The sequence below is a fragment of the Brevibacterium sp. Marseille-P9724 genome, from assembly GCF_902500275.1.
Classification (GTDB): Bacteria; Actinomycetota; Actinomycetes; order Actinomycetales; family Brevibacteriaceae; genus Brevibacterium.
In genome coordinates this window covers 1-57671 of record NZ_LR722994.1, presented here as the reverse complement: position 1 = coordinate 57671, position 57671 = coordinate 1, and the positions used below count along the sequence as shown (strand labels likewise).

48 protein-coding genes and 1 pseudogene (1 of these 49 running past the window's edge) are annotated in these 57671 nt (G+C 62.9%); 29 read left to right on the top strand and 20 right to left on the bottom strand.

Annotation, left to right across the window (positions count from 1 at the left end; all coding sequences use genetic code 11):
* From dnaE to nrdR, 3 genes are all read left to right on the top strand, one after another.
* A protein-coding gene (dnaE, locus tag GC119_RS07305) for a DNA polymerase III subunit alpha (protein WP_070572972.1) crosses the window boundary here: on the top strand, window positions 1-1691 show its end. The gene continues 1816 nt to the left of window position 1, outside the view; only the last 1691 of its 3507 coding nucleotides appear in the window; its start codon lies off the left edge, out of view; its stop codon occupies window positions 1689-1691.
* Between the two features lie 80 nt (window positions 1692-1771).
* Window positions 1772-3085 carry a histidinol dehydrogenase gene (gene hisD / locus GC119_RS07300; RefSeq protein ID WP_141750115.1) on the top strand — a complete coding sequence of 438 codons (1314 nt, stop codon included), beginning with the start codon at window positions 1772-1774 and terminating at the stop codon, window positions 3083-3085.
* A complete protein-coding gene (nrdR, locus tag GC119_RS07295; RefSeq protein ID WP_070572332.1) occupies window positions 3085-3558 on the top strand; it encodes a transcriptional regulator NrdR in 474 nt (157 codons plus the stop codon). Before hisD ends, nrdR begins: the two co-directional genes overlap by 1 nt.
* A gap of 140 nt (window positions 3559-3698) precedes the next feature.
* On the opposite strand, the gene GC119_RS07290 is transcribed toward nrdR, so the two are convergent.
* From GC119_RS07290 to GC119_RS10955, 3 genes are all read right to left on the bottom strand, one after another.
* Window positions 3699-4394, bottom strand: coding sequence for a hypothetical protein (locus GC119_RS07290; RefSeq protein ID WP_141750116.1), 696 nt, complete (start codon window positions 4392-4394; stop codon window positions 3699-3701).
* Between the two features lie 98 nt (window positions 4395-4492).
* Window positions 4493-6691, bottom strand: coding sequence for a HelD family protein (locus GC119_RS07285; RefSeq protein WP_083304017.1), 2199 nt, complete (start codon window positions 6689-6691; stop codon window positions 4493-4495).
* Window positions 6692-6762: 71 nt separating this feature from the next.
* A complete protein-coding gene (locus tag GC119_RS10955) occupies window positions 6763-7566 on the bottom strand; it encodes a spermidine synthase (RefSeq protein WP_070572338.1) in 804 nt (267 codons plus the stop codon).
* Window positions 7567-7683: 117 nt separating this feature from the next.
* Here GC119_RS10955 and GC119_RS10950 point away from each other — a divergent pair, with 117 nt between their 5' ends.
* Both GC119_RS10950 and GC119_RS07275 read left to right on the top strand, forming a co-directional pair.
* Window positions 7684-8766, top strand: a complete 1083-nt coding sequence (locus GC119_RS10950; RefSeq protein ID WP_070572339.1) for a DUF4192 family protein — start codon at window positions 7684-7686, stop codon at window positions 8764-8766.
* A gap of 186 nt (window positions 8767-8952) precedes the next feature.
* A complete protein-coding gene (locus GC119_RS07275) occupies window positions 8953-10668 on the top strand; it encodes an RNA polymerase sigma factor (RefSeq protein WP_070572341.1) in 1716 nt (571 codons plus the stop codon).
* Between the two features lie 105 nt (window positions 10669-10773).
* On the opposite strand, the gene GC119_RS07270 is transcribed toward GC119_RS07275, so the two are convergent.
* Together GC119_RS07270 and GC119_RS07265 are read right to left on the bottom strand one after the other, a co-directional pair.
* Window positions 10774-11544, bottom strand: a complete 771-nt coding sequence (locus tag GC119_RS07270; protein WP_070572343.1) for a hypothetical protein — start codon at window positions 11542-11544, stop codon at window positions 10774-10776.
* Between the two features lie 31 nt (window positions 11545-11575).
* Window positions 11576-12370 carry an N-acetylmuramoyl-L-alanine amidase gene (locus tag GC119_RS07265; protein WP_151952794.1) on the bottom strand — a complete coding sequence of 265 codons (795 nt, stop codon included), beginning with the start codon at window positions 12368-12370 and terminating at the stop codon, window positions 11576-11578.
* Window positions 12371-12471: 101 nt separating this feature from the next.
* On the opposite strand from GC119_RS07265, the gene GC119_RS07260 reads away from it, so the two are divergent.
* From GC119_RS07260 to cydC, 4 genes are all read left to right on the top strand, one after another.
* Window positions 12472-14583: a DNA gyrase/topoisomerase IV subunit B gene (locus GC119_RS07260; protein WP_083304018.1), complete on the top strand. Its 2112-nt coding sequence runs from the start codon at window positions 12472-12474 to the stop codon at window positions 14581-14583.
* Between the two features lie 149 nt (window positions 14584-14732).
* A complete protein-coding gene (locus GC119_RS07255) occupies window positions 14733-16304 on the top strand; it encodes a cytochrome ubiquinol oxidase subunit I (RefSeq protein WP_151952793.1) in 1572 nt (523 codons plus the stop codon).
* Between the two features lie 9 nt (window positions 16305-16313).
* Window positions 16314-17351, top strand: a complete 1038-nt coding sequence (gene cydB, locus GC119_RS07250; RefSeq protein WP_070572347.1) for a cytochrome d ubiquinol oxidase subunit II — start codon at window positions 16314-16316, stop codon at window positions 17349-17351.
* The gene (cydC, locus tag GC119_RS07245) at window positions 17348-20638 is read left to right on the top strand and encodes a thiol reductant ABC exporter subunit CydC (protein WP_226829350.1); all 3291 of its coding nucleotides are present in this window, start codon (window positions 17348-17350) and stop codon (window positions 20636-20638) included. Before cydB ends, cydC begins: the two co-directional genes overlap by 4 nt.
* A gap of 87 nt (window positions 20639-20725) precedes the next feature.
* Here the strand turns inward: cydC and sepH are convergent, their stop codons facing one another.
* On the bottom strand, window positions 20726-21772 hold the full coding sequence (gene sepH, locus GC119_RS07240) for a septation protein SepH (RefSeq protein ID WP_151952792.1): 1047 nt from the start codon (window positions 21770-21772) through the stop codon (window positions 20726-20728).
* 99 nt (window positions 21773-21871) lie between these two features.
* Here sepH and GC119_RS07235 point away from each other — a divergent pair, with 99 nt between their 5' ends.
* The gene (locus GC119_RS07235) at window positions 21872-22984 is read left to right on the top strand and encodes a ferrochelatase (protein WP_070572351.1); all 1113 of its coding nucleotides are present in this window, start codon (window positions 21872-21874) and stop codon (window positions 22982-22984) included.
* A 97-nt stretch (window positions 22985-23081) separates the two neighbouring features.
* On the opposite strand, the gene GC119_RS07230 is transcribed toward GC119_RS07235, so the two are convergent.
* On the bottom strand, window positions 23082-23306 hold the full coding sequence (locus GC119_RS07230; RefSeq protein WP_070572982.1) for a hypothetical protein: 225 nt from the start codon (window positions 23304-23306) through the stop codon (window positions 23082-23084).
* 225 nt (window positions 23307-23531) lie between these two features.
* On the opposite strand from GC119_RS07230, the gene GC119_RS07225 reads away from it, so the two are divergent.
* Window positions 23532-23831, top strand: a complete 300-nt coding sequence (locus GC119_RS07225) for a DUF4193 domain-containing protein (RefSeq protein WP_070572353.1) — start codon at window positions 23532-23534, stop codon at window positions 23829-23831.
* Between the two features lie 93 nt (window positions 23832-23924).
* On the opposite strand, the gene GC119_RS07220 is transcribed toward GC119_RS07225, so the two are convergent.
* Window positions 23925-24383, bottom strand: coding sequence for a DUF3093 domain-containing protein (locus tag GC119_RS07220; RefSeq protein WP_151952791.1), 459 nt, complete (start codon window positions 24381-24383; stop codon window positions 23925-23927).
* Window positions 24384-24473: 90 nt separating this feature from the next.
* Here GC119_RS07220 and dut point away from each other — a divergent pair, with 90 nt between their 5' ends.
* Genes dut through GC119_RS07205 form a run of 3 tightly spaced genes read left to right on the top strand, consistent with a single transcriptional unit; the run spans window position 24474 to window position 26031 of the window.
* Window positions 24474-24941, top strand: coding sequence for a dUTP diphosphatase (dut, locus tag GC119_RS07215; RefSeq protein ID WP_070572355.1), 468 nt, complete (start codon window positions 24474-24476; stop codon window positions 24939-24941).
* Entirely contained in the window at window positions 24942-25691 is a 750-nt protein-coding gene (locus GC119_RS07210) for a DUF3710 domain-containing protein (RefSeq protein ID WP_070572356.1), read from the top strand.
* Window positions 25692-25746: 55 nt separating this feature from the next.
* Complete coding sequence (locus GC119_RS07205; protein ID WP_141759533.1) at window positions 25747-26031, top strand: OB-fold nucleic acid binding domain-containing protein; 285 nt, start codon at window positions 25747-25749, stop codon at window positions 26029-26031.
* Here the strand turns inward: GC119_RS07205 and GC119_RS07200 are convergent, their stop codons facing one another.
* Complete coding sequence (locus tag GC119_RS07200) at window positions 26032-26685, bottom strand: potassium channel family protein (RefSeq protein WP_151952790.1); 654 nt, start codon at window positions 26683-26685, stop codon at window positions 26032-26034.
* An 11-nt stretch (window positions 26686-26696) separates the two neighbouring features.
* Window positions 26697-27374 carry a potassium channel family protein gene (locus GC119_RS07195; RefSeq protein WP_070572362.1) on the bottom strand — a complete coding sequence of 226 codons (678 nt, stop codon included), beginning with the start codon at window positions 27372-27374 and terminating at the stop codon, window positions 26697-26699.
* Window positions 27375-27412: 38 nt separating this feature from the next.
* Here GC119_RS07195 and GC119_RS07190 point away from each other — a divergent pair, with 38 nt between their 5' ends.
* From GC119_RS07190 to acnA, 3 genes are all read left to right on the top strand, one after another.
* Window positions 27413-29431, top strand: coding sequence for an APC family permease (locus GC119_RS07190; RefSeq protein ID WP_226829348.1), 2019 nt, complete (start codon window positions 27413-27415; stop codon window positions 29429-29431).
* A complete protein-coding gene (locus GC119_RS07185) occupies window positions 29428-30711 on the top strand; it encodes a class I SAM-dependent RNA methyltransferase (protein ID WP_151952789.1) in 1284 nt (427 codons plus the stop codon). The genes GC119_RS07190 and GC119_RS07185 overlap by 4 nt, the downstream gene beginning before the upstream one ends.
* Window positions 30712-30877: 166 nt before the next feature.
* Window positions 30878-33559: an aconitate hydratase AcnA gene (gene acnA / locus GC119_RS07180; RefSeq protein ID WP_070572367.1), complete on the top strand. Its 2682-nt coding sequence runs from the start codon at window positions 30878-30880 to the stop codon at window positions 33557-33559.
* Between the two features lie 84 nt (window positions 33560-33643).
* Here acnA and GC119_RS07175 read toward each other — a convergent pair whose 3' ends face one another.
* Window positions 33644-34318 (bottom strand): GAP family protein, encoded by a 675-nt coding sequence (locus GC119_RS07175; protein WP_151952788.1) that lies wholly within the window; start codon window positions 34316-34318, stop codon window positions 33644-33646.
* 83 nt (window positions 34319-34401) lie between these two features.
* Here GC119_RS07175 and GC119_RS07170 point away from each other — a divergent pair, with 83 nt between their 5' ends.
* A complete protein-coding gene (locus GC119_RS07170) occupies window positions 34402-34980 on the top strand; it encodes a TetR/AcrR family transcriptional regulator (protein WP_226829346.1) in 579 nt (192 codons plus the stop codon).
* Here GC119_RS07170 and GC119_RS07165 read toward each other — a convergent pair whose 3' ends face one another.
* On the bottom strand, window positions 34981-36282 hold the full coding sequence (locus GC119_RS07165; RefSeq protein ID WP_070572372.1) for an MFS transporter: 1302 nt from the start codon (window positions 36280-36282) through the stop codon (window positions 34981-34983).
* Between the two features lie 138 nt (window positions 36283-36420).
* Here GC119_RS07165 and dxs point away from each other — a divergent pair, with 138 nt between their 5' ends.
* Window positions 36421-38352, top strand: coding sequence for a 1-deoxy-D-xylulose-5-phosphate synthase (gene dxs, locus GC119_RS07160; RefSeq protein WP_151952787.1), 1932 nt, complete (start codon window positions 36421-36423; stop codon window positions 38350-38352).
* A 74-nt stretch (window positions 38353-38426) separates the two neighbouring features.
* Here the strand turns inward: dxs and GC119_RS07155 are convergent, their stop codons facing one another.
* Both GC119_RS07155 and GC119_RS07150 read right to left on the bottom strand, forming a co-directional pair.
* Window positions 38427-39659 carry an HRDC domain-containing protein gene (locus GC119_RS07155; protein WP_070572375.1) on the bottom strand — a complete coding sequence of 411 codons (1233 nt, stop codon included), beginning with the start codon at window positions 39657-39659 and terminating at the stop codon, window positions 38427-38429.
* Window positions 39656-40264, bottom strand: a complete 609-nt coding sequence (locus GC119_RS07150; RefSeq protein WP_070572377.1) for a DUF3000 domain-containing protein — start codon at window positions 40262-40264, stop codon at window positions 39656-39658. The genes GC119_RS07155 and GC119_RS07150 overlap by 4 nt, the downstream gene beginning before the upstream one ends.
* 103 nt (window positions 40265-40367) lie before the next feature.
* On the opposite strand from GC119_RS07150, the gene GC119_RS07145 reads away from it, so the two are divergent.
* Genes GC119_RS07145 through hemQ form a run of 4 tightly spaced genes read left to right on the top strand, consistent with a single transcriptional unit; the run spans window position 40368 to window position 44098 of the window.
* The gene (locus tag GC119_RS07145) at window positions 40368-40877 is read left to right on the top strand and encodes a flavin reductase family protein (protein WP_070572380.1); all 510 of its coding nucleotides are present in this window, start codon (window positions 40368-40370) and stop codon (window positions 40875-40877) included.
* Between the two features lie 52 nt (window positions 40878-40929).
* Window positions 40930-41973 carry a uroporphyrinogen decarboxylase gene (hemE, locus tag GC119_RS07140; protein WP_151952786.1) on the top strand — a complete coding sequence of 348 codons (1044 nt, stop codon included), beginning with the start codon at window positions 40930-40932 and terminating at the stop codon, window positions 41971-41973.
* A complete protein-coding gene (gene hemG, locus GC119_RS07135) occupies window positions 41970-43385 on the top strand; it encodes a protoporphyrinogen oxidase (RefSeq protein WP_151952785.1) in 1416 nt (471 codons plus the stop codon). The genes hemE and hemG overlap by 4 nt, the downstream gene beginning before the upstream one ends.
* 2 nt (window positions 43386-43387) lie before the next feature.
* Window positions 43388-44098 (top strand): hydrogen peroxide-dependent heme synthase, encoded by a 711-nt coding sequence (hemQ, locus tag GC119_RS07130; RefSeq protein ID WP_070572386.1) that lies wholly within the window; start codon window positions 43388-43390, stop codon window positions 44096-44098.
* A 145-nt stretch (window positions 44099-44243) separates the two neighbouring features.
* Here hemQ and msrB read toward each other — a convergent pair whose 3' ends face one another.
* The gene (gene msrB / locus GC119_RS07125) at window positions 44244-44645 is read right to left on the bottom strand and encodes a peptide-methionine (R)-S-oxide reductase MsrB (RefSeq protein WP_151952784.1); all 402 of its coding nucleotides are present in this window, start codon (window positions 44643-44645) and stop codon (window positions 44244-44246) included.
* 129 nt (window positions 44646-44774) lie between these two features.
* Here msrB and GC119_RS07120 point away from each other — a divergent pair, with 129 nt between their 5' ends.
* Window positions 44775-46004 carry an alpha/beta hydrolase family protein gene (locus tag GC119_RS07120; RefSeq protein ID WP_151952783.1) on the top strand — a complete coding sequence of 410 codons (1230 nt, stop codon included), beginning with the start codon at window positions 44775-44777 and terminating at the stop codon, window positions 46002-46004.
* Here GC119_RS07120 and GC119_RS07115 read toward each other — a convergent pair.
* On the bottom strand, window positions 45948-46718 hold the full coding sequence (locus GC119_RS07115) for a dihydrofolate reductase family protein (protein WP_083318873.1): 771 nt from the start codon (window positions 46716-46718) through the stop codon (window positions 45948-45950). The genes GC119_RS07120 and GC119_RS07115 overlap by 57 nt on opposite strands.
* Before the next feature lie 9 nt (window positions 46719-46727).
* Window positions 46728-47534, bottom strand: a complete 807-nt coding sequence (locus GC119_RS07110; protein ID WP_070776892.1) for a L,D-transpeptidase family protein — start codon at window positions 47532-47534, stop codon at window positions 46728-46730.
* A 112-nt stretch (window positions 47535-47646) separates the two neighbouring features.
* On the opposite strand from GC119_RS07110, the gene GC119_RS07105 reads away from it, so the two are divergent.
* The 4 genes from GC119_RS07105 (at window position 47647) to GC119_RS07090 (ending at window position 52217) form a co-directional block, all read left to right on the top strand.
* Window positions 47647-48666 carry a hypothetical protein gene (locus GC119_RS07105; RefSeq protein WP_151952782.1) on the top strand — a complete coding sequence of 340 codons (1020 nt, stop codon included), beginning with the start codon at window positions 47647-47649 and terminating at the stop codon, window positions 48664-48666.
* Window positions 48667-48839: 173 nt separating this feature from the next.
* Window positions 48840-50600, top strand: coding sequence for a 2-isopropylmalate synthase (leuA, locus tag GC119_RS07100; RefSeq protein ID WP_151952781.1), 1761 nt, complete (start codon window positions 48840-48842; stop codon window positions 50598-50600).
* Between the two features lie 71 nt (window positions 50601-50671).
* Complete coding sequence (gene recO / locus GC119_RS07095) at window positions 50672-51397, top strand: DNA repair protein RecO (RefSeq protein ID WP_151952780.1); 726 nt, start codon at window positions 50672-50674, stop codon at window positions 51395-51397.
* Between the two features lie 25 nt (window positions 51398-51422).
* The gene (locus tag GC119_RS07090) at window positions 51423-52217 is read left to right on the top strand and encodes an isoprenyl transferase (protein ID WP_151952779.1); all 795 of its coding nucleotides are present in this window, start codon (window positions 51423-51425) and stop codon (window positions 52215-52217) included.
* Window positions 52218-52317: 100 nt separating this feature from the next.
* Here the strand turns inward: GC119_RS07090 and GC119_RS07085 are convergent, their stop codons facing one another.
* Window positions 52318-54093: a DEAD/DEAH box helicase gene (locus GC119_RS07085; RefSeq protein ID WP_070776817.1), complete on the bottom strand. Its 1776-nt coding sequence runs from the start codon at window positions 54091-54093 to the stop codon at window positions 52318-52320.
* 301 nt (window positions 54094-54394) lie between these two features.
* On the opposite strand from GC119_RS07085, the gene GC119_RS07080 reads away from it, so the two are divergent.
* On the top strand, window positions 54395-55771 hold the full coding sequence (locus GC119_RS07080) for a glycine--tRNA ligase (protein WP_151952778.1): 1377 nt from the start codon (window positions 54395-54397) through the stop codon (window positions 55769-55771).
* Window positions 55772-55850: 79 nt separating this feature from the next.
* Here GC119_RS07080 and GC119_RS07075 read toward each other — a convergent pair whose 3' ends face one another.
* Window positions 55851-57503: a thiamine pyrophosphate-dependent enzyme gene (locus GC119_RS07075; protein ID WP_151952777.1), complete on the bottom strand. Its 1653-nt coding sequence runs from the start codon at window positions 57501-57503 to the stop codon at window positions 55851-55853.
* Window positions 57504-57539: 36 nt separating this feature from the next.
* Window positions 57540-57671, bottom strand: a pseudogene (locus tag GC119_RS11075) (IS481 family transposase); the annotation flags it as partial.

Genomic DNA, 57671 nt, shown 5'->3' with positions numbered 1-57671 from the left:
CGACCTATGAGCTGCTGGCCCGCGGTGACACGCTCGGGGTGTTCCAGCTCGACGGCGGGGGACTGCAGGGTCTTCTGAGGCTGATGAGGCCGGACAACTTCGAAGACATTTCGGCAACCCTGGCGCTCTACCGACCGGGGCCGATGGGCGCTGACTCGCACACAAACTACGCCAAGCGCAAAAACGGCCTGCAGCCGATCACACCCATCCACCCGGAGCTTGCCGAACCGCTGGCGGAGATTCTCGACACAACCTACGGCCTGATCATCTACCAGGAACAGGTCATGGCGATCGCGCAGAAGGTCGCAGGCTATTCCCTCGGCCAGGCCGATATTCTACGCCGCGCAATGGGCAAAAAGAAAAAGGCTGAACTGGATGCCCAACAGGAGGGCTTCTTCGGGGGTATGAAGGAGCGCGGCTATTCAAAGGAAGCCGCTCAGGCGCTTTGGGACATTCTGCTGCCATTCTCAGACTACGCGTTCAACAAGGCACACTCCGCCGCCTACGGCCTGGTGTCCTACTGGACGGCCTACCTCAAAGCGCACTATCCGGCTGAATACATGGCGGCCCTCCTGACCTCGGTTGCCGACAACAAGGACAAACTGGCCCTCTACCTCAACGAGTGTCGAAAGATGCACATCACCGTGCTGCCGCCGGACGTCAACGAATCGCAGCTGAACTTCACCCCGGTCGGCGATGATATTCGCTTCGGCATGGGTGCGGTGCGCAATGTGGGCGACAACGTTGTCGACGGGATTGTCAGCGCCCGCGCCGAAAAAGGCGATTTCGGGTCGTTCTCAGACTTTCTGGAGAAAGTGCCCTCACACGTGTGCAACAAGCGCACGGTGGAATCGCTCATCAAATCCGGTGCCTTTGATTCGCTGGGCGAAACTCGGCGCGCCCTGGTGGAAATCCACGAAGAGGCCGTCGACTCGGTCATCGGCGTCAAACGGCAGGAGGCTGTCGGCCAGTTCGATCTGTTTGCCGGTTTGGGCGAAGGCGAGGGGGCGGAGTTCTCAGTTCCCGTGCCCGATAGACCCGAATGGGACAAGAAGGAAAAGCTCGCCTTTGAACGCGAAATGATCGGCCTGTACGTGTCCGATCACCCGCTCAACGGGCTGGAGGGAGTGTTGGCAAGTGAAGCCGACACATCGATTGTTCAGCTGCTCGACCCTGAAAGCCACGTGCGCGATGGTTCGAGTGTGACAGTGTGCGGCATCATCACGCAGGTGCAGCGCAAAGTATCGAAGAACTCCGGCAAGCCCTATGCCATCGTCACGGTGGAGGACCTTGAGGCGAGCCTGGAAATCATGTTCTTCGGCGATGTCTACGAGCCGGTTGCCTCGCTGCTGGCAATCGACCTGGTGGTGACGATCACCGGCCGAGTCCGTCAGTCGGATGACAGGCCGACGTCACTCATGGCTCAGTCGATGACGATTCCAGACGTCACCGATCCCGAAGACCGCCCGCTGGTGCTCAGCGTTGCCCACTCGATGCTGAGCGAACAGCTGGTCACCCAGCTAGGCGACATCCTGCGGTCAAACCGCGGAGCCACCGAGGTCCGGCTTGCCGTCAAACAGCCGGGACGGACAACCCTCATGCGTTTGGACAGTTCGTGCAGTGTGACCAGCGGCCCCAGCCTTTTCGGTGACCTCAAAGCCCTCTTGGGCCCGCGCTGTCTGCAGGGCTGACCTGCCCGCGCCGGGGCACGGCCTTGTCGGACGGGCGGGTGCAGCACAGTCTGCTCCGCTGGGCTCCGTAGACTAACGGTGTGACTGAACTTCTTCGCCGCATCGATCTGCGCAACACCGACATGGACCGCCGTACCCTCCGCACCGCGGTGCCGCGAGCACACGCGGGCTTTTCCCACGCCGCGGGTGCGGCCGCCGAGGTGCTTGCCGATGTGCGTGAGCGCGGGCGTGAAGCAGTTGTTGACCTCACCCATCGTTTTGACGGTGTGAAGCTGGAGAACCTACGTGTTCCCGAGGCCGAACTGAAGAAGGCCTACGACCAACTTCCGGCGGACGTCGAAGAGGCTCTGGGAGAAGCGCGCACGCGTCTGGCCCGCGTGTCAGAAGGACAGCTGCCGTCGGACAGCACCCAGACCTTTGCCCACGGCGGCACCGTCACCAGCAGGTGGCAGCCGGTTGAGCGGGTGGGTCTCTATGTTCCCGGCGGTCTGGCCGCCTATCCGTCAACAGTCCTGATGAACGCGGTGCCCGCTTTGACCGCGGGCGTGAAGTCGATGGCCATTGCCTCACCGCCCGGCCCGGACGGTCTGCCAAACCGCACGGTTATGGCGGCCGCTCATCTGCTTGGGGTTTCCGAAGTGTGGGCGATGGGCGGCGCACAGGCAATCGGTGCTTTCGCCTACGGATTCTCCGATGGCGAAGACCTCGAGCCGGTGGACCTCATCACGGGTCCGGGCAATGCTTTTGTGGCTGCCGCCAAGGCAGAAGTCCGGGATGTTGTGGGCATTGACGCTGTTGCCGGTCCCACCGAGATCATTGTGGTGGCGCTGAGCGGTTCGCGCCCCGAGTTTGCAGCCGCAGACCTGCTGAGTCAAGCTGAGCACGATCCTCTCGCCGCGTCTGTTCTGGTGACCGACAGCGAAGACATTGCCGATGCAGTTGATCTGGCCCTGGCTGAACAGACAGCGCAGACTCCGCACCGCGAGCGCGTTGAGCAGGCACTCAGAGGCGAACAGTCCGGCACCATTCTGGTTTCCTCACAGGACGATGCGATCGCCGTAGCGAATGCCTATGCGGGCGAGCACGTTGAAGTCCACGGAGACAACGCCGAAGAAGCAGCCCGCGGGATCGTCAACGGCGGTTCGGTGTTCATCGGCGACTATTCGCCCGTGGCACTGGGGGACTACTGTTCCGGTTCGAACCATGTGCTTCCCACCGTCGGTTCGGCTGCTTTTGCTTCCGCTTTGGGCACTATGTCGTTTATGAAGGGCAGTCAGGTGATCAGCTACTCGAAAGAAGCGCTGAAGGCCGTCGCCGGTCACATCAGTGCGTTCAGCGCAGTGGAAGACCTTCCCGCGCACGGCGCTGCCGTGCAGATTCGCATGGAGGACTGATGCACTGTCCTTTCTGTCGCAACGCAGATTCGCGCGTTGTGGATTCGCGCACTGCCGAAGACGGCGCGTCGATCCGCAGACGCAGGCAGTGCACCGCCTGCGGGCGCCGCTTCACCACGATGGAAGCCACCAGCCTGTCGGTCATCAAACGTTCGGGCGTGACCGAGGAGTTCTCTCGCTCCAAAGTGATCTCGGGCGTGCGCAAGGCCTGCCAAGGGCGTCCTGTTGAAGAAGACGATCTGGCCAAGCTCGCCCAGACCGTCGAAGAAGCCATTCGCGCTCGCGGTGTAGCCGAAATCGATGCGGACGAAGTGGGGCTGACCATTCTGGCTCCGCTGCGTGAGCTCGATCAGGTGGCATACCTGCGGTTTGCCAGTGTGTACCAGGGCTTTGAAAGCCTTGAAGACTTTGAAGACGCTATTGAATCGCTGCGTGCAGAACGCGACGAACGGACAGCGGGCAAAGAACTCTGATGGCGATTTGCACACTGGGCAGCCCCTGTGCTTAAAATAAAGGCACACACTTAAGTGTGGTCGCAACAGGCGGCATCGGAGGGGAAGCCGGTGCCGCCTGTTTCTATTCTCCTTGCATTCAGACAGCGCCTGACCAGCCTCTACAAAAGCAGGGCCGGTGCGCAGACTGTGTGGGAAGTTGGCGTACCCAACAGCTTCAGGCCCATGTGCGTCCACCGTCTTTCAACGGCGGATTCAGACCAGCCCGCCAGGGCAGCGGTCATAGCCAGAAGGTCGAGGTATTCGCTGTAGAGGCGCGACGAGATCGCAGCCCCGGCACAGTTGAGGGCGCGCAGTATCCGGCCGTCGAGGATCATGGGCTTGTCGGCTGTTTCCAAAGACCATTCCGGTTGAGAGAAATAGGCGAGCTTGGTGAAAGTCGAAGGTCCGACGAACGGCACCGCACTGTGCCACAGCGCAAAGGATTCGGCGGCTGTGAGCCCGCGCCCGCGATCGATCAGATCGGCAAGAACTTCGCCGAAACCGCTTACTGCCGGTGCACGGCACGCCCGGTAGACGCTGCGTGCCTGTGTGCCGCTGCCGTAGGCGGCTGTCGCGGCGAAGAACTTCACAGCGTCTTCGGCTGTGCTGGCCCTGCGGCCGAGCGCAAACAGCTGACCGCGTGTAATGCGCGCTCTGCTGTTCCAGCCGTCGGAGTGCAGCACAGTGGGCAGAGGGCAGTCCTGCGGCCACCACCGGGCGAAGTGCTGAGGACAGAATTCAATGGCGTCGGTGGATTCGCTGCCGTGGGGAGAACCCAGTTCGCGGCAGAGTTCCACAGGTGATGGAAATGACATGATGGCCTCGTTTCTGCTGCTCGTGCCAACACTCTTGCAGAAGGCACTGACACAGCGAGACCACAGCGGTCTGCACCGGCTGGTTCTGCCCGCTGTTCCTACAGCCAGGCGGTGACGAGCGAATCCCGACTTTCAAATACTCCGAGGCGCGCTGTGGCACGCGTGAGTGCCACGTAGAGATCGCCGACGGCAGCCGAATCGCCCGCAGCTGCGAAATCCGCCGGTTCGACGAGGGCAACCGCATCGAATTCCAGGCCCTTCGCTTGGTGGGGCTGCAGCAGTGCGACGGGAAAGTCAATGCCGGACGTGCCGATGCCGAACTGGGAGCCGTCGGCGTCCAAAGTCCGTGCCGCTTCGCGCAGCTGGGCTGCCGTGCCGATGACCGCGGCCCGGCCCCCTCCGAGCTCACGCAGCTGTTCAGCCGCCCAAACAGCGGCAGTTGAGGGCACCTCGTCAGAAGACAGTCGAGCAACCGTGGGCGCAGCGTCACCATCGCGAACCGGTGTCGGCACTTCGAGGTTGGGGAAGTGCGTGCGCAGAAGCGCATTTGCCGGTTCCAGAATTGCCGCGGGAGTGCGATAGGACACTGTCAGTTCGGTCAGTGACAGGCGCGATCCCACGTGGGGAGCGAGAACACCCTCCCACGTGCGCGCCGTGTCCGTCAGACTGGCCTGGGCGAGGTCGCCGACGATCGTGGCAGATTTGCTCGGCACTCGCCTGAACAGCAGCCGCAGCTGCATGGGGCTGAGCTCTTGGGCTTCGTCGACTACCAGATGCCCGTACGTCCACTCACGGTCTTCGGCTGCCCGTTCCGCCAGGGGACGGTGATCGCCGCCGTCGGCAAAGCGCTGGGCAAGCAGTTCGGCTGACACGAAGTCCGAAGTGCCCATCATGTCGTTGACCGCCTGCGCGTATTCCGTTTCTGCACCTGCACGCGGGCGAGCGGCAGCTGAGCCCAGCAGCTCCTCGAGCTCGTCGAGCAGCGGAATGTCCTCCACCGTTATGGGCTCGTCTTTGCCGCGGCGCAGGCGAGCCATTTCCTCATACGACAGCAGTCCGTCGGCAGCGGCTACGAGCTTCGCCGGCTTCGTGTACAGATCGCTCAGCACGCGGCCGGCACTGACGGGCAGCCAACACAGGTTGATGGCCCGGCGCACATCCGCTGACATGCGCAGATCGGCCATGTGGTGGCCGCGCGGATCATCCATCCCCGACAGGGGTGAACTCTGCAGAAGCTGTTCGACGAGCTCGTCGAGGATCTGCTGGGCAAAGGCGTCGCGTGCTTCGTTGTGAGGCTTGCCCGAACGCTGGGCCCGCTTGATGGCCTGGCGCACGGACTTGCGCTTGAGGGTGACGCGCTGAAAGCCGACGGCGAGTTCTTGGTCTTCTGCCGGAACCCTCTCGTAGCCGCGGACAGCCCTTTTGATGACATCGACCATCCGCAGACTGCCCTTGACCGCGGCGGTCTTCGGGCCGTCATGCAGTTGGGCTTCAAAGCCCGGCAGCAGTTGGCCCGGGGTGAGAAGAACAGCGCCGGTTTCGCCGAGGCTCGGCAGCACCTTTTCAATGTATTTGAGGAACACGGGTGTGGGGCCGACGATGAGCACGCCGGAACCGGCGATCTTGGTGCGCTGCCGGTACAGAAGGTAGGCGGCCCGGTGCAGGGCGACAGCGGTCTTGCCGGTGCCGGGGCCGCCTTGGACGACCACCGTTTCGTCCGCCGGGCGGCGAATGATCTGGTCCTGCTCAGCCTGAATTGTGGCCACGATGTCGCCCATGCGCCCCGTGCGGTGGCTTTCGAGCGCGGCCATGAGTGCCCCCTCGCCGTGCAGGTCATCGCGTTCGGCGGCTGTTAGTCCGTCGATGTCGAGGACGTCGTCTTCCAGTCCGATGACGGCGCGCCCGCGGGTGGCGATGTGCCTCCTGCGGATGACACCTGCGGGGTTGGCCGCGGTAGCCCGGTAGAACGGTTCGGAGGCCGGTGCTCGCCAGTCCATGAGCAGCTGGCTCTGGTCGGAGTCGGAAATGCCGATCCGCCCGATGTAGGTGGTCTTGTTCTCAGCCATGTCGAGCCGCCCGAAGCACAGGCCGGTTTCGGCTTCGCGCAGCCGCAGCAGCTGGTCTTCGTACATGGTGGCGAAGGCATCGCGTTCGGAGCGGTTCTGGTGGTTGCCGCCGACCTTGGATGCGCGAACGGTGCTGAGTTTGCTGCGCGCTTCTTCGCGCAGGCTGTCCAGGCGATCGTAGACGCGAGAGACATATGTCTGCTCCCGCTGGATTTCGCTGTTTTCCTGCACCCTTCTCCCTCCGATCGGCATTCAATTATGCCGTGGCTTCGCCCGCGTACGCGCACTGGGGGTAGTGGGTTTCAGCGGCCGGTGAAAGCTGTCAGCTGTGTTCCCTCCAAGACGCGGGCAATTGCCGGCCCTCCGCGCAGTGCGCGGGCCACAGTGCCGGGTTCGGGCGGGGTGTGTGCGGCTATTGCGACGGCGTTGCCGTAGCGGCGACCGCGCATATTGCCCGGATCGATTGCCATGCCGACATAGGCAAATGACTGCTGCAGCAGCCGCAGTTCGTCTTTGAGCCGCTCATGAGGTGGAGCTGCCGCAATGTTGACCAGGAAGGTCCCGCTGGGCGCCAGAACGTGTGCGCACTGGTCGAAGAAATCCCGTGTCGCCAAAGGCGGGGGAGTTATGCTCCCGGCAAAGGCGTCGCGGACGAGCACGTCGAGGCTGCTGGGGCGGAACGACCGGATTTCGAGTGCGCCGTCACCTGCGCGAAGAGCCAGCCGCGGCTTCTTCGGCAGATCAAACCACTCGCGGACGTATTTCAGCAGGGTCGCGTCGATGTCGATGGCGGTCTGCCTCGATCCGGGGCAGTGGGCATCAATCCAGCGGGGAAGACTGCACCCGCCTGCACCGATGTGGACCGCCCGGAGGGGTGTTCCGCGGCCGTCGGCGTCATCGTGGCGCACGCGGATGATTCTGGACATCCAATCGAGGTATTCGAAATCCAATCGCAGGGGGTCAGAGAGCGCGATGCAGGACGAAGGCACCCCGTTGATCCACAGGACAAAGGAATCGGGTTCGCCGGCGACGGGCTCGAGGACAGCCGTGCCCGTATCGATGTGAACTTCGCGCTCGCGCTCAGCGGTTCGTCGTTGTCTGCCCATGCTGCCAGTCTAGGAAGGACCTCACTCGGGTTCTCCGGCTTGTGCACAACCAGGCTGCTTTCCACAGTCCACGAGAGCGTGTTGGCAGCTCGGACGTTCCGGGAAAACACTTCTCGCATGAAGAAGATCACCATCAGAACACCAGAAGACATTGTTGAAACCGCGGTTGACACGCTGGGCTACAGGCCGGAGAACTCACTGGTCCTGCTGGGCATTATGGACCCCGGTGCCGGTGAAGGCCCCGGCTTGGGCGTACTCCGCATCGACTACAGCACAGCAGTCGCCATGGGCTTCGCCGATGGGGCTGCCGGCGATGTGCTGGACCTCGTTCGAGGTCTCGGTGACGTGAAAACCGTGCTCCCGGCCGTTTTCTGCTCCGACCTCCACGACATTCTGGGCTTCGCCGGGCCTATAGAAGCACAGTCGTGGAAGGTGCACCGGGATGGCATCTACGCGGTGTGCGATCAGCTTGCTGACTCCGGCTTCGACGTGGGGCGTCCCGTCTGGGCTGCCGCCGATCTCTGCGGGGATTTCGCCTCGCCACGGAACGTGCACCGGTGCAGGCGAGAAAAGACTCGGCCGGCGGGCTTGGCAGAAGCGGCAGCGCTGCCCACGCCGGATTCTGAAATCGTACGGGCGAAAGAACTCCTCGGAACGCCGGCCGCAGCGTTCGCGGCTCTGGCCGATTCCCTGGCACAAGCCGAACACCTGCACATGGGTGGTGCCTCGCCAAACGTGTGTGCGGGTGCGCTGTCGCCGCAAGCACTCAATGCCGCCGATGCCATGCTCGCCAATCCGCGGCGGCGCGATCTGCTTATGCTCCTCATGGCGTTTCAAAACCCCGGTCTGCAGCCTGCCGAACTGCCAGAAGAATGTGATGAGCACACGGAGAGGATGCTGCTTGAAGAGTTTGTCCGGCCTGAGTACATGAACGAGTGTGTAGGCTACAGCGAAGCTCTTCCCGATATGAGTCGGCTTGAGCTGGGGTGTGAACTCATGAAGACAATTGCGGCTTATGCCGCGAGCGGAGCGCTGCCGGATGCACTCGCAGTTCTTGCCTGGTTGGAATGGGTGAGGGGGCGCCTGTCGTTCTCGGACTACTACGCTTCGGCGGCTCTTCACCTGGATCCGGAACACTCCCTGGCTCGACTTCAGGCAGCGGCGGCCGAACAGGCAGTGCTTCCCGGATGGCTGCGATAAGAGGCACGTGGTGGGGCCGATTGGGTCTGAGCGGAATACCGTGAGAAGATAAAGCGTTGACCCGGCAGGTCTCACTAACCGGTCGCCGCATGTGCAAGAAGCGGCAAGCCGAATGTGAAGACTTGACTTGGGTCTTACTAGTGCCATGAAGACTCAGGGCACCGCAGACGCAGTGAAAGGTGAACCGTGCCGACCGCATCCAAGGACTCCACGAAGACCAGCGCAGACGACTCGGCTGCAAAGAAGACGACGGCGAAGAAGCCCGCGTCCAAGACCACCGCTGAAAAGAGCACCGCAACGACAGCGAAGTCGAAGGCGACGGGAACAAAGGCTGCCGCCGCGAAGTCCACCGCTGCGAAGAAGACAGCCGCAAAGTCGACGACAGCGGCTAAGTCGAGCACTGCCAAGAAGTCTGCGACTGCTGCGAAGAAGACAACCGCCGCCAAGTCCACCGCGGCCGCCAAAACGAGTGCTGCGAAGAAGACGACGACTGCTAAGTCCACGACCGCTGCGAAGAAGACGACGTCCGCGAAGTCCACCGCTGCGAAGTCTACGACGACGAAGAAGACAACCGCGGCTAAGTCGAGCACCGCCAAGAAGTCTGCAACTGCGGCCAAATCCACCACGACGAAGAAGGCCACGGCAGCCAAATCCGCCGCGGCTAAGAAATCCGCGGCAGCGGAAGCTGTAGAAGTCGAAGAAGCTCCTAAGAAGACAACCGCGAAGAAGACAGCCGCCAAGAAGCCGGCTGCAGCGGCTGCGGCAGAAAGGCCGACCCGCAAGAAGAAGGACGACGACCTCGTAGAGGACGTCGAAAGCCCGGAGAATCCCGAGAGCCCGGAGGAACCGGAAGAAGCCGACGACGCCGAATCGACGGAAACCCGCAACGCCGAAGAAGAGAAGAAAGACGAGGAAGTCAAAGAAGCAGGCGGCTTCGTCGTGTCGGATGCTGATGACGACGACCAGCCCACAGTGCAGGTCGTCAGCGCGGGCGCAACAGCCGACCCGGTCAAGGACTACCTCAAACAGATCGGCCGTGTGGCACTGCTCAACGCAGCGGAGGAAGTCGATCTGGCCAAGCGCATTGAAGCAGGCATGTACGCCGAGCACCTGCTCAACAGCGGAGAAGTCAAAGAAGCTCGCGACCAGCGCGACTACAAGTGGATCATCCACGACGGCCGCATTGCGAAGAACCACCTGCTCGAAGCCAACCTCCGCCTGGTTGTTTCGCTGGCCAAACGCTACACCGGCCGCGGCATGCTCTTCCTCGACCTCATCCAGGAAGGCAACCTCGGTCTGATCCGCGCGGTTGAGAAGTTCGACTACACGAAGGGCTTCAAGTTCTCGACCTACGCCACGTGGTGGATCCGCCAGGCGATCACCCGTGCCATGGCCGACCAGGCGCGCACCATCCGCATCCCCGTGCACATGGTCGAAGTCATCAACAAGCTCGCCCGCGTGCAGCGTCAGATGCTGCAGGACCTGGGTCGCGAACCCACCCCGGAAGAGCTCGCCAAGGAACTCGACATGACGCCCGAACGAGTCGTCGAAGTGCAGAAGTACGGCCGCGAACCCATTTCACTGCACACCCCGCTGGGCGAAGACGGCGATTCTGAGTTCGGTGACCTCATTGAAGATTCCGAAGCTGTCGTGCCGGCGGACTCTGTGAGCTTCACCCTGCTGCAGGAACAGCTCCATTCGGTTCTCGACACCCTGTCAGAACGCGAAGCCGGTGTTGTCTCCATGCGATTCGGGCTCAACGACGGCCAGCCGAAGACGCTTGACGAAATCGGCAAGGTCTACGGCGTGACCCGTGAGCGCATCCGCCAGATCGAATCGAAGACCATGGCCAAACTGCGCCATCCCTCGCGCTCTCAGGTGCTGCGCGACTACCTTGACTGATCTGCAGCCCTGCCGCTGAAACATGAGGCTCGGCCCCGTCAGACGGGGCCGAGCCTCATGTTTTGGCGAAAAACGGCAGGTTGAAAGCCAGCGACCGCACGGGCTTTACAGCCAGTTCGGCTCGATGACTCCGAAAGCCGCGTTGTGGGGGTCGATGAACTTTGCGATCTGCCCGCGCGGAGTGTCGGTCGGCTCGACCAGCAGCGCACCCCCGAGCGCAGGCACTTTCTGCGCAAAAACATCAACGTCTTCGACCATGTAGAACGCTTCCCAGTGAGATGGGATCTGCGTTCCGGAAAGGTCGACGACCGCGGCGGTCAAGTCAACATCGCCCGCCATTGTGAACACGTCGGCTTCTTCTTGAATAGTCGACGGGCCGGTGCTCCTGGCCCAGCCGAACACCTCGGAATAGAAATCTGCCTTGCCAGGGGAGTGGGTGTGCAGTTCGAAGTAGACGGCCGCACCGATTTCGCCCACTGTTCCCAAGCCGCGGGAATCGTCAAAAGTCAGCGCACCGAATGCTGTGCCGCCGGAGTCTGAGACGAGCGCTACCGATGCGGCGCCGTCGAATTCGGGCACGACAGTCATCGCCTGACCGCCGCCGGCATCGACGGCGGTGAGGAAAGTGTCGAGAGATTCGGCGCGAAAATACACAGACCAGAATCCGGGCTGGCCTGCTGGAGCCTGCGGCGGCTGAGGGCTGATGCCGGCTGCCGCGCGTCCCCGAAGCAGCGCCTGCGAGCCAAGACCCAAGGGGCCTGCGCCGCTGAACTCCCAGTCGAAGATTTCGCTGTAGAACTCTGTTGAAACATCCGACTGCGGAGAGCTGAGCTCCAACCAGACGGGCTGAGCAGAATGAGCAGTGTAGTCAGTCACTCCGTCATTGTCGCAGGTTCATTCCGATTGGTCAGCCGCGACCCTTGAAGTAGTCCGCAAGGCCCGCGACGAGACCATCTGCGTAGCGTTTGCGTCCGGAGTCGGTCTTCATGATCTTCGATTCTTCCGGGTTGCGCATTTCGCCAAGCTCCATCAGCACGGCCGGGACGGTGGCGTGATTGAGACCGCCGAGGTCTTTGCGCTCCATAACGGTGTTTTTGCCGTAGCTGGGGTTAGCGCGGAAGTCCGCGCCCTTCAGGCCCTTGACGAGGCTGCCGGCGAGCTTCTTCGACTCGGCGTGCTTGCGGTCCGGGGCGATGACGGCGCCGAAGCCGAAGGGCTTTGTGCTGTCGGAGCCGTTGGCGTGGATGCTGACGAGCACGTCCGCTTCGGCGGCGAACTTGCCCCGCTCATCAACGCAGGGCCCGATGCCCTTGTCGTCTTTGCGCGACATGATGACGCGCGCACCGCTGTCCTCGAGCGCGGTGCGCAGGTGTTCGGCCACCTTCCAGGCGAACTCGTGTTCCGGGAAGCCGTCTGATGTGGTGGTTCCGGTGGTGTTGCACGCTTTTGTGCCGCCTCGCCCGTCATCGACCTGTCGGGAGATCTTGGAGGCGTTCTTCATATTGCCGCCGTTGTGGCCGGGGTCGACCGCGATCGTGGTCCCCGCCAGTGCTTGGGCGTCTTCGTCTGGTGTCGGGCTCGACTGCGCTCTGTTAGAGCCTGCCGGTGCTGACGAGGTGTCGGAACCGGGCGTGCTGCCGGCACAGCCGGTCAGAAGCACAGCGCAGAGTGCGGCTGCAAGAGCGGGGGAGCGCAGAAGCATAGGAACATTGAAGCACACACCGAACGTGACAGCGCGGCGGGCAAATCCGCAGGCTTTTGCATGCGGCACCCTACAATGGCAGGGCACTGAAGGGAAAGGACGTGGAAGTGGCAGCCAAGGCAGAGTACGGCGCACAGCAGCTCCAGGTGTTGGAGGGGCTCGATGCGGTCCGCAAGCGGCCCGGTATGTACATCGGCTCCACTGATTCGCGCGGTCTCATGCACTGCCTGTGGGAGATCATCGACAATTCCGTTGACGAGGCTCTGGCCGGCTACGGCGACGAGATCACCGTGACTCTCTACCCGGACGGCTCGGTTGCAGTGGACGACCGGGCTCGCGGCATTCCCGTCGACGTCGAACCGAAATCGGGTCTGACCGGTGTTGAGCTGGTCATGACGAAGCTGCACGCCGGCGGAAAATTCGGTGGCGGTTCCTATGCGGCAGTCGGCGGTCTGCACGGAGTCGGCGGTGCTGTCGTCAATGCGCTGTCGGAGCGAATGGACGTCGAAGTCACACGCGCCTCTAAAGTTCACCGTCTGTCATTCCGCCGCGGTCGGCCCGGACGTTTTGCCGATGACGGCGCTGCCAGCCCGGAGAATCCGTTCACCGAGAACAAACCCGGCGAAAAGCTCGAGATCATAGGCAAGGCAAAAAGGGGTGTGACCGGTACGCGGGTTCGCTATTGGGCTGATCCGCAGATCTTCCTCAAGGACGCTGACTTCGAATACGACAAACTCGTTGACCGTGCACGGCAGACGGCGTTCCTCGTTCCGGGGCTGAAGATCACGATTGTCGATGAACGCGGTGTCGCGCGCGACGAAGCCGGGGAGGTCATAGAACACCGAAAGGAGGAGTTCCGCTATGACGGCGGGATCTCCGCTTTCGCAGAGCACCTTGCTCTGGACCCTGCGGTCACTGATGTGTGGCGATTCAGCGGCAAGGGCGACTTCACGGAAACCGTCCCGGTTCTTGATGAGACGGGACATATGGTGTCAACCGATGTTGACCGCGAAGTCGACGTTGACATAGCCGTGCGCTGGGGGACCGGTTTCGACACCCGGATCAAGAGCTTCGTCAACATCATCTCCACCCCGAAGGGCGGCACTCACCAGACGGGTTTTGAAGCCGGTCTGGTGAAGACAGTCCGCAAGGCCGTCGAAGCCAATGCCCGCAAGCTCAAGGTCGGCAAGGACAAACTCGACAAGGACGATGTCTTAGCCGGGCTGACGGCCGTCGTGACAGTCAAACTGGCCGAACCGCAGTTTGAGGGACAGACAAAAGAGGTTCTGGGCACACCCGCGGTGCGTCAGATCGTGAGCAAAGTCGTAGAAGAAGGGCTGACCGACCGGCTTACGGCAAGCAAGCGGCAGGAGAAAGCGCAGGCCAATGCGCTTCTGGAAAAGGTCGTTGCGGAAATGAAATCGCGCATCTCCGCGCGTACTCACCGTGATAATCAGCGCCGCAAGAACGCGCTGGAGTCCTCGGCTCTTCCCGCCAAGCTCTACGACTGCCGCAACAGTGACCCTGCCGCCACAGAGCTGTTCATCGTCGAGGGTGATTCGGCAATGGGAACGGCCAAGGCTGCGCGGAACTCTGAGCATCAGGCGCTGTTTCCCATTCGCGGAAAGATCCTCAACGTGCAGAAGGCGAGTGTCTCGGACATGCTGGCGAACGCTGAATGTGCAGCGCTGACTCAGGTCATCGGGGCCGGTTCGGGCCGCAGCTTTGACCTGGAGGCCGCTCGGTACGGCAAGGTCATCATCATGACCGATGCCGATGTTGATGGGGCTCACATCCGCACGCTGCTGCTGACGCTGTTCTTCCGCTACATGCGCCCTCTCGTTCAGGCCGGCCGGGTGTTCGCCGCGGTGCCTCCGCTGCACCGGATTGAGGTTGTCAATCGGGGCAAGGCCAATGATGTCATCTACACCTACTCCGAAGCAGAGCTTCACCGGGAACTGAAAAAGCTTGACCGGCGCGGCAAGACATACAAGTCCCCGCAGCGCTACAAGGGTCTGGGCGAAATGGATGCCGACCAGCTGGCGGAGACGACAATGGATCCTGCGCACCGGCTGCTGCGACGGGTGACCATGGACGATGCCGGTGCGGCAGAGACCACGTTCCATCTGCTCATGGGCTCCGAGGTTGCACCACGGCGCGAATTCATCGTCTCCGGCGCTGACGTCATGGATTCGGAGAAGATTGACGCCTGAGCAGCACGGCTGTCTGAATTCTGAGACACCCGTGACCATGCATGTTCAGCGTGCTCACAGAGCGACCCCCGGCGGTAGGCTGAGCTTCGCAAAATCACTGACCGGTTCGTCGTGGATACCTGGCGGACCAAACCGAATAGGAGGCGATTGTGGATCCGGTGCTCATCGGCAGGTGGCAATTCGGCATCACCACGGTCTATCACTTCTGGATGGTTCCCCTGACCCTCGGTTTGGGTCTGCTGGTTGCAATACTCCAGACGATGTACACCCGTACCGGTGACGAAAAATGGCTGCGCGCAACCAAGTTCTGGGGCAAGCTGTTCCTCGTCAACTTCATCATGGGTGTTGCCACCGGCATCGTCCAGGAATTCCAATTCGGCATGGCCTGGTCGGAGTACTCGAAGTTCGTCGGCGACGTCTTCGGTGCGCCTCTGGCCATGGAAGCGCTCATCGCCTTCTTCCTCGAGTCGACATTCCTCGGCCTGTGGATCTTCGGCTGGGGGCGCCTGTCCAAACGAGCCCACCTGACGGTCCTGTGGTGCGCTGTCATCGGCGCATGGATCTCGGCGTATTTCATCATCGTCGCCAATTCCTGGATGCAGCACCCGGTCGGCGTTGAAATGGTCGACGGCCGCCCCGTCATGACCGACATCTGGGCTGTTCTCACGAACAACACGGCAATCGCCGCATACACTCACACTCTTGCCGGTGCGCTGGCCTGCGGTGCGGCTTTTATGCTGGGCATCGCCTGGTACCACCTGTACCGGCGCCGCAAGGACGGCATCGACACGGTCGATGAGAAGGGCCGTGTCGTCGTGGGCGAAGACCTCGCTGTTCCCGGCCGCGACAAGAAAGACCACGCCGTGTGGATCAAGTCGCTGCGGATCGGCGGCTGGGCTGCCGTCATCGCCTTTGTTGCGGTTGCCATCACCGGTGACATCCAGGCCAAGCTCATGTACGAGCAGCAGCCCATGAAAATGGCGTCGGCGGAAGCCGCCTGCACCGACGGCACCTCGTTTTCGGTGCTGACTATCGGAATTCCCGACTCGAACCACTGCGATGACACGAAGACCCTCATCGAGGTTCCGGGCCTGCTGTCGTTCCTCGTCCACACGAACTTCACCGACGAAGTCCCCGGCGTGCAGACGCTGCTTCCGGAATACGAAGAGAAGTTCGGCGGAGTCATCCCGGATGACCCCATGTACCGCGACTACGCGGGGCAGAAGGTCGACTACCAGCCGCTGATGATCGTCACCTACTGGGGCTTCCGCTTCATGATCGGCTTCGGCTCACTCGGGGCGCTCTTTGCGGCGTACGCTCTGTTCGCCACTCGAAAGGGAACCGTGCCCAGCTCGAAGTTCCTCGCACATCTGTCGCTGTGGGGCATTGCGGCACCGTTCATCGCCAACTCAGCAGGCTGGGTGTTCACCGAAATGGGCCGACAGCCCTTCGTCGTAGCACCGAACATGGGCGAGGACGGCGTTGACGGGGTCATGCTCTACACAGCAGCGGCGATCTCGCCGTCCGTGTCAGCCGGTGCCATGCTGTTCAGCCTGGTTGCCCTGACCCTGCTCTACGGCGGTCTGATGGTCGTCGAATTCATCCTCATCATCAAGTACGCCCGCGGCGGTGTCGCGGCTGCTATGCCCGAACTCGAAACTTCGGGCCGCAAGCCGAGCGCCGAACACGAAGACGACGACGTCCTGTCGTTCGCCTACTAAGGAGACGCTGTGGAAGCCCTTTCAACTCTGTGGTTCATCCTCATCGCCGTCCTGTGGACGGGGTACCTCATCCTCGACGGCTTCGACCTGGGCGCGGCCATGATGATGAAGACCTTTGCCAAGAGCGAAAAAGAACAGCGTGTTCTGCTCAATTCCTTCGGCCCGGTCTGGGACGGCAACCAGGTGTGGCTGTTGACCGCCGGCGGTGCGACGTTCGCCGCGTTCCCGCTGTGGTACGCCTCGCTGTTCTCCGCCCTGTATGTGCCGCTGACGCTCGCGCTGCTCGCACTGATCCTGCGCGCTGTCTCGATTGAGTATCGCGGCAAAGTCAACTCGCAGCGCTGGCGCAACACCTGGACTTGGTTCCTGTCGCTCGGATCGGCCGTTGCAGCTTTCTGCGTCGGCGCGATGCTGGCGCTGACGACCACCGGCATGCCGATCAATGACAACGGCGACAACGTGGGTGGGGCGTTTGCGTGGGTCAACGTCTACGCGATCGTGGGCGGCCTGGCCATTCTCGGCTTCGCCTACCTTCAGGGTCTGCTGTTCACGGCCCTGAAGACGCACGGCGAAATGCGGGTCCGGGCTCGGGCGCACGCCAAGAAGCTCCTGCCGCTGCTGGTGCTGTTCGCCGCGGTGTGGGTGCTCATCGTCCAGTTCAAGTTCGGCAATATCGCCGGCGCTGTAATCATCGGCGCCGCGGTGATCGCGGCTGTTCTTACGTGGGTGAGCATCGGGGAGAACACCGAACTGCGCGCTTTCCTGTTCAACGGCATCTTCCTCGCAGCCGGTGTGGCAAGCCTGTTTGTCAACATCTATCCGCGAGTGCTGCCGTCGACGCTCGACGACGCCCACTCGCTGACCGTCACTTCGGCTTCTTCGTCGGATTACACGCTCGGCGTGATGCTCATCGTCACGGTGATCTTCCTGCCGATCGTTCTGGGCTACACCGTGTACTCCTATCGCGTGTTTGCCCGCCGGATTCACGAAAAGCACCTGCCTCCGGCACACAGCGTGCCGGTGGCGATAGCAAGTCACCACGCGTGAGTTCACCGTGGGCTCCAGCGTCCGCCGTCCCCTCGGGCCGGCGGGCGCTTGGGGTTCTTGTGGGTGTGGCCGCGGCCAAGGCGCTGGGACTTGTGCTCATCGCCGAGGCCGCTGCCCGCGGCGTCACCGGGGTTATGGCAGGCGGCGATGTTTCGCTCGCTGTTCTTCTGGGCGTCCTGGGCGCTGTGGTGCGCGGGGCTGCCGTGTGGGCGCAGCGGGCCGCCGGGGCGCGTGCCGCTGTGGGCGTCAAGACGGCTCTGCGCCGGAAGCTCATCGGTCGTTCTCTGAGTTCCGGCGGTCGGGATCTTGATATTGACGATGGCGCTCTCGTTGTGACCGCTACTCGCTCTCTGGACGATCTCGACGACTATTTCACGGGTGTTCTTCCCTCCCTGACGGCGTCTGCGGTCATTCCGTTTGCGGTTATCGTTCGCATTGTCTTCGCTGATTGGGTTTCGGCGCTCGTGCTGGTCATCACCCTGCCGCTCGTGCCGGTGTTCATGATCCTCATCGGCCGCTATACAGAGGAGCGCGTCGGGCAGGCGCTGAAGTCTCTTGACCGTCTGTCGGACAATTTGGTTGAACTGGCGCGCGGCCTTCCGGTGCTGGTCGGCTTGGGGAGGGTGCGCGCGCAGACGGAGGCGCTTGTGCGCATCAGCGAAAGCTACCGGCGCACCACCATGCAGACGCTGAAGGTTGCTTTTCTTTCCGCCTTGGCTCTCGAGCTCATTTCAACCCTCTCGGTTGCTCTCGTGGCCGTTTTCATCGGTGTGCGCTTAGTCAATGGCACGCTGGAGCTCAGTGCTGGTCTGTTCGCTCTGGTGCTGGCTCCCGAGGTGTTCTTGCCTCTGCGTCAGCTGGGGGCGGCATTTCACTCCACTGAAAACGGCTTGGCAGTGTTCGACAGGATTCGGAGTCTGCTTGCCACTCCAGCATCTGTCGTATTCGGCTCTCGCGGTGACGATGCTGATGTTCCGGCACGGCCAATCCGCTTTGCCGAGGTGTCGGCTGCTTACGGGGACTGTGCTGCTCTGCCGCCGGTCTCCGGTGAGATCGGCTCCGGCCTGACTGTGCTGACCGGGGTTTCCGGTGCCGGGAAGTCAACATTCCTGGGCGTACTGGTCGGCATTGTGCGACCGGGGGAGGGCACCTCGGTCACGGGCAGCCTCGCGGGAGTTCCGGACTCGATTGCGTTTGCCTCGCAGAGTCCGCGCTTCTTCGCTTCGACGGTGGGCGAGGAGCTGCGCCTGTTCGGCGGTGATGATGTTGACACCGCCGCCCTGAAAGAGCGCGCGGCTCTCCATGTGGATGATTCTGCCGCCGTCGACGCTCTCAGCCCCGGGGAAGGACGCAGACTGTCTTTGGCCCGCGCCTTTGCCCGGGTGGACTCAGGCGCCCAGCTGTTGATCGTCGACGAACCGACGGCCCACCTCGACGGCTCATCGGCAGCCCGCATCCGGCAGGAGCTGCAGACAATCAGCGAGGTCTGCGCGGTCATCGCAGCAAGCCACGATCCCGCGCTGATGGCAGTGGGAACGCGCCTGCACATCGGCGAAGCGGCTCAAGGCTTCAGCGCGGCCTCTCCCGCAGTCGAACCGGTCCAGTCGCAGCGGCACACAGACCTTGACCGCAGTGCAGAAGATATCCGCTCTGCTTCGACGTGGCAGCTGCTCAGACGCGCTGCTGATGCGGTTGGCTTTGCCACGGTGCGCTTTTGGCTGGGGGTTCTGTCGGCCGTGGGCGCTGTGGCAGCCGGAACGGCACTGACGGCAGTTTCCGCATGGCTCATTGTTCATGCGTCCTTTCAGCCGCCCATCATGTATCTGCTCGTGGCGATCGTCGGGGTCCGGTTCTTCGGCCTGAGTCGTTCGGTGCTCACCTACGCCCACCAGCTCAACCTGCACCAGGCGATTCTGGGCAGGCTTGCCGTTGTGCGCCGACATCTGTGGCAGACCTTTGCGCGCGAGGGAACAGCCAACCGCGCTGTCGCCCGCAGCGATGTCGCTCTGCGCAGGCTTGTTTCTGATGTCGATGACATCCGCGACTCAGCGCCGCGGGTTGTGGTTCCGCCGATTGTTGCACTCATCATCGGTGCGGCCGCCGTCGTGGTCTTCTGGATATTCCTGCCCGCCGCGGCGCTGGCCCTGGGCGCAGTTCTCGTGCTTGCCCTCATTGCGGGCCCAGCCGCTGCGCTCATTGCAGAGCGCAGGGCCGGTGTGCAGCGTCTGGAGCACCGCGCTCGTGTGCTCGGCAAGCTCACCCGACTGCTTGCTGCGAAGACGGATCTCATCGCCAACGGCAAAGCCCGTGAAGTGGCTGATCAGGTGATTGCCGAAGACGAGCGGGTGGGCGCCCTTGAGAAGCAGATCCTGCTGTCGTCAGGGCTCGGCGAGGCGATTGTGACTTTCCTGCTGTCAGCCTCGAGTGCGCTGATGCTCATCATCGCCGGTCCCGCGGTTGTCACCGGCACAATCTCGCCGGAAGCCCTGGCGATTCTCGTGCTCGTGCCCCTTGCCCTTATTGACGCCTACCTCGATTCCCTCCGGGCGGTTCAGCAGTGGCCGGCACTGGCATCTGTGCTGCAGCGTGTGCCGGAGCTCGGTGATGGGGAAGAGGGTGAGGGCCGAATGCCCCACCCCGTGGGCTCGGTCAGCAGTGCGCAGCTGCGCGGTATTCGCGCCTCCTGGCCCACCGGACCGGTGATTCTCAGCGGAGTCGACGCCGATATTGCCCGCGGCAGCTGGACAACGATCACCGGGCCGTCCGGTTCGGGCAAAACGACGCTCGTGTCCGTCATACTGCGGTTCCTCGACCCTGAAACGGGAACGTACACGGCAGACGGGGTGAATCTGCTCGAAGCCGGGCCGGAAGACTTGGCAGGCACAATCGCCTGGTGTCCGCAGGAAGCCCACGTCTTCAATTCGAGCCTGCGCGCGAATCTGCTCATTGCCCGCGACCGCAACGACCGGCCAAGTGATGACGAGCTGCTTGAGACGCTGCGCCGAGTGGGACTGGACGATCTCGTGCGCGAACGCGGCCTGGACGCGGTCATCGGCGCCGGCGGCGAATTCCTCTCCGGCGGTCAGCGCGGCCGACTCGCAATCGCCCGCACCCTGCTGACCGGTGCTGATGTGATTGTCATTGACGAACCGACCGCACACCTCGACATCGAAACCGCAGAAGCGCTCATGGGCGACCTGCGGGCAACCCTGACCGATCGCGCTGTCGTCATGGTGACCCACGAACAGCGGTGGGTCGAAGCTGAGGATCTGCGCGTGCGGCTGTAGCCTCGCAGCAGAAACAAGCCTGCAGACAGCAGTGAACGCCGCGAGCACCCGGCCTGCGGCGTTCACTGCTGAAAGGTGTTGTCAAGCTCAGTCGCGCTTCGTGCCGAACATGATCTCGTCCCAGCTGGGGACTGAAGACCGCCCGCGCCTAGCCTCTTTGTGATCGTGCCCGGCAGCCGAGGCTGGGTCTCCTCCTTCAAAAACACCCGGCTCGTCCAGCAGCGACGGCTGCGCGTCACCGGGTTCCTCTTCCTGGGGGTTCACGGCGAGCACGGAGTCGTCATCGGCTTCTTCCGGCCGTGACAGGGCCGTGTGCGCGCCGTCGGGTTCGGTTTCGGGCATTGTCGGCACCGAGCGCAGGCCGGTGGGCGTCTGCGCCGCATCGGCTTCCTGTGTGCGGGCGCGGCGTCGGCGCAGACTTTCGAGAATTCTGCCGGTTTCCGCCTGGTGATCGGCGGACTTCGGGGTTCGATCTTGATCTTCGAAGTTGAAAACACGTTCGTCGGGGCTGCCGAAGTTGGGAATCGGGCCGGAATCAGCAGGCCCCGCTTCGGACAGCCAGCGCGCATCGTCATCGACCGCGTGGACATTGCGCTCACGGTATTCCCAGCGCGCGGTCTTCTGCGTGCCTCGGACTTTGAACGCCAGTTCGACGTTCCACACGCCCTCGTCAGACCTCCACGCGTCCCACTCGAGGTTGTCGGTGTCAGCGCCGCGCTTCTCCAGACGCTCCGTGACGACCTCCCGCAGCGGGCGGGGAGTGTGATCACGGCTGCCGTCTTCGTAGACGGGACTCTGGCCGGCACTGTGGGCGATGTGGCGGCGCTCAGCCAGAACAGGCTGCTCAAAGGCCCTGATATGGTCGAGGTCTCCGCCGGTGGCATCTGCGACTTCCTCTGCGGTCATACCGGAGCGGATCATCGCCTGAATGGCTTTGGGCCTCAGCTGACCACGGCCGTAGGTGCGGGTCGCCTGCTCGGTGCGCAGGCGGCGTACAGCGGCAAGAAGTTCGTCGTCGACGGGGAGCCGATATTCGCCTCCCTGTGCATCGCGCAGAACGAGCGCACCGGACGCATCGGCTGCGTGAAAAGACAGTTCCGTCACTCGAATCACACCTTCCTTAAGCCGTTCCATGGTTTCACGGTGCGCCGCCGAATGGACTGATCAGCCGCGGCGAGTCGCCAAGCCGCGGCAACCCGCCAAGCGCTGAAAGCGCCACGGTAGACTCAGCACATGACCTCATCTTCGGTTTCTCCCTTCGATTCGATCGTCCTCATGTCCTTCGGCGGACCCAACAAGGCTGACGAAGTCGTTCCGTTCCTCAAGAACGTCACGGCCGGCCGCGGCATCCCCGAAGAGCGTCTCGAAGAGGTGGGTGAGCACTACTACGCCTTCGGCGGCAAATCGCCTATCAACGAACAGAACATCGCCCTGCTCGAAGCTCTGCAGAAGGAAGTCCGCGCCCGCGGAATAGACGCTCCCGTGGTGTGGGGCAACCGCAACTGGGATCCGTACCTTCAAGACGTCCTGCGTGAGCGCGCCCAGGCGGGAGACTCCCGGTTCATCGCCGTGACGACATCGGCCTACTCCAGCTACTCATCGGATCGCCAGTACCGCGAAGACTTCGCCAAGGCCAGCCAAACGCTCGCCGACGAAGGGACCGATGTCGAGATCGACAAGATCCGTCAGTACTACAACCACCCGGGGTTTGCTGACACCCAGGTGAAGATTGTGCGCGAGGCCCTCGCCGAGTTCGCACAGAAAGTCGGCGGCCTCGATCCGGACAAGCATCGACTTCTGTACGTCACGCACTCAATTCCCGACACCATGCAGGCGGCTTCGGAAGTCCGCACGATCGGCTATGAAGCTCAGCACCGGCAGCTCATGGACTATGTCGCATCACAGCTGGGAGGTGAACAGCCGCTTCCGCAGGAGCTCGTGTTCTGTTCGGAATCCGGTCCCGCCCACATTCCGTGGTCGCAGCCGGACATCAACGACCGCATGGACGAACTCGCCGAAGACGGTGTGACCGGCGTTGTCGTGGTTCCGATCGGCTTTGTGTCGGACCACATGGAGGTCGTCTACGACCTCGACACAGAAGCGAAGGAAACTGCTGAAAAGCACGGGCTCGCATTTGTTCGAGCCGCAACCGTCGGCACTGATCCGGTGTTCGTCAGCGGTCTCGTCGATCTCATTCTGGAACGTGCGGCGCAGGTTCGCGGTGAGGAGGTCAGCGCACCGGCCGTAACGGAAGAAGGTCCGCTGATCTGCGGTTCCGGTGCCTGTGCCGTCGACTGCTGCCGAGGTCGGGTCGACAAGCCGACTATGCCGAACTGGGCTGGATGATCACGGCCCGGGCATATTCGCGGCGCTGAGAGTTCACGCCTGCGTGCGAGCGCCGAAAAAGGGGCGGCCAGGGCCGCCCCTTTCGCCTTCGAGGACGTCAGTCCTCTGGTTCGTCTATAACCGGTATCGTGCCGGTCTCTGCAGCGAGGACCTTCTTCAGCTCTGACGTGTCGAGATCGTTTTCGCCGGCGATGTTCACAGTATCGCTCAGCTCTTCGATCAGGGCCTGTTCGCGGAACTCGTCGCCAGCTTCCCTGGCTTGTGCGAGCTGTTCGCGCAGAAGCCCGACTTTGTTGTCGAGCCCTTCAGCAAAACCTGACATGGGGCCTCCCTTCTCAAACACAAGCATCATCGGCATTCTGCATGAACTCAACATGAACGCGATGCTGTGTGAGCTCCAAACTATCAAAGTGGGGAAAAATAACAGGAACCACCTGCGCGGCAGTTGCGCAAAAGCGAATGAGGGTGCATTATTCGGGATGACCTGCACATGAGCCGGGTCATTCACAGACCTCAACCAGACGCCGCCGGAGTGTGACCAGTACAAATGGCAACCGACTACGACGCCCCGCGAAAGCAGGATGACGAGATCAGCGCTGACTCCATCGAGGAGCTCAAAGCGCAGCGCAATCAGGCGCAGGCCAGCCAGGTAGATGAAGACGAAACGGCGGCAGCCGAAGATTTCGAGCTGCCGGGGGCTGACCTTTCAAACGAAGAGCTGTCAGTTCGTGTTCTTCCGCGCCAGAACGACGAATTCACCTGCATGGAGTGCTTCTTGGTTCGCCACCGTTCGCAGTTGGCAGAAGACAATGACGGCGTTCTGATCTGCTCGGACTGCGCAGGCTGAGCACACCCGTACGCTGACAGCAATGCAGACGACAGCGGGGCTGAGAACAGATCTGTTCTCAGCCCCGCTGTCGTCTGCCTGGCTTTCGGATGCTCAGGAGCTCAGCGCTCGTGCCAAAGCCGCGGGCCGTTTGGTTGACACAACCCAGTACGGTGTCGGGTCTGCGGGGTCGTTGATGTGCACCCTGACGGCCTGTTTGACCCACGGGCGGATCATAAGAAAAGCACGGGCATCAAGCTGCGGTCCGCGGGCCTGGAAGGCGGCGTCGGAGTCCAGCGGCTCGACTTCGGTGATGTAGCTTCGCTCAATATGAGCTCGACCCGCGTAGAAGTGCGTGTCGGTCACGAGGATTTTCGCTCCCATTGACACCAGCCAGAAGGCGGCGAGTGCGAACACGACGGCGGGCACGACTATTGCTCCGATGTGCCACACGGGGTAGACCATGGCGGCGGTCATCGACGAAAGGAACAGCGCTACAAACCACCACGTGATCGTGGGCGAGAGCTTCTCGACATAGGCGACGCCGTGCGTCGCAGACGCGGGGGAGTTCATGCGCACCATTGTCCCATGTGCCTGCTGCGCGGTTCGTCAGGCCGCTTCCCGAGGTGGCATCGGCAGGCGCTAAGCACTAGAGTCCTGCCCGTGGTTGCCAATATCGTTCCCGTCCAGCTCAAGGTTCTTGATCCGGGCCTTCCTCTGCCCGGCTATGAGCACTCCGGTGATGCCGGCTGCGATCTGATCGCCGCCGAAGACTTCGTGCTGCAGCCGGGGGAGCGCCGCCGCGTGCCGACTGGCATTGCCCTGGCGATCCCGGAAGGATATGCGGGATTCATTCACCCCCGGTCGGGACTGTCATCCAAAGCGGGCGTGACTGTCATCAATGCGCCGGGAACTGTCGATGCGGGCTACCGCGGCGAAATCCAGGTGCCGCTGGTCAACCTCGACCCCGATACGTCCGCAGCGATTTCGCGCGGCGACCGGATTGCCCAGCTCGTCATCCAAGAGGTCTGCCGGGCAGAGTTCGAAATTGTCGATACCCTGTCATCAACCGACCGGGGCAGCTCCGGTTTCGGATCGACCGGCGGATTCACCCACAACGAGGAGCAGTAGATGTCATTCTTCAGCCGTTTTCGCAAGGCCAAGCCGACAGACGAACAGATTGAAGAGCCGGTCAGCAGGAGGAGCGCCGCCGCTGACGAAGCGGCTGAAGCCGATGCCGATGACGACTTCAAAGCGAAAGAAGGACCGCGCGACCGCGCCCAGAACGGCCCGTGGGACTCATCCGAAAAGGCCTCGGACGTCGACCGCCTGGACCTCGGTGCCCTCAAAATCCCCGTGTACGACCAGATGCAGGTGCAGTTGGAGCAGACGGAGGACACGCGCGAAGTCGTCGCAGTGACACTGGCACACAAAGGCGGAAACCTGCAGCTGCAGGCCTTTGCCGCTTCTAAGGCGGAGGGACTGTGGAGTGACGTGCGCTCACTGACAGCGGACAACATCAAGCAGGCCGGCGGCGTGGCGGCCGAGCGCTACACCAACTTCGGCATGGAGCTGCACGCAAAAGTGCCGGTCAACCACGAAGGAGAAGACGCGTCCTCTCTGCGCCCGGTGCACTTCATCGGCATTGACGGGCCTCGCTGGTTCCTCCGGGCAGCTCTGACGAACGCCGCAGTAGAGGAAAGCCCAGCGCGCGAAGAGCTTCGCGCGGTTCTGCGCGGCGTCATCGTCGATCGCGGTGAAGAAGCGCGGCCTCCGCGTGAGCTTCTGATGCTCACCCCGCCGAACGCGCAGCCTCAGGCGGAAGAATCAGACGGCGGCGATCCGCTCAATCCGGGTCCGACAATTGCCGAAGTCCGCTGACTGCGCGGCCCGTTCGGCTCGTGTCGCCGAACTGTCGCGCTTGACCCGGACCTGTGTGCCGATCAGCGAGATCGCCGACCGCGACACCGCGTCCGTGGCGGGAACAATCCGATCAATCACCCGGTCGGCGCACGGAGCGAACCCGACGTTCGACTGCATTGTCTCTGACGACACCGGCGAGGTGCGCGTGCGATTCCTGGGTGTGCGGGAAGTCTCAGGGCTGCTGCCGGGCCGCCCAGTGGCAGTGCACGGCAAGTTCTGCCTGCTGGGCGGCGAAATGGTCACCCTCAGCCCTGCCTACACCCTGTTGCGCAGGGTGCCGCTGAGCGCAGTTCGCTGATCAGCGAGTCATAGCCGTCAGCTGCGAATGCAGCTCCGGCAGGGTTAAGAAGTACAGTTCGTCGCCGGCGATGAGCGAATCATCGGCGTCGGGAGCAAAGGCGCGGCCCTGCCGGACAAGGGCGACGAGCACAGTGTCCGCCGGCCACGAAGTGTCGCCGACGCGCTGACCGGCGATGGCGGCGGTTTCGTGCAGCGTCACCTCGACCAGCGAAGCACCGCCGCGCTGCAGGTTCATCAGCTGCACCAGGCCGCCGACCTCAACTGCCTCCTCTACCAGCGCTGTGAGCAGACGAGGGGTGGAGACGGCAACATCGACGCCCCAGCTGTCGTCGAACAGCCATTCGTTGCGAGGGTTGTTGACTCGGCTGACAGTGCGGGGGACACCGAACTCGGTTTTGGCCAGCAGGCTGAGAACCAGGTTCGTCTTGTCATCACCGGTCGCTGCGACGACGACATCGGCGTAGTCGAGATTGGCCTCGGCCAGACCGTCGGGTTCACAGGCATCCGACAGAAGCCACTGAGCGCCGGGTACGAGATCTCTGCGAATGGCGTTCTTGTCCTTGTCGATGAGCAGGACGGTGTGTCCGTTCTCCAAAAGCTCACGGGCGACCGAATTGCCCACCGAACCGGCTCCGGCGATGACGACCTTCATGGTGATTCCTCTCAGTCCTGCTGTCTGTACGGCTGTGCCGGGGGTGCGTCCAAAATCCGCTCAATGTCGTCGAGGTCGTCCATCCGCGACATGATGTGCACCAGGTCGCCCTCCTGGAGGAGTGTGTCCCTCTGCGGAAGAATGCCCTCTCCCGAACGGGTGATGAATCCCACGCGGCCCGGCACGGCCTCTTCGATTTCGAGAACGGAGTGCGATACCCACGCCGGGTGGACATGCACTTCTGACAGGCCGATCTGCCCGGAAGGATCGCGGTACTCGTTGACGGACCCCTGGGGGATCAGCCGGCGCATCATCTGCTCGGCCGTCCACCGGACTGTCGCCACGGTCGGCACGCCCAGCCGTTCGAAGATCTGTGCTCGTTTGGGGTCGTAGATGCGCGCGGCGATGTTCTTCACGCCGAAGGTTTCGCGGGCGACGCGCGCGGCCAAGATATTCGAATTGTCGCCAGAGGACACCGCGGCGAAGGCATAGGCGCCGTCCACTCTGGCGCGTTTGAGGACATCGCGGTCAAAGCCGACGCCGGTGATGGTCGAACCGGCGAAGTCCGGTCCGAGCTTGAGGAATGCATCGGGATCCTGGTCGATGACAGCGACCGTGTGTCCGCGACGGTCGAGCGTTCTGGCCAAGAGCGCGCCGACGCGCCCGCAGCCCATAATCACAAAGTGCACGGCCTTCGCCTTCTTCGCATTTGACTACCATGGGGGCCGTGGCAAGCAGTTTTACCTATGCGCTCAAGCGCGCAGTCGTTGGACGGCCGTTTCGCAGTGACCACTTTAGACGCGAAGCGCTCCCAAAGCGCCTCGCAATGCCGGTTTTCGCTTCGGACATGCTGTCGTCGGTTACCTACGCACCGGACGAGATACTGCTTGCCCTGTCGACATCGGGGATCGTGGCGATCACCATTTCGCCGTGGATCGGCCTTGCCGTCGGCGCTGTCACCCTCATCATGGTGCTGTGCTTCCGGCTGACGCTGCGCGCCTATCCGGCAGGCGGCGACTACTCGGTTGTAGCCCAGAACCTCGGAGCGCGTCCGGCTCGCCTCGTGGCCGCCGCCCTGCTTGTTGACTTCGTCCTCACACTGTCGGTGTCGATGGCGGTGTTCTCCGGCTTCGTCGCTCAGCTCATACCGCCGCTGCGCAGCTACACGGTGCTCATTGCGCTTGCTGGGGTGGTCACGGTGTCGCTGTTCGGCCTGCGCGGCTGGAAGGGGGGCCGGACCCTCATGGCGGTGCCGACGTACACGTTCATTGCGCTTGTCTTCATCATGCTGGCCGTGGGCTTCGGGCGGATGTTGGCGGGCGATCTTCCGCAGGCTGAAACCGCCGGGTTCACTCTGGAGCCGCTGGCCGGTGTGGATACCGCGATGCAGGGTCTGGCAGCGGTTTTCATTGTGCTGCGGGCCTTTTCTTCCGGGGCCGTGGCTGTCGCCGGCATCGAAACGGTGGCGTCTGCAGCTGCGAAGTTCCGCCAGCCGCGCGGGCGCAACGCCGGCAATACGCTGCTCATCACCGGAGCGCTGTCGGCGACGATGCTCGTGGGGCTCATGTGGCTGGCCTCGGCGCTGGGCATCAAATACGCGGTCGATCCGGAGGCACAGCTTTTTGTGGACGGTCACAGCGTTGGGCCGGACTACGTGCAGCACCCCGTGGTGGGGCAGATGGCCGAAGCCGTCTTCTCCTTTTCGCCGATTCTCACCGCAGTTGTCATCGTTGTGTCTGCGCTCATCCTCCTGGTGGCGGCGAACACTGCGATTGAGGGATTTCCCGTTCTGGCTTCGCGCTTGGCTCGCGACGAGCTGCTTCCCAAGCAGATGGCCACCCGCGGGGACCGCATGACGTTCTCCAACGGCATTCTGGTGCTGGCGTGCGCATCCGTGCTCATCATCCTGATCACGGACGCTCAGCCCACGAAGCTCATCGAGCTGTATCTGGTGGGCGTGTTCCTGTCGTTCTCTCTGGGGCAGCTGGCCATGGTCCGCCACTGGAATCACATTCTTCGGCGCACCGTTTCCGGACCGAAGCGCACCAAAATGCTCATTGCGCGTGTTGTCGGGCTCATCGGAGCGATTCTGGGGCTGACGGTGCTCGTGGTGGTCATCATCACGAAGTTCGTCGGCGGGGTGTGGATGGCGCTCGTGGCGATGCTCGTGCTCTACGCCGTCATGGGCGGCATCTTCCGCCACTATTCGACTGTCAACCGGGATCTGCGCGTCGATCCGGAAGACACCGATGTGCGCCGTCTTCCAGCAGGCACCCGCGCGGTCGTCATCGTCACGAGCATCAACAAGCCCGCTCTGCGCTCGGTTGCCTATGCCCGCGCCAGTCGTCCCACTCAGCTGGAGGCTCTTACGGTTGCGGTCAATGCCGATGCGGTCGATGAAATCCAAAAGCAGTGGGACGCGATGGAGCTGACAGTTCCGCTGACTATCATCGATTCGCCGTTTCGCGAACTCATCCGTCCGATCATGCGGCACGTGACGACGCTGCGCCGGCGCCACCCCCAGGACCTCATCATCGTCTACATTCCCCAGTTCATCGTGGGCCGCTGGTGGGAGTCGCTGCTGCACAATCAGACGGTTCTGCGGCTGAAGTCCTTCCTGGCCTTTCTGCCCGGTGTCGTCGTTGCGACCGTGCCGTGGCGTTTGGAGTCCTTCAACCGCAACCAGGTTGTGCTGGAGAGTGCGGAGGGCAAGATCGAACTGTCTGACATCAGGATGAAGAAATGACCAGCCAGCGTCCAGTGGTCGGTGACCGCCGTGTTCTCGTGCCCGATGCGCCTGCCGCCGGAGCAGCGGCCGCTGCCCGCACCGAAGATGGGGTCGTCTTCGTCGACGGTGCGCTGCCCGGCGAAACCGTCGAGGTGGAGCTGACTCAGGTGAAGAAGCGCTTTGCTCGCGCTCGGGTCGTCTCGGTTCTCGAGCCTTCGGCTCATCGCGTTCCCGACAGGCTGGCCGCCTGCGGTGCCGCAGGAGTTGGCGGGACGGAGTTCGCCGCTGTCGATCTTGCGTATTCGCGCAGGCTCAAAGCCGAAGCCGCTCGGCAGCAGCTGGAAAGGATCGGCGGCATCGAATGGGACCTGCGGGTCAGCCCGCTGCCGCGCGAAGCGGATGGGGGCTCCGGAATGGATTGGCGCACCCGGGTTCAGCTTGCTGTGGGGTCAGACGGCCAGCCTGGTCTGCGAGCCGGGGGATCGCACCGGGTTGTTCCCGTATCCCGCATTCCGCTGGCTGTCCCAGAGCTCAATGACCTGGGCCTGCACCTGCAGACCCTGCCGGGTCTGTCACGGCTGGAGCTCGTCGCTTCGGCTTCAGGCGGTGCGATCATCGCCGTGGGAGCACCGAAAGGCGCTGTGCTCAGCCGACTCAAAGAGATCGCTGCCGCACAGCCTGGCGGCTGGTCTGTTCTGCTGCGCACAGAGGGCAAGCGCAATCGCGGCCGCCCAGCACCCCCGCAGATTCTTGCAGGTACTGGGCGGGTGCGCGAAGAGGTCCGCGGCCAGCGCTTCGGGCTGGCCGCCGATGGCTTCTGGCAGGTGCACGTCGAAGCAGCAGATGTCCTTTCGGCACAAGTCCTCGAATTGGCGGACAGCCCCGATAGGGCACTTGATCTCTACTGCGGTGCGGGACTGTTCTCGGTGTTCCTCGCTTTGTCGGGGGCCAAGGTCACCGGGATCGAAGGATCGCAGGCGGCGATTCAGTCCGCCAGAGCCAATGCGGAGGGCCTGCCGGCGAAGTTCGAAGTCGGGCGCATTGAAAAGCTGGGCATGCTGCCGGCAGCGGACACCGTCGTGCTCGACCCGCCGCGAGCGGGTGCCGGAGAAGACGTCGTCAACATGATCGGCGCCTCGGCGGCGGAAAAGGTCGTCTATGTCAGCTGTGACGCCGGGACCTTCGCGCGTGACGCACGCGGTCTTCTCGACTGCGGATTTGAGCTTGTGCGCCTGGAGGGGTGGGACGCGTTCCCGCTGACGAAGCACACCGAGTTCACCGCCGTATTCTCCCGCTGAGACCAGGCGCGACAGCCCCGCCCCGGTGGTGGAGAACACTGTGGCGATGCGATAAGATTTATCTTGACGTCAAGATACTTTGCACAACGTTAATGTTGCCTAATTCGAGTCCGGATGAAGCTGGGCCGGGCGCAGAGTATCGAGAGCGAACGAACAGGAGAGTCACTTGAGCAACGTCGACAGTTTCAAGTCCAAGGGCACTCTTGAGGTCGGAGACAAGTCCTACGAGATCTACCGCCTCAGCGCGGTCGATGGTGCGGACAAGCTTCCGTTCAGCCTCAAGGTCCTGCTGGAGAACCTGCTCCGCACCGAAGACGGTGCCAACATCACCGAGGACCACATCAAGGCGCTCGCCTCGTGGGATCCCAAGGCCGAGCCGAGCGTTGAAATCCAGTTCACGCCGGCGCGCGTCGTCATGCAGGACTTCACCGGTGTTCCCTGCATCGTCGACCTCGCGACCATGCGCGAAGCCGTTAAAGAACTCGGCGGCAACCCCGATGACATCAACCCGTTGGCTCCCGCAGAGCTCGTCATCGACCACTCGGTCCAGATCGACTCCTTCGGCACCGCAGACGCCATCGAGCGCAACATGGACATCGAATACCAGCGCAACGGTGAGCGCTACCAGTTCCTGCGCTGGGGCCAGACCGCATTCGATGACTTTAAGGTCGTTCCCCCGGGCATGGGCATCGTCCACCAGGTCAACATCGAATACCTGGCACGCGTCGTCATGGCCCGCGAAGTCGGCGGCGTGACCCGCGCATACCCCGACACGCTGGTCGGCACCGACTCCCACACCACCATGGTCAACGGCCTCGGCGTCCTCGGCTGGGGTGTGGGCGGCATTGAAGCCGAAGCGGCAATGCTCGGCCAGCCGGTGTCCATGCTCATCCCGCGCGTCGTCGGCTTCAAACTCAAGGGCGAAATCCCCTCGGGCGTGACCGCAACCGACGTCGTCCTGACGATCACCGACATGCTCCGTCAGCACGGTGTCGTCGGCAAGTTCGTCGAGTTCTACGGCGAAGGCGTCGGAGCCGTTCCGCTGGCCAACCGCGCCACGATCGGCAACATGAGCCCCGAATTCGGTTCGACGGCAGCCATGTTCCCCATCGACGACGTCACGATCGACTACCTCAAGCTCACCGGCCGTTCGGAAGAGCAGATCAACCTGGTCGAAAAGTACGCCAAGGAACAGGGCCTGTGGCACGACCCGTCGAACGAAGTCGAGTACTCCGAATACCTCGAACTCGACCTGTCGACCGTCGTTCCGTCGATCTCCGGTCCCAAGCGTCCGCAGGACCGCATCGAGCTGGCTGATGCCAAGGCTCAGTTCGCCAAGGACATCCACAACTACGCTCAGCCTGGTGAAGAGCAGAAGTCCGTCGACGTTTCGATGGGAGACGGCCGCGAGTTCGAACTCAAGAACGGTGCGGTTGCCATCGCGTCGATCACCTCGTGCACCAACACCTCGAACCCGTCGGTCATGATGGCTGCCGGTCTGCTGGCGCGCAACGCCCGCAAGAAGGGTCTGAACTCCAAGCCGTGGGTCAAGACCTCGATCGCCCCCGGTTCGAAGGTCGTCACCGACTACTACACGAAGGCCGGCCTCATCGAAGACCTCGAGGCGCTGAACTTCTTCATCGTCGGCTACGGCTGCACCACCTGCATCGGCAACTCCGGCCCGCTGGAATCCGAGATCTCCCAGGCCATCCAGGACAACGACCTTTCGGTCACCGCAGTCCTGTCGGGCAACCGCAACTTCGAAGGCCGCATCAGCCCGGACGTCAAGATGAACTACCTGGCTTCGCCGCCTCTGGTCATCGCATACGCCTTGGCTGGAACCATGGACTTCGATTTCGAAAACCAGCCGCTGGGCCAGGACCAGGATGGAAACGACGTATTCCTCAAGGACATCTGGCCTTCGCCGGAAGAAGTCGAAAGCGTCATCGACTCTTCGATTTCGACCGAGGCCTACAAGTCCGAGTACGGCACCATCTTCGACGGCGACGAGCGCTGGCAGAAGCTCGACACTCCGTCCGGTTCCGTCTTCGAATGGGATGACGAATCGACCTACGTCCGCAAGCCCCCGTACTTCGAGGGCATGGAACTCGAACCGGCACCGGTCAAGGACATCGAAGGTGCCCGCGTGCTCGCCAAGCTCGGCGACTCGGTCACCACCGACCACATTTCGCCGGCAGGTTCCTTCAAGGCCGACACCCCGGCCGGCAAATACCTCACCGAGCACGGTGTCGAGCGCAAGGACTTCAACTCCTACGGTTCGCGCCGCGGCAACCACGAAGTGATGATCCGCGGTACGTTTGCCAACATCCGTCTGCAGAACCTGCTGCTCGACGGTGTTCAGGGCGGATTCACCCGCGACTTCACCCAGGAGGGCGGTCCGCAGACCACCATCTACGACGCCGCTGTGAACTACCAGGCAGCCGGCACTCCGCTGGTCGTCCTCGGCGGTAAGGAATACGGCTCCGGCTCTTCGCGTGACTGGGCTGCAAAGGGCACCAAGCTGCTCGGCGTTGCAGCTGTCATCGCTGAGAGCTTCGAGCGCATCCACCGTTCGAACCTCATCGGCATGGGTGTTCTGCCCATGCAGTTCCCGGCGGGTGAAAGTGCTGACACGCTGGGTCTGGACGGTACCGAAACCTTCGCAATCTCCGGTGTTGAACAGCTCAACGAAGGTGTCACGCCGAAGACGCTCAAGGTCACCGCGACCAAGGAAAACGGCGAAACCGTCGAATTCGATGCGGTCCTGCGCATCGACACACCCGGTGAAGCCGACTACTACCGCAACGGCGGCATCCTGCAGTACGTGCTTCGCTCGCTCGTGAAGTGACGCACTGAAGATTCGCTGAGGCCGTAAGGCAGCGCTGAAGCGGGCCGGATCAATTGATCCGGCCCGCTTTTCTGTGTCCGCTTGTCAGTGAGAGAAGATCTGCACTGCGGCCGTCGCTGCCCAGTGGATCCCGATGATTGCAGCGATCCACAGGAGTGTGACCTTCGCTTCGTATTCGAAAGTCGCCAGAAGACGCCGAACGCGAGGAAAGACGCGCGGACCCCATATGGCGATGGCAGTGAGAATCGCGAGCGCCGGTGCGATCATGATGAAGCAGTAGCCGGCAAGAATTGCCAAGCGGACTGGCCACGGTTGGCTCATATTGCCCATGATTCCTATGGCGGCCAGATAGGGCACCATTGTGGCAGCCTCCGCGGCCGCGGCGCTGAGACCCAGCACAATCACCGCCCACGGCGAAGGCGATTTCGGTGCGGGCTGGTCGGCTATTTCCTCTGGGCTGCGCTTCTTCGGGTTTTTCGCAAAAATTCCGAAAACTGCCAGTCCGGCGCCGATCACGAGGCGTGCCCAGAGTGCGGGTGGCGTGTGCAGAATGTCGGTCAGCGCGTCCAGCAGCGTTTCCATGCCGAAGAGCAGCGCAGCGCCGAGAGCGAAATAGGCGCTGCAGACGGTGAGGAAGTACAGCGCCTGTGGTCTGAGTTCGACGCGGTGCTGGCGAATGGCAAGGGCTACGGGAATGACGAGGGTTCCCAGGCTGAGGCTGTCTAAGAGTGCGAGGCCGATGAGCGAAAGCAGATCCACGGGTGTTCTCCAGCAGTCTTCGAGAAACGGATCAATACATGTGTATCACATAGTCGATACAAGTGTATTGATAAGGTGCTGGAGTGACTGGATCTGCTTCTTTGACTGATGCTCAGGCTGCTATCGCGGACGCGGCGATTACAGTGATCGCCGAGCGCGGCTTTGATGTTGTCAGTGTCCGCTCGGCCGCTGCCGCAGCCGGGATGTCTCCGGGAGCGGTGCAGTATCACTTTCCCAGCCGCCAACGGCTGCTCCAGGCTGCTTTTCAGCGTTCCGTGCAGCGCCAGGACGCGCGAGTGCTCGCTGCTGATCGGGACGTGAGCAGCAAGCGCAGCCCTCTGCGTGAGCTGCTGCCGATAGGCCCGGAACAGAGGGAAGACGCGCTGGCGTGGGTCGCCTTCGGGGCGGCAGCCTCAACCCGGCCGTGGCTGGCTGAACTGTATCGGCGGGAACTCGACAGCTTCCGGGAGAAGCTGGAAGAGGCGTTCGCCTCGGGTGTTGAGTCCGGCGAGCTCCGTGCGGATCTTGATGTGTCGCTCGCGGCGCGTTTGGTCACCGCGCTCGTCAACGGCCTGACCCTTGACTACATCAACAGCCCCGGCACGGAGCCGGCCGAACTCGACGCCATGTTGGAAAGCGGACTGGTTCGGATCTTGGCCTGATCAGTGGCTGAGGTCAGAGCCCGAGGTTTCCTTCATGGTGGCAATTGTGACGCACGAGGCGATCAGCAGAAACACCGAGTATGCGCCGAATATCCAAGCGCTGCCGACGGCTGTGAGAATCATGCCCGCGGTGCCGCCGAAGGCTGCAATCGCCACGGCGTAGGGGATGCCGAACCCAGCTGTGCGCTGAGCGGTGGGGAACATCTCGGCGTAGGTGGCCGGCGCGTGCGAAAGGAACCCTGCCAGCAGAATCAGCTGCGTGCACACAGCGGCAACCAGCAGTGGGAACGATCCCGTGGAGATCACGCCGATCGCCGGAAAGTACAGAAGCGCGCTTCCGCCCAGGCCGATGAGCATGGTGGGTTTGCGGCCCCACTTGTCTGACAGCCAGCCCCACACCGGCAGCGCGAAGCAGAAGACGATGTTCCCGATAAGACCTGCAACGAAGCCCTGCTGTTCCGTAAACCCGAAGGACTTGTGCGAAATTGAGGCAATGGTGACCGACCAGATGTAGTAGGACACCGTCAGCCCGGCCGTCATGCCGATGACGCGCAGGCCGATAGGCCAGTTCTTGAGCACTTCGATGAAGACGTTCTTCGACAGTTCGGGTGTGGGCTGTTCCTGTACCTTTCGGCGCTGCTCTTCGAAGACTTCGGATTCTTCCATGTAGCGGCGAATCCACAGTGCCACAACTCCGAGGACGGCGCCGAGAGCAAAGGGGATGCGCCAACCCCAGGCGCTCATCGCCTCCGGTGACAGTGTTGCCTGCAGGGTCAGGCCCAGTGCCAGGCCGAGCAGCTGGCCGCAGGTGCCGGACACGTAGATGCTCGAAGAGTACAGGCCGCGATGTTCACGAGGTGCCTGTTCGGCAAGGTAGGTCTGCGCGGCTGGGAGCTCACCGCCGTGGGCCAGACCCTGAATGAGTCGGGCCACAAGGAGCAGAGCCGAGGCAAGCCAGCCGATTTGTTCGTAGCTTGGGCAGACCGCTATGAGCAGGGATCCGCCGGAGGCTGCGATCACTGAGAGGGTGAGCGCGTGCTTGCGTCCGATCCTGTCGCCGATCCATCCGAAGACAACACCGCCGAAGGGCCTTGCGACGAAGCCGACTGCGAAGACCGCCATGGTCTCCAAAAAGGCCGACTGCGGGTTTGCGCTGTCGAACAGCTGGCTTGACAGGTATACGGCGAAGCTGGCGTAGACGTTCCAGTCGTACCACTCGAGAGCATTGCCCACGCTCGTGCCGATGATGGTCTTGGCGTTCGTCTGAGAACGTCTGTTTGCAGATGATGCTGGTGTGCTCACGGGCACCTACCTCGAGTCGGCAATACGGATGTGGAACAGGCTACGCCCATTGAGCGCCGAAGGTGGGCGGTTTCTGTCATTTTTCTGCAGACGGTTAGACTGAAGCGTTGAAACCTACACGCACTGGAGGACCACGCGGTGACTTTCCTTGAGGGGCTCGGCGGCCCTGATGATCTGCGGAAACTCAGCGACGCCGAATGTGACGTTCTGGCCAAAGAGATCCGTGACGAACTGATTTCGAAAGTCTCTGCCGTCGGCGGGCATTTGGGCCCCAATCTGGGCGTTGTCGAACTCACCATGGCCATTCACCGCGTGTTCGAATCTCCGCGCGACACCGTGCTGTTCGATGTGGGACACCAGTCCTACGTCCACAAGCTGCTCACCGGCAGGCGCGCCGGTTTCGATACGCTGCGCCAGTGGGGCGGTATGTCCGGCTATCCCTCGCGGGAAGAGAGCCAGCACGACGTCATTGAGAACTCGCACGCTTCGGCCGCGCTGTCCTGGGCTGATGGCATTGCCAAGGCGAATCAGCTGCGGGGCAATAACGATCGGCACGTTGTCACCGTCGTCGGCGACGGTGCACTGACGGGCGGTCTGGCCTGGGAAGCGCTCAACACGATTGCGGCGGACGAATCGACCCCGCCGCGGAAGATGGTCATCGTCGTCAACGACAACGGGCGCTCCTACGCTCCGACTGTCGGCGGCTTCGCGTCACACCTGGACTCACTGCGCACGTCATCCAGCTACGAAAAGATTCTGTCCTGGGGCAAAGAGCGGCTGCAGGAGGGCGGCATTCCCGGCCGCTACGCCTACTCGGCTATGCACGGGGTGAAAAAGGGCCTGAAGGACATGGTGACCACTCCGTCATCGCAGGCCGGTATGTTCGACGAGCTGGGCATTAAGTACATCGGCCCGGTTGACGGTCACGATCTCGAAGCCCTCCAGCGGGCGCTGACTTTGGCCAAGCAGTACGATGCCGGTCCTGTCATCGTGCACGCGCTCACACAGAAGGGCCACGGCTACGCGCCGGCCTACAACGACGATGCGGACCAGTTTCACGCCGTCGGCGTCATCGACCCGTCGACGGGCAAGGCCAAGCCGACTGTCGGCACATCGTGGACCGAGGTGTTCGGCAAAGAGATTGTGGAGATTGCCCGCAAACGAGAGGACGTCGTCGCCATCACCGCCGCAATGCTGCAGCCGGTTGGTCTAAAAGAGTTCGCTGACGAATTTCCCGACCGCGTTTTCGACGTGGGGATTGCCGAACAGCACGCCGTTGCCTCAGCTGCCGGACTGTCCTACGGGGGACTGCATCCCGTGGTCTGCCTGTATGCCACGTTCCTCAACCGAGCATTCGATCAGGTGCTCATGGACGTTGCGCTCCACAAGCAGGGTGTGACCTTTGTTCTCGACCGTGCCGGAGTGACCGGGCCGGACGGGGCAAGCCACCACGGCGTGTGGGATATGGCGATGCTGCGGATCGTGCCCGGCCTGCAGCTGGCTGCGCCCCGGGATGCCACGCGTTTGGTTGAAGAGCTGCGTGAAGCCGTCCAGGTGGATGATGCCCCGACTGTTGTGCGGTTCTCCCGCGGCAAGGTCGGACGCGAGTTCGAAGCGCTGCGCCGCACCGAGGACGGGGTTGACGTGCTGGCCGATGTGCCCGATGACTGCAGTCCGGATGTTCTCATCGTGTCGGTGGGAGCGCTTGCAGACCGGGCTTTGGCAGTGCGTGAAGAACTTGCCTCGCGCGGCATCGGCGCCATGGTCGTCGATCCCCGCTGGGTGCTGCCGGTCCCGCCGTCTGTCATCGAGCGAGGCGCTGAATTCAGCCTTGTGGCGGTGATTGAGGACGGCATTAAGATCGGCGGAATCGGATCGCAGATCCGACAGGAGCTGCGGGAGGACCGTTCGCGCACGGGCGTCGTCGAACTCGGCGTGCCGGATGAGTTCCTGCCGCAGGGAACGCGGGAAGAAGTTCTGTCCCACGCCGGTATGGACGTACAGGACATGGTGGACGACATTCTGCGCATGCTTCCGACTTCTCAGCGCCACCTGCGCGAAGCCCGCTGACGTAAGCCGGCTCTGAAGCCCACCGAGCTCTGAGCTGATAGGCGGCAGAGTGCTGTGGGGGCGTGTTGGGGAGCCTAGCCGCTGACGCCGCGGTGTTTGTCGATCACGCGGCACAGCGCGGGCGCGGCTTCGGCAATCTGCCATTCGCGGACGCTGCGCTGTCGCAGAAACTCCTCGAGTGCGTCGATATCCGCCGGGTGCTTGCCGCCGAGAGCGGCGCGCGCTGAGAGCTCACGGACCACAGCCGGGGCAATGAGCAGATCGTGTGGAACATTGAGTTCTTCGGACCGCGCGTTGACGGCGCTCTTCATGTGCGACAGAAGTTCCTTTGCGACGTCCCGCTGTTCCCGCGTCATTCGCGGGGTGGACTTGTGCGGATCGCGCACCGTCGGCATCATGTCCTCGGGCAGTCTGTTGCATGCCTGTACTGCGCTGAAGAGCTCGCGCGCGTCCGCGGGTGTTGGCCGTCCGCGACCGGGCAGGCGCAGAAGCTCCTTGGAGGAGCGGATCTGGGCCCCGGCTGCCTGCACCATGGTCCGATCCGCGATGATCCGGCCCGGAGCCACATCGCGCTGTTCGGCAAGGTCATCGCGAACCGCCCACATGGCGCGAACGCGCCCCAGACCGCGACGGCTTTTGACAGCGCCCAGGCCGTGGACGCGTCGCCACGGCTCCGGGTAGACCTTCGGGGTGAACTTCGCGGCGTGTGCGAATTCCTGCTGCGCTATTTCCCATTTGTCGGCTTCGCGCAGCTTCTGTTCGAGGATGTCGCGCAGCTGGATGAGCAGTTCGACGTCGAGAGCGGCGTAGGCCAGCCAGTCGTGGGGCAGTGGGCGCTGTGACCAGTCGACGTAGGAGTGTTCCTTTGCCAGACGGACACCGAGATGGGCGCCGATGAGAGAGGCCAGACCGAACTTCGGTTCGCTGAGCAGGCGGGCGGCGATTTCGGTGTCGAAAACACGCGTGGGGACCATGCCTGCCTCTGCCAGACACGGAAGGTCTTGGGAGGACGCGTGGAGTACCCACTCGACGTCTTCTATTGCCCGGCCGACCGCTTCGAGGCTGCCGAGTGCTTCGGGATCCAGCAGGAGGATGCCTGCGCCGGCGCGTTTGAGCTGGATGAGGAAAGCGCGGCTGCCGTAGCGGATTCCCGATGCGCGTTCGGCATCGACTGCGACAGGACCGCTGCCGGCTTCGAGCGCGGCAACGGCGTCGGCGAGCGCTTTCGGGGTGCTGATGACCTCTGGTACCCCTGACGAGGGTTCGCTCAGCAGAGGAAGGTCGGGGTCGACGTCTGATGAGCTCATCGCCTGCGTCCCGGGAAGGGACTGACTCCTTCGGGCATAGGCGGAAGGCCCGCCGCGGTTGTGATGAGCTCTATCCAGGCTTCAATGTGCTGGGTGATGTCTGCGGGGTCTTCCAGTATGGGGCTCCACGATGCACGCAGCTCAAGGTCGACTGTCGTGGGGCGCTGCGCGAGTGTTCCGAAGCTTTCGGAGATGACTTTGGTGGTTGTGCCGCCGACTTCGGCGACATTGCAGTCGCGTCCGTCAAGCGCGTCTGTCAGCCAGGTCCAGGCGACCTGCCCGAGCATGGGTTCGGCTGCCAGTTCGTCTTCGAGTTCGGCTCGGATGTACGACACGAGGCGAAACTCTCCCTGCCATTCCACCGGGGCCTCGGGGTCGTAGAGGACGACGATTCTGCCGGTGGCGAGGTCGTCAACGGCGTCGTCTTCGAGGAACGTGCCCTCGGCTGTGACCTGGGCGGAGAAGGCGACAGCCCACGGTGCCAGACGGCCGGGAGCGGCGATTTCCTCGATGTGCACCTGCGGTGTTGACCGCACGGTTCGGAGGGCCTCGGCGAGTGTCGCGAAGGCCTTGGGCGTGCGGTTGATGGGAACGGGCTGGACCACGCATTCAACCGTAGACAGCTCGGCGGGACTGGCGAAGCTCCCACGCCGGGCGGATGGAATACTCAGGGCCCAAAGTGCCTTCAACAGTCGGAAGGAGAAGACAGTGCCCGTTGAACCGGAAGACTTCAAAAGCGCTTTTGCCGATCACCCTGCCGGGGTGTGCATCGTCACCGCAGACAGCGGTGACGGTCCGTTTGGACTCACGGCGTCCTCAGTTGCCAGTGTGTCGCTCGACCCGCCTTCGCTCCTGTTCTCCGTGACAAAGGCCAGGGGAGCGGCCGGACACGTTCTCGACTCCGCCCGCTTTGCAGTCAACATGCTCCACGCGGGCCATTCTGAGCTGGCCGTGCAGTTTGCGATGCCCGGCGGTGAGCGCTTCTCACCGGGTCAGAACTGGACCTACATGGACGACGGTGTGCCGGTGCTGGGCGATGCGCATTCCGTTTTCGTCTGCTCCCACTACGGTCGGCTGCCCGTTGGCGAATCGACGGTGGTCGTGGCCGAAGTCGAAGACATTGTGCGCAGACCCCAGGGCAGCCCCATGGTCTACCACAGGCGCCGTTTCCTCGATCTTGGCGACCTTCTGGACGATATGCCCACGACAGCCCTGTGAACCGGCTCTGACCGGTGTCCTGGCGAGGCCCAGCATCTGAGACGATAGGCGTATGGCTACAACTTTCGAACGGGCGGCGACCGGTCGTCCCGTATCGCGCACACCCGTCTGGTTCATGCGGCAGGCAGGCAGGTCTTTGCCTGAATACCTCAAACTGCGTGAGGGCACGTCGATGCTCGAATCGTGCCGCCGCCCCGATATGGTCACCGAAATCACGATGCAGCCGGTCCGCCGTCACGGCGTTGACGCTGCGATCTTCTTCTCCGACATCGTCGTTCCCCTGCAGGCAGCCGGTGTCGGCGTGGAGATCAAACCCGGTGTTGGGCCGGTTATGGATCAGCCCATTCGCCGCGCTGAGGACATTGACGCGCTGCCTGAGCTGACTGCGGACGATATTCCCGACATTGCGGAATCGGTGCGCGGAATTGTTGAGCAGCTTCCCGAAGACACTCCGCTCATCGGCTTCGCCGGAGCGCCGTTTACGCTGGCCAGCTACCTCATTGAGGGCGGGCCGTCGAAGAACCACGAAAAGACGAAGGCCATGATGGTCGGCGCTCCCGAGCTGTTTGACCGTCTGCTGAGCAGACTCGACGTGATGTCGGAGCTGTTCATCCGCACCCAGGTCGAAGCCGGTGCGAGTGCTTTTCAGGTTTTCGATTCCTGGGCCGGTTACCTGTGCGAGGCCGACTACCGTCGCTATGTTCTGCCGCACACACAGCGTCTTTTCTCCGGCCTTTCTGATCTTGATGTTCCCAGCATCCACTTCGGGGTGCAGACCGGCGAGCTGCTCAGTGCCATGTCGGAAGCCGGTTCGACCGTGGTCGGCGTTGACTTCCGCGTTGACTTGGCCGAGGGGATCAAGCGGCTTCAGCCTCACCAGGCGGTGCAGGGCAATCTGGATCCCGCCATGCTGTTTGCACCGTGGGAGGCTCTGCGGGAGCGCATTGAGGCGATTGTCCGCAAGGGTCTCGAAGCTCCCGGCTTTGTGTTCAATTTGGGTCACGGTGTGTTGCCCAATACCGATCCCGAGGTGCCGGGCCGGGTTGTCCGGGAAGTGCACCGGATCTCCGAGCAGGTGCTGGCTGAGAAGTCATGACCGAACGTAGGGCAGTCGTCATTGGGGCCGGAATCTCCGGCCTGACCGCCGCCTATGAGTATCTGCGGTTGCGCCCGGGCAGTTCTGTCACGGTGTACGAGGCGTCTGACCGCGTGGGCGGTCTGCTGAAGTCCTCGACACTCGGCGGGGCTGTTGAATCGGCTGACGTGGGTGCCGAGGCGAGCCTCTATCTGCGGCCTGAAACCCGCGGACTTGCTGAGGATCTGGGTCTGGAAGCCGTGTATCCGTCGCGGGAGCACTCCTCGCAGCTGTTTGTAGGCGGGCGCATGCAGGCCATGCCCAAGGGCACCCTGATGGGTGTGCCGGGGGACCCTCGTGCGCTGAAGGGAATTCTCAGCAGCGAACAGATCGCCAGGGCCGAAGACGAACAGCTCACTCCCGCAGGCAGCGGCGATGTGTCGATCGGCGATTTCGTAGCCGCTCGACTGGGTGAGGCTGTTGTCGACACGGTGCTCGACCCCCTCATCGGCGGCGTCTATTCGGGCCGCTGTCGTGACCTGTCGATGCAGGCGACGGTTCCGGCCCTGTTGGATGCCTACCGCACAGGCGCCTCGGTCCTCGAAACGGTCAGGACCACGCTGGCCGCCCGCACTGCGGCTGCCGGGGCGAATGTTCCCGGCACGCAGGAAAAGGCTGCGCCGCCGGTGTTCATGACCCTGCGTGGCGGAATCAGCGTTCTGGTCTCGGCCCTGGCTGATGAAGTGCGCAGCTGCGGAGGGCAGATTGTGACGTCTGCGCGGGCTGTGTCCGCGCAGAGGGGCGACGATGGCTGGCGGGTGCTGTTCGCCGACGGCGGGCAGGCCCTGGCCGATGACGTCATCATCGCCGTGCCCGCCTATGCGGCAGCAGAGATTCTGCGCGCCGCGGCGCCGCAGGCTGCGCAGCTGCTGGCAGATGTTCCCTACGCCAGCTGTGCCGTCATCACCGCGGTCATCGACCTTGCCGAGCCGTTAAGCGGCAGCGGCTTCCTCATCCCGCCCACCGAGAATCGCTTCATCAAGGCTTCAACCTACGCGTCAAACAAATGGCCCTGGCTGGATGCTGTTCTGCCCGACGGCCGTGCCGTTGTGCGCATGAGCGTTGGCCGTTACGGTGATGCTCCCGACGCGTGGGCGCAGTTGGACGACGCTGAACTTGCCAGCCGCGCGTGGGACGACTGGCTGAGCATCACCGGCAGGAACGACATCGCCGCGCACCTGGAGGTCCAGCGGTGGCAGGACAGTCTGCCCCAGTTCACTCCGGGACATTTCGACCGCGTGGCGGACATCGACCGTGCGACATCTGAGACCCCCGGTCTGGCGCTTGTCGGAAACGTGTACGAAGGTGTAGGACTGCCGGCGTGCATATCCCGAGCGCAGAACGAAATCCATCGCATAGGCGAGAAAGGCTGAAAATGCGCGAATACCAAGAACCCTCACAGGAACAGATCGACCAGGCCAACGACGAAATCCGCTACCTGGGCTATTCCGTCTTCGCCGCCGGCGGTGACCTTCCCGAAGGCGACCGCCAGCAGCTTGCCGCAGAGGTCATTCAGCAGCTTGACGAACTCAAAGCGGAAGGGCTGACAGTCCGCGGCACCTATGACGTTTCGGCCCTGCGAGCCGACGCCGACATCATGTTCTGGTGGATCGCACCGAAGGTCGAGACCCTCCAAAAGGCCTACTCGATTGTGCGCCGCTCAACACTCGGTGCGATTCTCGAGCCCGTGTGGTCGGTTGTCGGCCTGCACCGACCCGCAGAGTTCAACCGTCGCCACATCCCGGCGTTCATGACGGACGAAACTCCGCTTGACTACCTGTGCGTGTACCCGTTCGTGCGCAGCTACGACTGGTACATCCTCAATGCCGAAGACCGTTCGAAGATGCTGCGCGATCACGGTATGGCCGCAGCCGGATACAAGGACATCAAGGCGCACACCGTGTCGGCCTTTGCGCTGGGCGACTACGAGTTCCTGCTGGGCTTCGAAGCCGACCAGCTGCACCGCCTGGTCGACATGATGCGCGACCTGCGCGCCACCGAGGCTCGCCTGCACGTGCGCGAAGAGATTCCGTTCTTCACGGGACCGCGCCGCGAACTGGCTGACATCATCGCCGGCTGGCGCTGATCTTCCCCTGCCGCGAAGCAGCGTCAAGCGAAAAGCGCTGACTGACAGACTGAGGCCGCCGGAATATCCGGCGGCCTCAGTCGTGTGAGCTCAAACAACCGGCCCTGCCTGCGCTCCAAGCGGACAGACAGCGAGCGCCGCCCAGTCAGGGCTCTATGAGCTCCAAGCAGATGGAGTTGATGCAGAACCGCGCATCGGTCGGAGTGGGGAAGCCCTCACCGTAGAAGACGTGGCCCAGGTGGCTGTCGCATGCTGTACACCGCACCTCGGTGCGCACCATGCCCATCGATTCATCTCGGATATAGCGCACGCGGTCTTCAGCCAGCGGCGCGTAGAACGCCGGCCAGCCGCACTGAGCGTCGAACTTCGTCTCCGAGGTGAAGAGCTCCGCCCCACACGCCCGACACAGGTAGCGACCTTCGCGGAACACCCCGTCGTACTCACCGGAAAAGGGACGCTCCGTCCCGCCCTGACGGAGCACGGCAAACTCCTCCGGGCTGAGAATGTTGCGCCAATCCTGTTCAGTCCTGTCTGCGGCTTCAGCCATGTCAGCTCCTGTTCTTTGTGCGCCGGTGATGACTCAACTGTAGAAAACCTGTGTCTAGTGCAAAGAATTCCGGTCACGGTGGCACAGCCGCCCAGGCCGCCCCTAGACTGTCCGGCAGGAGGTAACCAGGTGGCACAGGCTATCCAGTCCAAGACAGCGAGAGCGCTGGCAGCGGGGCTTGGCATCGGCATCGGAATCGGTGCCCTCGCCTCTGTTGCCTCATCCGGGCTCGCGGTCTACTTCGCAAGAAAGATCGTCACTCCCGGCAAGGCCAAAAACGACGTTCGGATCCTGCACGTCGAGGGCTTTGACAACGACATGCTCATCCACCTGGAGGCCACCCCCGACACTCTGGTTGCCGGAACCTACGGCCTGTACTTTGCAAACGGCTCTGCCGAAGGCTTTGCCCGCATCGGCGAACTCGTGGAATACGATCCCGAGTCCGCAACCGTCAGCCGGCGGGTCGAGAAGGTGCTGTACGGCGACATTCGCCACGCTTCCGTCGGACGGTGGACCGGAACCGTCCACATGGGGCCAGAAGACCTCGACCTTCCCTGCGAGAACATCGTCATCAGCTCTGACGTCGGGGCACTGCCCGCCTGGCTTCTGCCCACCACCGCAGCCCAGCCGTCGGACACCTGGGCGATCCTCATCCACGGCCGAGGCGGAACTCGACGGGAAACACTGCGTGCAGCCGCCGTTCTGGACAGGGTGGGAATTCCGTCAATCGCCATGTCGTACCGCAATGACCCGGAAACTGAGCGCCACCAGACCTACGGTTTGGGCGACACGGAATGGATCGACGTCGATCGGGCGATCGACTTCGCCCTTGCCAACAGGGCGCGCCGGATTGTGCTGTTCGGATGGTCGATGGGAGCGGCGATTGCCTTCCAGACCGCATCGCGGGGCCGCCACGCCGACAGCATCGTCGCCATGGTGCTCGACGGTCCGGTGGTCGACTGGTACGACGTTCTTGACCACCAGGCCCGCCTGAACCTCCTGCCCACGCCGATTGCCAGGCTGACCCTGCAGATGATCACCCGGCCGTGGGCGCGCAAGCTCACCGGGCTTGAGACACCTCTCGACCTTGACCGCATGGACTGGGTCAAACGCGCAGCCGACCTCACGGTCCCAACACTGCTCATCCACTCCGAAGACGACGAATTCGTGCCGGTGGGGCCGTCGCGGGCGCTTGCCGGCTTCCGTCGTGACCTTGTGACGATGCCGCGCTATACGAAAGCCCGGCACACCAAGGAATGGAACGTGGATCGGCTTGCGTGGGAAGACGACGTGATGCGCTTCCTACGAGGTTTGGAAACCCAGGCGCAACATGAGGGTGCTGTCGCCTTCGACGGCTGACAGCAGGCGCAGACGGGCAGGCCCGTCCAGTTCGACCCGGCCGAGGATTCCGGGGCCGGCCCCGCCCACGAGCAGCGGGCTGACGGTCACGCACATTTCGTCGATGGCCCCCGCTGCCGCCCATTCCCCCAGGAGCGAAGGTCCGCCTTCGCACAGTGCGCGCTTGAACCCACGCTGCGCAAGGGCTTCCAGCACGGTGTGCGGGTCGGGACTGTCAACGCGGATCACCTCGCACAGGCTGCTGCGCAGGCGGCCGAGCACGTCATCGTCGTCAGTGGTCGTGAACACGATGATGCTGCCGCTGCCGGCAGATGTCAGGTGGTCGACGTCGAGGTTCCCTGAACCGGTGATGATCGCAAGCGTCGGAGCAGGGTCCTGCCCTCGAGTTCGGCGATCCTCAGCAAAGCGCTGGCGAGCCGGAAGGCGCGTATAGCCCTCTTCGCGCACAGTGGAGGCTCCGACGATGACAACATCGGCAAGTGCGCGCAGAACGGCGAAGACGCGCTTGTCCGCGGGACTGGAGATTGTTCCTGACAGTCCGTCCGCACCGGCGATCCTGCCGTCGAGGCTTTGGACCATGTTCGACTGCACACGGGGACGGTCTGGCGGAATGTCTGTTGAATCGTACAGCGCGGTGAGTGCCGCCTCCCGCGGATCGGGAGCAAACTGCGCAGGTGACGGGAAGATCTGATGCAGGTGCTGTGAGGCTGCCACGAAGGTGCCCTACCGTGCGAGGAAATCTGCGCTGCCCATGGCGATCATGGGGTTCTTGCTCGGGTCGAGTTCTTTGAGGATGGCCCCCATGTCCTTGCGGTCGACGGTCACACAGCCGTGGGTGGCCTTGCCGTGATCGACGTGCAACCAGATGCCGCCGCCGGGGGCTTTGCCCTGTGGGCGCGTGCGGTCGGTCGGCGGGACTCCGGTTTTGCGGTTGTAGTCAATTGCAAGTACGTAGTCGTAGACCAGTTTGTAGTCGTCCCCGTACACAGACTGAGCGCTGGCGCGCAGGTTCGTGTCCCGCGTGTAGGGCATTTTCGTTCCCGGGTCCGGCAGGTAGCCTCCGGCGTCGCTGAGGGTGAAGACTCCGGCCGGGGTCGACATGTCGCCTTCTTTGCGCTTTTCCTTCCATCCGGCCTCACCGTTGTGGCCGGTGAAGGACAGCTTCTGCTTCCAGCCATCGGAGGTGCGCTCATACAGTGCGGTGGTTACGGTGGAGCTTTTTGTCTCTGGGCTGGAGGACACGATCACCTGGTGGGTGTCGTGTGGGATTTGGGCGGAGGTCCTAGGGCCCAGGTGAGGAATCGAACCGCGGGCCTGCGTGCTGTCGCCGCTGCGGATGTCGAGGACGGGGGCTGAAAAATCGCCCGGTGTGCGCAGAGTGGGTGCTGTGAGCCGTTCGTCTTCGGCGAGCGCTGCTGAAGTTCTGTCTGCAGAGGCCAGCGCGAGCACAAGTGCGCCGGCAACAGCGCCGGCGGCTGGGTATATCCACCACGGTCTCGCGGATGATGGGTTCGATCGCGCGCTGTCCATGTTCACCAGTATCTCATTCTCTGCAGGAAATGCGCTGTATAGGGCGTGTCAATGTGCTTGATGCAGTCAGCGCAGGCGAGGTTTTCGGAAGTGTTCCGTTAGACTGCACGGCATGAGCAAACCGTCCGACGTTGGTTCCACAGGCACACCGCCGAACGGCGACCCGCGCTACTCATCCGACAACAGTGTTGGGTCCGGGGGCCTATACCGCGAGATCTTTGACAGCGAAGCCGATTCGACGCGGCAGTTCGACCATGACGAATTCAGCGGAAGCGGTCGGGACTACTCGTCGGAGGGGGATCGGGTCATCCCGCCTCCGCCGCCGTTTGCCCCGCCGAGGTCCGCTTCGTCGATGCCTCCGGCTCCACCGGCTCCTCCCTCTCGGCCGCCTGTCCGCACACAGTCGGGCGCCGATGCGTTTCCGCCGCCTCCGCCGCCGTCTTCTGCTCCGACGACGGCTCCGTCGCCGAGTACGCCGCAGGCGCAGTACGGTGCCGCGCAGTCGGTCTCTCCGCAGGGTCTGCACGCGGGCTATGCGCCGGCGGGCTACACCGCCGTCGCCTCGGGGCACGTGCCGCACCAGCAGGAGGAGCCCAAGAAGAACAAGTCGAAACCGCCGTGGGCTGTGGTCACGTTCACCACCGTGCTGGCGCTTTTCCTCGTAGGTGCGGGTCTGTATATCTTCTTCGACATGCGGTCCTCTGACGGCCAGGTGGAATCGACCAAGCCGCCGACAGCCGGGGACCCATCGGGTGCTTCCGATTCTGACGACAGCTCGTCAGACTTTGATTCTTCCGAAGCTGAGGCGTTCATCACCCCGTCGGGCAATATCTCCTGCGTCATCTACAAAGACCGTGCGCGCTGCACAGTGAGCAGCTTCGAGTATTCGCCCGGTGAACAGCCAGACGACTGCTCCGGCGGCGTCGAATGGGGCAGCGTTGCTGAAGTGACTGAGTCATCCGCGGGCTTTACGTGCAAGAGCGTCGGCGAAGCTCCAAGCCCGAAAGAGCTGGGCTATGGCAAAACCATCAAAGCCCACGGCTTTGAGTGCTCATCGCAGCGAGACGGTGTGCGCTGCACGGGTCCTGGCGGCAGCTTCCACGTTCGCAAAGGCGACTTCAACTTCAAGTGACGAGCTCTGTGTCTCAAACGCTAAGACGGAGATTCGAGACTCAGTGAGGCGAGAGTAGGGTCACAGTATGCGTCTGCTTCTCCTTAGCTGCCGCGGCGAGTCCTGAACAAGGCCGGACCCTCGTCGCGGAGTCAGTGCTGTTCGGTCGACTGAAGACCACATGAGGAGATCACATGACCAATCTGCAGAAGCCAAGCCCCATGCCGTTCACGAAGTACAAGTCCTTCTTCGATCGCATTGAACTGGACATGTCCGACCGCACTTGGCCGGACCAGCGCCTGACTCGCGCACCGCGTTGGCTTTCAACCGACCTGCGCGATGGCAACCAGGCGCTCATCGACCCCATGACGGTCGAACGCAAAATCAAGATGTTCGAACTGCTCGTGAAAATCGGCTTCAAGGAAATCGAAGTCGGCTTCCCCTCGGCCAGTCAGCCGGACTTCGACTTCGTGCGGCACATCATCGAAAAGGATCTGATCCCAGATGATGTGCGCATCTCCGTGCTGACCCAGGCGCGCGAAGATCTCATCGAGCGCACAGCCGAAGCGCTCATCGGAGCGGACAAGGCCACCATCCACATGTACAACGCCACTGCGCCGGTCTTCCGCTCCGTTGTCTTCGGCTTTGACGGGGACGGCCGCGCACAGACGAAGGACATTGCCCTGCGCGGCACCCAGGCCGTCATGAAAGCCGCTGAATCGGTGCTTCCGAACACTGACTTCGGCTATCAGTACTCGCCGGAGATCTTCGTTGACACGGAGCCCGATTTCGCTCTCGACGTTGTCGGCGGTGTGCTCGACATGTGGCAGCCCGAAGAGGGCCGCGACACCGTCGTCAATCTGCCGGCAACAGTTGAGCGCGGCACCCCGAACACCTACGCCGACCAGATCGAGTGGTTCTGCCGCCACATCCCATACCGTGACCAGGTGGCCGTGTCGCTGCACCCGCACAATGATCGCGGCACGGGTGTGGCCGCAGCAGAGCTGGGGCTGATGGCCGGGGCTGACCGCATTGAGGGGTGTCTGTTCGGCAACGGTGAGCGCACCGGCAACCTCGACCTCGTGACAGTTGCCATGAACCTCTACACCCAGGGGGTTGATCCCGAACTCGACTTCTCCGACATCAATGAGGTCATCCACACGGTCGAGTACTGCAACCAGATCGGGGTGCACGAGCGTCACCCGTACGGCGGGGATCTCGTGTTCACGTCCTTCTCCGGTTCGCATCAGGACGCCATCAACAAGGCTTTCGCGCAGCGCGAACGTCGAGCGCGCGAAACGAGCACGCCGATCGACCTCATGGAATGGGACATGCCCTACCTGCCGGTCGACCCCAAGGACCTCGGCCGCAGCTACGAAGCGATCATCCGCGTCAATTCGCAGTCGGGCAAGGGCGGAGTCACATACCTGCTCAAGAGCGAATACGGTCTGGACCTGCCGCGCCGCATGCAGGTGGAGTTCTCCAAGGTCATCAAGAACGTCACGGCATCAGGCGGCGAACTCACAGCAGAGGCAATCTGGTCAGCCTTCAGCGATGAATACCTGCCGACGGACAATGCGTGGGGCCGCTTCCGCATTCGGGGTCTGCGCACCGAGTCCCTGGGCGATGATTCAGCCGGACGCCACTCCGAAAAGGTCGAGGTGGCGCTGAGCATCGACGGTCAGGAACGGGAGTTCGAAGGTCAGGGAACGGGGCCGCTGAATGCTCTGGTCAACATTCTCAACGACAACTTCGATCTCGATATGCGGGTTCAGGACTATTCCGAGCACGCGATCGGCGCCGGTGCGGACGTCGCGGCCGCTGCCTATGTCGAAGTCATGATCGGGGACCGGATCATGTGGGGTGCGGGCATGCACTCGAACCTCGCCAAGGCGTCCCTCAAGGCCGTCATCTCCGCGGTCAACCGCTACCTGCGCGACAACAGCGGCGACTGACGCAGTTACGGTCACATGTCACGAGGCGGTGCCCAGGCACCGCCTCGTGGTGTGTGGGGGACAATGGGCCGGTGAGGAAGTATCGTGACGCGGGTGTGGTTCTGGGCACCCATAAACTCGGCGAAGCCGACCGGATCGTCACGGTTCTCACTCGTCACAGCGGTGTTGTCCGCGCTGTTGCCAAGGGGGTTCGCAGGACCACCAGCCGTTTCGGTTCGCGCTTGGAGCCGCTCATGATGATCGACCTGCAGGCCAACCGCGGCAGGAATCTGGACGTTGTCACCCAGGTGGAGCTCATTGAGCCGTTTGCCCAGGGGCTCATCACCGACTACGACTACTACACCGTTGGCGCCGTTATGGCCGAAACCGCTCTGCGGCTGACAGAAGACGACCCCCGTACGGAAGACCAGTTTCTGCTGCTGGTGGCGGCTCTGCGCTCTATGTGTCGGCGCGAACATCCCGCACGCGCTTCTCTGGACGCCTATCTGGTCCGAGCTATGTCGTTGGCCGGCTGGGCTCCGAGCCTCATTGACTGCGCGCGGTGCGGGACTGCCGGACCGCACCGCGCGTTCTCGCTTGAAGCCGGGGGTGCGGTGTGTCAGGCGTGTCGGCGCGGAGGAGAGCACCTTCCCGGTCCCGAGGCTTTGGCGTATCTGCAGAGGATCAGCATGGCAGACTGGCCGAAGCCGGGCACGGTGGCCGATTATGACGCACAGGCCGCTTCGAAAGTCGTCACCGCTTTTGTCCAGTGGCACTTGGAGCGACGGGTGAAATCGCTTGCGCTGTTGGAGCGCTGAGCCGTGCTCCTGCCATAATGGCGGCGTGAAGTATCAGCCGATTCCCCCGCACCCGCATGGCGCCGCGCCGCCGGCGATTCCAACGAAGTTCATCCCGAAGCACATTGCTGTTGTCATGGACGGCAACGGCCGGTGGGCCAATGAGCGCGGACTCCCGCGCACAGACGGCCACAAAGCGGGGGAAGCCTCGCTGATGGAGGTTATCTACGGCAGCCTGGAAATGGGTGTTGAGGTGCTGTCCGCCTACGCGTTTTCGACGGAGAACTGGAAGCGCTCCCCGGAAGAGGTGCGTTTCCTCATGGGCTTCAACCGGGACGTCATCCGCCGCCGGGTCGATGAACTCGACGCTCTGGGCGTGCGCATGGTGTGGTCGGGCAGAGAAGGCAGGCTGTGGCGCTCGGTGATCAAGGAGCTTGAAGTCGCCCGCGACCGCACCAAGAACAACACCCGCATGACCCTGCAGTTCTGTGTCAACTACGGTGGGCGGGCCGAAATCCTCGATGCGGTCAACGCCATCACCCACGAGGTTGCCCAGGGCAAACTCAAACCCGGCAAGGTGACGGCCAAGTCTTTGGCTGCGCGACTGTATGCCCCGGACCTGCCCGATGTCGACCTGTTCCTGCGCTCTTCCGGTGAGCAGCGCACGTCGAACTTCCTGCTGTGGCAGTCGGCCTACGCGGAACTGGTTTTCCAGGATGTTCTGTGGCCGGACGTGGACAGGACGACGCTGTGGAATGCCGTCGAAGAATACGCTATGCGCGACCGGCGGTTCGGCGGCGCAGTCGATAGGGTCGTCGGCAAGAACTCCGGTAAGAACTGAGGCTGCAGACGAAGCGGGCCCGAAACCACAGTGGTTTCGGGCCCGAATCAAAGCCGCGCAGCTGCGCTGACAGCCTGCTGGCTCAGTCGGACGTCTGCGCTCAGCGGCGGCGGTCACCGCCGCGCTTGTCATTGCGGAAGCCGCGACCGCCGCGCTTGAACGGGCGGTCTGAGCCGGCCTTACGGTCTTTGCGCTTGAACGGGCGTCCGGGGCGGCCCGTGTCGACGCGGATGTCGATGCGCTTGCCCTGGATCTTGGTGTTCTTCAGACGGTCGAGAACAGCCGGGTCGAGATCTTCCGGCAGGTCGATCAGTGAGTGGTTCGACCGGATGTTGATGTGGCCGATCTGCTTGTTCGTGATCCCACCCTCGTTGGCTATTGCGCCGACGATCGCACCGGGGTTGACGCGCTCATTGCGGCCGACCGCAATGCGGTAGGTGGTCATGCCCTCTGCGGTGCGGGCGCGCTCATTGCGGTCCGGACGAGCCTTTGGTTCCGGCAGGGGCTCCGGCTTGAGTGTTGCGCTGCCCAATACGAGTGCTGCGAGTGCCGCAGCGATGTCTGCAGCGGGAACATCGTGTTCGTGTTCGTAGGCGTCGATGACAGGGCGCAGCTCCGTCAGGTCGTTCGAAACAAGTGCTTCGGAGATCTGCTCTTTGAACTTCTGGGTGCGCGAATCGGCAAGTTCGTCGACCGTCGGCAGGGTCAGCGGCTCGACCTTCTGGCGGGTGGCCTTCTCAATTGAGCGCAGCATGCGCTGTTCGCGCGGAGTGACGAACAGGATGGCCTCACCGGTGCGTCCGGCACGGCCCGTTCGTCCGATGCGGTGGACGTAGGACTCTGTGTCCAGCGGAATGTCGTAGTTGACCACAAGCGAGATTCGCTCGACGTCGAGGCCGCGGGCGGCGACGTCAGTGGCAACGAGGATGTCGATCGAACCGGAGCGCAGGGCCTCAACTGTGCGTTCGCGCGCTTGCTGCGGAATGTCGCCGTTGATGGCTGCTGCGCGCATGCCGCGGGCCCGCAGCTTTTCCGAGAGCTCTTCTGTTGCCTGCTTGGTGCGGACGAACATGATGATGCCGTCGGCTTCTTCGACTTCGAGGATTCGGGTCAGCGCGTCGAGCTTGTTTGAGTGCATGACCGTCAGGAAGCGCTGGCGGATGTTCGCCCCGGTTGCAGTGGCCTGCTTGATGCGGACTTCAGCTGGGTCTTCCAGGTACTTCCCGGTGATCCGGTGGATGGACGACGGCATGGTGGCCGAGAACAGGGCCACCTGACGGGATGAGCCAGAGGCGGCGAAGATCTCTTCGATGTCCTCTTGGAAGCCCATCTTGAGCATTTCGTCTGCTTCGTCGAGCACCATGTGTCGCAGACTGTGCAGTTTGAGGGAACCTCGCTTGAGGTGGTCGATGACGCGGCCGGGGGTTCCGACGACCACCTGGGCGCCGCGTTTGAGGCCGGCAAGCTGTGGGGAGTAGGACTGTCCGCCGTAGATAGGCAGAACTGAGAAGTTCGGGAGGTTTGCCGCGAAGCTTGTGAGCGCCTCGGCCACCTGAATGGCCAATTCCCGGGTGGGGGTCAGGATGAGGGCAAACGGGCCGTCGTCGGCTCGGCCGACATCGGCGAGGTGTGTGAGCATCGGCAGTGCGAATGCCGCGGTTTTGCCGGTTCCCGTCTGCGCGAGTCCTATGACGTCCCGGCCTTCCAGCAGAAGCGGGATAGTCTGCGCCTGAATCGGCGAGGGGGATTCGAAGCCGAGGTCGGAAATTGCGGCCAGCACTGAGGGGTGGAGGTCGAAATCGGAGAACTGCAGGCTGTCCTGCTGATCGACAGTGTTGGCCGAGGTGTCTTCTGCGTGGTTCTGTGCGCTGTCCATGGGACTCGTTTCTGTGCGGGTGCACGCTTGATCGCTGAGAACTGAATTGGCGATCTGCCCGTTCCAGGCCGGTGTGCACTCATAAACGCACGGAAAGCCCAGAGAGATTGAGCGCCGGGTGCGCAGAAGATGCTGCGCTGCCTGTCGGCGCACACGGTTTGGGTGCACGTCCCAGTCTAGGCCACACGCGTGCCCGCACGGTCGTCTCACGCCGTGAGTTCGGTAACCTTGTGGAGGCTGCGCGTCCGCAGCGACCCCGTACCGGCAGCGAACCGGCTGCACAACGCATCAAGGAGCATCTGTGGCATCGACTCTGGATTCCGTCATCACCCTGGCCAAGCGGCGAGGCTTCGTCTTCCAGGCCGGAGAGATCTACGGGGGATCACGTTCAGCATGGGACTACGGTCCGCTGGGCGTGGAGCTGAAGGAGAACATCAAACAGCAGTGGTGGCAGACCTTTGTCCGCGGTCGCGCTGACATGGTCGGCCTGGACTCGTCGATCATCCTGCCGCGGCAGGTGTGGGAGGCTTCCGGCCACGTCGAGACGTTCGTCGACCCGCTGGTGGAATCGCTGCACACCAATAAGCGCTACCGGGCAGACCACCTCATCGAGGCTTATGTTGCCAAACACGGCAGGGAACCCGAAAACGGCCTTGCCGATATTCGCGATCCGGAAACAGGCCAGGAGGGCAAGTGGACCGAACCGCAGATGTTCTCCGGTCTGGTCAAGAGCTACCTCGGTGCTGTTGATGACGGTCAGGGCCTGCACTACCTGCGCCCCGAAACCGCGCAGGGCATCTTTGTGAACTTCGCCAATGTTGTGACGGCAGCCCGCAAGAAGCCTCCGTTTGGCATCGGGCAGATCGGCAAGGCCTTCCGCAACGAAATCACGCCGGGCAATTTCATCTTCCGCACCCGCGAATTCGAGCAGATGGAGATCGAGTTCTTCGTTCACCCCGATGACGCGCAGAAGTTCTTCGATTCCTGGGTTGAGGACTGCTGGAACTGGTTTGTCGAACTCGGCATCAACACGGACAACATGCGCAGATTCGATGTCCCCGCAGACGAGCGGGCCCACTACTCCGACGGCACGATCGACCTGGAGTACCGCTTCGGATTCACCGGCAGCGAATGGGGCGAACTCATGGGTGTTGCCAACCGCACCGACTACGACCTGGGCCGCCACACGGAACACTCCAACCAGAAGATGCAGTACTTCGACCAGGCCACCGGCGAACGCTACACGCCGTACGTCATCGAACCGTCTTTCGGTCTGACCCGTGCGCTCATGGCGTTCCTGGTCGACGCCTATGTCGAAGACGAAGCCCCCAATGCCAAGGGCGGAGTTGATAAGCGCACCGTGCTCAAGCTCGACCCCAGGCTCGCACCGGTCAAGGCCGCGGTGCTGCCGCTGTCGCGCAACGAAAAGCTCTCGCCGCAGGCGCGAGAACTGGCAGACGGTCTGCGTCGCCGCTGGAACGTCGAGTTCGACGATGCCGGTGCCATCGGCCGTCGCTACCGCCGCAACGACGAAATCGGCACTCCGTTCTGCATCACCTACGACTTCGATTCGCTCGACGACAGCGCGGTCACCATCCGCAACCGCGATGATATGAGCCAGGAGCGCGTTGCGCTCGACCAGGTGGAGTCCTACCTGGCCGCTCGCCTGGGCTGCTGAGCACCCATGTGTGACGAGGCGCCCGACACGGTTGGTGTCGGGCGCCTCGCGCGTGCAGGGCTCGGGTGTTGAGTATTTATCAGTAGGCTTTGACGCGCTGTTCGACGACCAGGTGCACGAGCGCGAACGTGCCGCTGCGCGTGGCTTCGAGCGCCCGTTCAATTGCCTGCGGAACCTCGGCGTCCTGTGTGACTTTGATGCCGAAGCCGCCGAAGGCTTCAGCCATGAGAGCGAAATCGGGGTTTTTCAGCTGGGTCCCGGAGATCCGCTCGGGATACTGCACTTCTTGGTGGGTGCGGATGGTCCCGTACTCCTGGTTGTCCATGACGATGATCAGCGGTGTCGCGCCGTACTGAGCGGCTGTGGCCATTTCCTGGCCGTTCATGAGGAATTCGCCGTCACCGGCAATGCACAGCACGTCCCGGCCCGGATATTCGAGGCTTGCGGCCACTGCCGACGGCACGGAGTAGCCCATCGACCCGTTGCGCGCTGAGATCAGCGCCGCGTACTCCTCGGCGGGGAAGTAGCGGTGTGCCCAGTTGGTGTGTTCGCCGGCGCCGAAGGTGACCATTGCGTTGTCATCCAGCCGGTTGACGATGTTCGCCATGGCCGTCGCCATCTTCGCCGGCCCCTCCGTCGGCTCCGCAGGAGGCAGAGCCGACCATGTCTCCTGGATGGCGCGCAGGGAGTCCGTCCACTGCGTCCACGCGTCTTTGACGGGCAGTTCCATGCGCACGAGATCGTCGACGAACTTTGCGGGCTTGGCAATGATCTGCCGGGTGACAGGACCTGAGCGCCCGCGCAGTGACGGGTCGATGGTGACGATGAAGTTCTCTTTGTCCCAGTTCTGCCGTGCGGTGAAGCCGTCGGTGAGAACATCACCGGGAACGGTGCCGACGAAGATCAGGAGGTCGGATTCATCGAGCACGCGGTGGGTGTAGTCGGGCCGACCGTAGCCGATGGGGCCGACATAGCTGGGTGAGCTGAACGGAACCGTTCCCTGACAGCGCCACTCTGCGGCAGCCGGCAGTCGGTGCGCTTCGAGCCATTCGGTGAACTCTTCGGCAGCGCTGTGGGTCCAGTCGTTGCCGCCGAAGACGAACAGCGGACGCTCGGCCCTCTGCAGGGTCGATTTGAGGTCCTTCCAGTCCTCTACGGTCATGCCGCCCTTCGCCACGGGGATGGGCGGGTGGATAACCGAGGAGTGTGCTTGGGTGATGATGTCTTCCGGCAGGCCGACCACCACTGGCCCCGGGCGTCCGGAACTGGCTGCGAACATGGCTTCGGCGACGATTTCCGAGGCGCGCTCAGGATGGTCGAGGACCATGACTCTCTTGGCGCCGGTGTCGAACCACGACTTCGGATCGAATTCTTGGAAGGCCTCTTTTTCTCGGTGCTCGAACGGGATGAGGCCGACGAAGAGCACCATTGCCGTGGAGTCCTGCCACGCGGTGTGCAGGCCCACGTGCGCGTTGGCCGCACCCGGGCCCCGGGTCACCATTGCCACACCGGGTGTGTCGGTGAGCTTGCCCATGGCCTCGGCCATATAGGCCGCACCGCCTTCGTGGCGGGTGACGACAGTCGAAATAGAGGAGTCGTAGAGCCCGTCAAGCGTGTCGAGGAAACTTTCGCCCGGGACGACGAATACGCGCTCAACGCCGTGGGCTTCAAGCGATTTGACGATCATGTGGCCGGCAGAGAGCGTCCCTTCGGGCAGGGCGTCAGACTTCATTTACAACTCCTGGTGTCGCATGTGGTTTGGCAAAGTCTAGGTGTACTTCCCCGTGAGGTTGTGAACGCGGTCGGCTGGTGAGAGTCCCCCGATGGCGGTGTGGGCTCGGTGGTGATTGTAGTCATGTAAGAACGCTGCGTACGAATCCTCGCGAGCACTCTCACTGGC

Bases quoted from the DNA above. Each gene is read 5' to 3' on its own strand.
- nrdR (WP_070572332.1), top strand. From the start codon at position 3,085: ATGCACTGTCCTTTCTGTCGCAACGCAGATTCGCGCGTTGTGGATTCG.
- GC119_RS07290 (WP_141750116.1), bottom strand. From the start codon at position 4,394: ATGTCATTTCCATCACCTGTGGAACTCTGCCGCGAACTGGGTTCTCCC.
- GC119_RS10955 (WP_070572338.1), bottom strand. From the start codon at position 7,566: ATGGGCAGACAACGACGAACCGCTGAGCGCGAGCGCGAAGTTCACATC.
- GC119_RS10950 (WP_070572339.1), top strand. From the start codon at position 7,684: ATGAAGAAGATCACCATCAGAACACCAGAAGACATTGTTGAAACCGCG.
- GC119_RS07265 (WP_151952794.1), bottom strand. From the start codon at position 12,370: ATGCTTCTGCGCTCCCCCGCTCTTGCAGCCGCACTCTGCGCTGTGCTT.
- sepH (WP_151952792.1), bottom strand. From the start codon at position 21,772: ATGGAACGGCTTAAGGAAGGTGTGATTCGAGTGACGGAACTGTCTTTT.
- GC119_RS07235 (WP_070572351.1), top strand. From the start codon at position 21,872: ATGACCTCATCTTCGGTTTCTCCCTTCGATTCGATCGTCCTCATGTCC.
- GC119_RS07230 (WP_070572982.1), bottom strand. From the start codon at position 23,306: ATGTCAGGTTTTGCTGAAGGGCTCGACAACAAAGTCGGGCTTCTGCGC.
- GC119_RS07225 (WP_070572353.1), top strand. From the start codon at position 23,532: ATGGCAACCGACTACGACGCCCCGCGAAAGCAGGATGACGAGATCAGC.
- GC119_RS07220 (WP_151952791.1), bottom strand. From the start codon at position 24,383: ATGAACTCCCCCGCGTCTGCGACGCACGGCGTCGCCTATGTCGAGAAG.
- GC119_RS07210 (WP_070572356.1), top strand. From the start codon at position 24,942: ATGTCATTCTTCAGCCGTTTTCGCAAGGCCAAGCCGACAGACGAACAG.
- GC119_RS07200 (WP_151952790.1), bottom strand. From the start codon at position 26,685: ATGAAGGTCGTCATCGCCGGAGCCGGTTCGGTGGGCAATTCGGTCGCC.
- GC119_RS07185 (WP_151952789.1), top strand. From the start codon at position 29,428: ATGACCAGCCAGCGTCCAGTGGTCGGTGACCGCCGTGTTCTCGTGCCC.
- GC119_RS07155 (WP_070572375.1), bottom strand. From the start codon at position 39,659: ATGAGCTCATCAGACGTCGACCCCGACCTTCCTCTGCTGAGCGAACCC.
- hemE (WP_151952786.1), top strand. From the start codon at position 40,930: ATGGCTACAACTTTCGAACGGGCGGCGACCGGTCGTCCCGTATCGCGC.
- hemG (WP_151952785.1), top strand. From the start codon at position 41,970: ATGACCGAACGTAGGGCAGTCGTCATTGGGGCCGGAATCTCCGGCCTG.
- hemQ (WP_070572386.1), top strand. From the start codon at position 43,388: ATGCGCGAATACCAAGAACCCTCACAGGAACAGATCGACCAGGCCAAC.
- msrB (WP_151952784.1), bottom strand. From the start codon at position 44,645: ATGGCTGAAGCCGCAGACAGGACTGAACAGGATTGGCGCAACATTCTC.
- GC119_RS07110 (WP_070776892.1), bottom strand. From the start codon at position 47,534: ATGGACAGCGCGCGATCGAACCCATCATCCGCGAGACCGTGGTGGATA.
- GC119_RS07105 (WP_151952782.1), top strand. From the start codon at position 47,647: ATGAGCAAACCGTCCGACGTTGGTTCCACAGGCACACCGCCGAACGGC.
- leuA (WP_151952781.1), top strand. From the start codon at position 48,840: ATGACCAATCTGCAGAAGCCAAGCCCCATGCCGTTCACGAAGTACAAG.
- GC119_RS07085 (WP_070776817.1), bottom strand. From the start codon at position 54,093: ATGGACAGCGCACAGAACCACGCAGAAGACACCTCGGCCAACACTGTC.
- GC119_RS07075 (WP_151952777.1), bottom strand. From the start codon at position 57,503: ATGAAGTCTGACGCCCTGCCCGAAGGGACGCTCTCTGCCGGCCACATG.